The 57,671-nt window shown below is 67.4% G+C and carries 49 protein-coding genes, 1 pseudogene and 1 riboswitch (2 of these 51 only partly in view); of the genes and pseudogenes, 42 read left to right on the top strand and 8 right to left on the bottom strand.

Annotated elements, in window-relative coordinates; genetic code table 11:
* The 13 genes from DSHI_RS12465 to DSHI_RS12405 all read left to right on the top strand — a co-directional run.
* On the top strand, positions 1-875 hold the 3' portion of the coding sequence (locus DSHI_RS12465) for a Bug family tripartite tricarboxylate transporter substrate binding protein (RefSeq protein WP_012179115.1). Its footprint begins 70 nt before the window's first position; the window shows 875 of its 945 coding nt (coding positions 71-945); the start codon falls outside the window, past its left edge; it ends in the stop codon at positions 873-875.
* A 69-nt stretch (positions 876-944) separates the two neighbouring features.
* Positions 945-1,385 carry a tripartite tricarboxylate transporter TctB family protein gene (locus DSHI_RS12460; RefSeq protein ID WP_012179114.1) on the top strand — a complete coding sequence of 147 codons (441 nt, stop codon included), beginning with the start codon at positions 945-947 and terminating at the stop codon, positions 1,383-1,385.
* 5 nt (positions 1,386-1,390) lie between these two features.
* Complete coding sequence (locus tag DSHI_RS12455; protein WP_012179113.1) at positions 1,391-2,887, top strand: tripartite tricarboxylate transporter permease; 1,497 nt, start codon at positions 1,391-1,393, stop codon at positions 2,885-2,887.
* A gap of 3 nt (positions 2,888-2,890) precedes the next feature.
* The gene (locus DSHI_RS12450) at positions 2,891-4,066 is read left to right on the top strand and encodes an L-rhamnonate dehydratase (RefSeq protein ID WP_012179112.1); all 1,176 of its coding nucleotides are present in this window, start codon (positions 2,891-2,893) and stop codon (positions 4,064-4,066) included.
* A complete protein-coding gene (locus tag DSHI_RS12445) occupies positions 4,063-4,974 on the top strand; it encodes a dihydrodipicolinate synthase family protein (protein WP_012179111.1) in 912 nt (303 codons plus the stop codon). Before DSHI_RS12450 ends, DSHI_RS12445 begins: the two co-directional genes overlap by 4 nt.
* A gap of 1 nt (position 4,975) precedes the next feature.
* Complete coding sequence (locus tag DSHI_RS12440) at positions 4,976-5,689, top strand: GntR family transcriptional regulator (RefSeq protein WP_012179110.1); 714 nt, start codon at positions 4,976-4,978, stop codon at positions 5,687-5,689.
* A complete protein-coding gene (locus DSHI_RS12435; protein WP_012179109.1) occupies positions 5,689-6,693 on the top strand; it encodes a 4-hydroxythreonine-4-phosphate dehydrogenase PdxA in 1,005 nt (334 codons plus the stop codon). The genes DSHI_RS12440 and DSHI_RS12435 overlap by 1 nt, the downstream gene beginning before the upstream one ends.
* Complete coding sequence (locus DSHI_RS12430) at positions 6,690-7,559, top strand: NAD(P)-dependent oxidoreductase (protein ID WP_012179108.1); 870 nt, start codon at positions 6,690-6,692, stop codon at positions 7,557-7,559. The genes DSHI_RS12435 and DSHI_RS12430 overlap by 4 nt, the downstream gene beginning before the upstream one ends.
* A 51-nt stretch (positions 7,560-7,610) precedes the next feature.
* The gene (locus DSHI_RS12425) at positions 7,611-9,116 is read left to right on the top strand and encodes an aldehyde dehydrogenase (NADP(+)) (protein ID WP_012179107.1); all 1,506 of its coding nucleotides are present in this window, start codon (positions 7,611-7,613) and stop codon (positions 9,114-9,116) included.
* 42 nt (positions 9,117-9,158) lie between these two features.
* Positions 9,159-10,121 (top strand): tripartite tricarboxylate transporter substrate binding protein, encoded by a 963-nt coding sequence (locus DSHI_RS12420; protein WP_012179106.1) that lies wholly within the window; start codon positions 9,159-9,161, stop codon positions 10,119-10,121.
* 60 nt (positions 10,122-10,181) lie between these two features.
* Positions 10,182-10,640 (top strand): tripartite tricarboxylate transporter TctB family protein, encoded by a 459-nt coding sequence (locus DSHI_RS12415; RefSeq protein WP_012179105.1) that lies wholly within the window; start codon positions 10,182-10,184, stop codon positions 10,638-10,640.
* On the top strand, positions 10,637-12,121 hold the full coding sequence (locus DSHI_RS12410; protein WP_012179104.1) for a tripartite tricarboxylate transporter permease: 1,485 nt from the start codon (positions 10,637-10,639) through the stop codon (positions 12,119-12,121). Before DSHI_RS12415 ends, DSHI_RS12410 begins: the two co-directional genes overlap by 4 nt.
* Positions 12,118-12,996, top strand: a complete 879-nt coding sequence (locus DSHI_RS12405) for an amidohydrolase family protein (RefSeq protein ID WP_012179103.1) — start codon at positions 12,118-12,120, stop codon at positions 12,994-12,996. The genes DSHI_RS12410 and DSHI_RS12405 overlap by 4 nt, the downstream gene beginning before the upstream one ends.
* Before the next feature lie 107 nt (positions 12,997-13,103).
* Here the strand turns inward: DSHI_RS12405 and DSHI_RS12400 are convergent, their stop codons facing one another.
* A complete protein-coding gene (locus DSHI_RS12400; protein ID WP_012179102.1) occupies positions 13,104-14,342 on the bottom strand; it encodes an L-rhamnose isomerase in 1,239 nt (412 codons plus the stop codon).
* Between the two features lie 9 nt (positions 14,343-14,351).
* The gene (locus DSHI_RS12395) at positions 14,352-16,454 is read right to left on the bottom strand and encodes a bifunctional rhamnulose-1-phosphate aldolase/short-chain dehydrogenase (RefSeq protein ID WP_012179101.1); all 2,103 of its coding nucleotides are present in this window, start codon (positions 16,452-16,454) and stop codon (positions 14,352-14,354) included.
* Between the two features lie 187 nt (positions 16,455-16,641).
* Here DSHI_RS12395 and DSHI_RS12390 point away from each other — a divergent pair, with 187 nt between their 5' ends.
* From DSHI_RS12390 to DSHI_RS12355, 8 genes are all read left to right on the top strand, one after another.
* On the top strand, positions 16,642-17,442 hold the full coding sequence (locus DSHI_RS12390; protein WP_044027859.1) for a DeoR/GlpR family DNA-binding transcription regulator: 801 nt from the start codon (positions 16,642-16,644) through the stop codon (positions 17,440-17,442).
* Between the two features lie 38 nt (positions 17,443-17,480).
* Positions 17,481-18,482 carry a rhamnose ABC transporter substrate-binding protein gene (gene rhaS, locus DSHI_RS12385; RefSeq protein WP_012179099.1) on the top strand — a complete coding sequence of 334 codons (1,002 nt, stop codon included), beginning with the start codon at positions 17,481-17,483 and terminating at the stop codon, positions 18,480-18,482.
* A 72-nt stretch (positions 18,483-18,554) separates the two neighbouring features.
* Complete coding sequence (locus DSHI_RS12380) at positions 18,555-20,087, top strand: sugar ABC transporter ATP-binding protein (RefSeq protein ID WP_012179098.1); 1,533 nt, start codon at positions 18,555-18,557, stop codon at positions 20,085-20,087.
* 12 nt (positions 20,088-20,099) lie between these two features.
* Complete coding sequence (locus DSHI_RS12375) at positions 20,100-21,083, top strand: ABC transporter permease (protein ID WP_012179097.1); 984 nt, start codon at positions 20,100-20,102, stop codon at positions 21,081-21,083.
* Positions 21,080-22,066 (top strand): ABC transporter permease, encoded by a 987-nt coding sequence (locus tag DSHI_RS12370; RefSeq protein WP_012179096.1) that lies wholly within the window; start codon positions 21,080-21,082, stop codon positions 22,064-22,066. The genes DSHI_RS12375 and DSHI_RS12370 overlap by 4 nt, the downstream gene beginning before the upstream one ends.
* The gene (gene rhaM / locus DSHI_RS12365; protein WP_083768427.1) at positions 22,066-22,380 is read left to right on the top strand and encodes an L-rhamnose mutarotase; all 315 of its coding nucleotides are present in this window, start codon (positions 22,066-22,068) and stop codon (positions 22,378-22,380) included. The genes DSHI_RS12370 and rhaM overlap by 1 nt, the downstream gene beginning before the upstream one ends.
* Positions 22,377-23,762: an FGGY-family carbohydrate kinase gene (locus DSHI_RS12360; RefSeq protein ID WP_012179094.1), complete on the top strand. Its 1,386-nt coding sequence runs from the start codon at positions 22,377-22,379 to the stop codon at positions 23,760-23,762. Before rhaM ends, DSHI_RS12360 begins: the two co-directional genes overlap by 4 nt.
* A 323-nt stretch (positions 23,763-24,085) precedes the next feature.
* A complete protein-coding gene (locus DSHI_RS12355; protein ID WP_012179093.1) occupies positions 24,086-24,622 on the top strand; it encodes an RNA polymerase sigma factor in 537 nt (178 codons plus the stop codon).
* A 5-nt stretch (positions 24,623-24,627) separates the two neighbouring features.
* Here DSHI_RS12355 and DSHI_RS12350 read toward each other — a convergent pair whose 3' ends face one another.
* A complete protein-coding gene (locus tag DSHI_RS12350; protein WP_012179092.1) occupies positions 24,628-25,194 on the bottom strand; it encodes an anti-sigma factor family protein in 567 nt (188 codons plus the stop codon).
* 185 nt (positions 25,195-25,379) lie between these two features.
* On the opposite strand from DSHI_RS12350, the gene DSHI_RS12345 reads away from it, so the two are divergent.
* Positions 25,380-26,537, top strand: a complete 1,158-nt coding sequence (locus DSHI_RS12345) for a S8 family serine peptidase (RefSeq protein WP_012179091.1) — start codon at positions 25,380-25,382, stop codon at positions 26,535-26,537.
* A gap of 80 nt (positions 26,538-26,617) precedes the next feature.
* Here the strand turns inward: DSHI_RS12345 and DSHI_RS12340 are convergent, their stop codons facing one another.
* A complete protein-coding gene (locus tag DSHI_RS12340; protein ID WP_012179090.1) occupies positions 26,618-28,297 on the bottom strand; it encodes a calcium-binding protein in 1,680 nt (559 codons plus the stop codon).
* Positions 28,298-28,711: 414 nt separating this feature from the next.
* On the opposite strand from DSHI_RS12340, the gene DSHI_RS12335 reads away from it, so the two are divergent.
* The 13 genes from DSHI_RS12335 (at position 28,712) to DSHI_RS12275 (ending at position 44,577) form a co-directional block, all read left to right on the top strand.
* Positions 28,712-29,878 (top strand): peptidoglycan glycosyltransferase FtsW, encoded by a 1,167-nt coding sequence (locus DSHI_RS12335; RefSeq protein ID WP_012179089.1) that lies wholly within the window; start codon positions 28,712-28,714, stop codon positions 29,876-29,878.
* Between the two features lie 3 nt (positions 29,879-29,881).
* Entirely contained in the window at positions 29,882-30,991 is a 1,110-nt protein-coding gene (locus DSHI_RS12330) for a UDP-N-acetylglucosamine--N-acetylmuramyl-(pentapeptide) pyrophosphoryl-undecaprenol N-acetylglucosamine transferase (protein ID WP_012179088.1), read from the top strand.
* 26 nt (positions 30,992-31,017) lie between these two features.
* Entirely contained in the window at positions 31,018-32,430 is a 1,413-nt protein-coding gene (gene murC, locus DSHI_RS12325) for a UDP-N-acetylmuramate--L-alanine ligase (RefSeq protein ID WP_012179087.1), read from the top strand.
* Between the two features lie 52 nt (positions 32,431-32,482).
* Positions 32,483-32,749, top strand: a complete 267-nt coding sequence (locus DSHI_RS12320) for a DUF2484 family protein (RefSeq protein WP_012179086.1) — start codon at positions 32,483-32,485, stop codon at positions 32,747-32,749.
* Positions 32,746-33,669, top strand: coding sequence for a UDP-N-acetylmuramate dehydrogenase (gene murB / locus DSHI_RS12315; RefSeq protein WP_012179085.1), 924 nt, complete (start codon positions 32,746-32,748; stop codon positions 33,667-33,669). The genes DSHI_RS12320 and murB overlap by 4 nt, the downstream gene beginning before the upstream one ends.
* Positions 33,670-33,733: 64 nt before the next feature.
* Positions 33,734-34,660, top strand: a complete 927-nt coding sequence (locus DSHI_RS12310; protein WP_012179084.1) for a D-alanine--D-alanine ligase — start codon at positions 33,734-33,736, stop codon at positions 34,658-34,660.
* Positions 34,648-35,541: a cell division protein FtsQ/DivIB gene (locus tag DSHI_RS12305; protein WP_012179083.1), complete on the top strand. Its 894-nt coding sequence runs from the start codon at positions 34,648-34,650 to the stop codon at positions 35,539-35,541. The genes DSHI_RS12310 and DSHI_RS12305 overlap by 13 nt, the downstream gene beginning before the upstream one ends.
* Positions 35,541-36,875: a cell division protein FtsA gene (ftsA, locus tag DSHI_RS12300; protein WP_044027856.1), complete on the top strand. Its 1,335-nt coding sequence runs from the start codon at positions 35,541-35,543 to the stop codon at positions 36,873-36,875. The genes DSHI_RS12305 and ftsA overlap by 1 nt, the downstream gene beginning before the upstream one ends.
* A 424-nt stretch (positions 36,876-37,299) precedes the next feature.
* A complete protein-coding gene (gene ftsZ / locus DSHI_RS12295; RefSeq protein WP_012179081.1) occupies positions 37,300-38,895 on the top strand; it encodes a cell division protein FtsZ in 1,596 nt (531 codons plus the stop codon).
* 219 nt (positions 38,896-39,114) lie between these two features.
* Positions 39,115-40,035, top strand: a complete 921-nt coding sequence (gene lpxC, locus DSHI_RS12290; RefSeq protein WP_012179080.1) for a UDP-3-O-acyl-N-acetylglucosamine deacetylase — start codon at positions 39,115-39,117, stop codon at positions 40,033-40,035.
* Between the two features lie 101 nt (positions 40,036-40,136).
* Complete coding sequence (locus tag DSHI_RS12285; protein ID WP_012179079.1) at positions 40,137-40,976, top strand: outer membrane protein assembly factor BamD; 840 nt, start codon at positions 40,137-40,139, stop codon at positions 40,974-40,976.
* 88 nt (positions 40,977-41,064) lie between these two features.
* Complete coding sequence (gene recN, locus DSHI_RS12280; RefSeq protein WP_012179078.1) at positions 41,065-42,726, top strand: DNA repair protein RecN; 1,662 nt, start codon at positions 41,065-41,067, stop codon at positions 42,724-42,726.
* A gap of 162 nt (positions 42,727-42,888) precedes the next feature.
* The gene (locus DSHI_RS12275) at positions 42,889-44,577 is read left to right on the top strand and encodes a chloride channel protein (protein WP_012179077.1); all 1,689 of its coding nucleotides are present in this window, start codon (positions 42,889-42,891) and stop codon (positions 44,575-44,577) included.
* A gap of 114 nt (positions 44,578-44,691) precedes the next feature.
* Here DSHI_RS12275 and folE2 read toward each other — a convergent pair whose 3' ends face one another.
* Complete coding sequence (gene folE2, locus DSHI_RS12270) at positions 44,692-45,795, bottom strand: GTP cyclohydrolase FolE2 (RefSeq protein ID WP_012179076.1); 1,104 nt, start codon at positions 45,793-45,795, stop codon at positions 44,692-44,694.
* Positions 45,796-45,967: 172 nt separating this feature from the next.
* On the bottom strand, positions 45,968-47,146 hold the full coding sequence (gene metZ, locus DSHI_RS12265; RefSeq protein WP_012179075.1) for an O-succinylhomoserine sulfhydrylase: 1,179 nt from the start codon (positions 47,144-47,146) through the stop codon (positions 45,968-45,970).
* Between the two features lie 64 nt (positions 47,147-47,210).
* A riboswitch (SAM riboswitch) is annotated at positions 47,211-47,287 on the bottom strand.
* 130 nt (positions 47,288-47,417) lie between these two features.
* On the opposite strand from metZ, the pseudogene DSHI_RS23115 reads away from it, so the two are divergent.
* Positions 47,418-47,909: pseudogene (locus tag DSHI_RS23115) on the top strand (hypothetical protein); the annotation flags it as partial.
* A gap of 79 nt (positions 47,910-47,988) precedes the next feature.
* Here the strand turns inward: DSHI_RS23115 and DSHI_RS22500 are convergent.
* A complete protein-coding gene (locus tag DSHI_RS22500; RefSeq protein WP_162017708.1) occupies positions 47,989-48,189 on the bottom strand; it encodes a hypothetical protein in 201 nt (66 codons plus the stop codon).
* Positions 48,190-48,357: 168 nt separating this feature from the next.
* On the opposite strand from DSHI_RS22500, the gene DSHI_RS12255 reads away from it, so the two are divergent.
* A complete protein-coding gene (locus tag DSHI_RS12255) occupies positions 48,358-49,065 on the top strand; it encodes a glutathione S-transferase N-terminal domain-containing protein (protein ID WP_012179074.1) in 708 nt (235 codons plus the stop codon).
* Positions 49,066-49,110: 45 nt separating this feature from the next.
* Complete coding sequence (locus DSHI_RS12250) at positions 49,111-50,559, top strand: TrkH family potassium uptake protein (RefSeq protein WP_012179073.1); 1,449 nt, start codon at positions 49,111-49,113, stop codon at positions 50,557-50,559.
* A gap of 6 nt (positions 50,560-50,565) precedes the next feature.
* Here the strand turns inward: DSHI_RS12250 and DSHI_RS12245 are convergent, their stop codons facing one another.
* Positions 50,566-52,296 (bottom strand): serine protease, encoded by a 1,731-nt coding sequence (locus DSHI_RS12245; protein ID WP_012179072.1) that lies wholly within the window; start codon positions 52,294-52,296, stop codon positions 50,566-50,568.
* Between the two features lie 142 nt (positions 52,297-52,438).
* Here DSHI_RS12245 and DSHI_RS12240 point away from each other — a divergent pair, with 142 nt between their 5' ends.
* The 4 genes from DSHI_RS12240 to DSHI_RS12225 form a co-directional block, all read left to right on the top strand.
* Positions 52,439-53,365, top strand: a complete 927-nt coding sequence (locus DSHI_RS12240) for a glycine--tRNA ligase subunit alpha (RefSeq protein WP_044027852.1) — start codon at positions 52,439-52,441, stop codon at positions 53,363-53,365.
* On the top strand, positions 53,362-53,838 hold the full coding sequence (locus tag DSHI_RS12235) for a DUF6446 family protein (protein ID WP_012179070.1): 477 nt from the start codon (positions 53,362-53,364) through the stop codon (positions 53,836-53,838). The genes DSHI_RS12240 and DSHI_RS12235 overlap by 4 nt, the downstream gene beginning before the upstream one ends.
* Positions 53,839-53,841: 3 nt before the next feature.
* Positions 53,842-56,004, top strand: coding sequence for a glycine--tRNA ligase subunit beta (glyS, locus tag DSHI_RS12230; protein ID WP_012179069.1), 2,163 nt, complete (start codon positions 53,842-53,844; stop codon positions 56,002-56,004).
* 156 nt (positions 56,005-56,160) lie between these two features.
* A protein-coding gene (locus DSHI_RS12225) for a putative PEP-binding protein (protein ID WP_012179068.1) crosses the window boundary here: on the top strand, positions 56,161-57,671 show its 5' portion. The gene runs 1,078 nt beyond the window's last position; only the first 1,511 of its 2,589 coding nucleotides appear in the window; its start codon is at positions 56,161-56,163; the stop codon falls past the right edge of the window.

Raw genomic sequence — 57,671 nt, 5'->3', positions numbered from 1 at the left:
CGGCCAAGACCATCGAGGTCATCACCCATGCGGGCAATGGCGGTGGCACGGATGTGACCACGCGGATGATGATGATCCGGGCGCGGCGCGAGCTGGGCACCGACATGGTCGTGGTCAACAAGCGCGGCGGGGGCGGGGCCTCCGCCATGGATTATTACCTGACCCAGGACGCGGACGGTCACAGCATTCTGACCTTCACCATCGGCCACTCGGCCACCGTGGCGCTGGGCAAGACCGACATGAAGCTGGAAGATGTGCGCCCGATCGCGCGCGGCACCGATGATCCACAGATCCTGATGACGCGCTGCGGTGTCTACGACTCCGCCCAGGCCTTCGTCGACGCCCAGAAGGACGAACCGCTGAACTATGGCACCACCCACCTGGGCGGGATCGACGACGTGTCGGCCTTCATGTTCGCCCGGCGCGGCGAGCTTGCCACCCCGCGGATCGTCCCCTTCGAGGGCGGCGGCGAGCTGGCCACCCAGCTGGTCGCAGGCGCCGTGGATGTCGCGGTCCTGAACCTCGCCGAGGCAGGCTCCCAGATCGAAGCGGGCGATATCTGCCCCATCGTGGTTCTGGCGCCGGAACGGATGAGCGGTCTGCCCGATGTCTCCACCGCGCAGGAACTTGGCATCGACGCCAACTTCTCCACCGTGCGGGGCTTCGTGGTCCATGCGGACACCCCCGACGATGTCGCGGCCAAGATCGAAGAGGCGCTCCTGAACGCCATGAACCACACGGTCTATCAGGGCTTCCTGACTTCCGTGGGGCTGGATGCCAGCTCGGTCGCGGGCTCCGAGGTCTGGGGCAACCAGCTCACCTCGATGCAGGCAGACATGGATGCCGCCCTGCGTGAGCTGGGCTTCATCGAGTAAGCCGCACGACGGATGGCCGGTCCGCCAGGCGTTGCGGGCCGGTCCCTTCCCCCTTCAAGGACGGATGAGATGACGCGATTTGCGGTTCCCTGCGGCACGATTGTCTTTTGCATGATCGCCTATTGGCTCAGCACGCAGTTCGACCGGGTCCCGCCGATCCTGCTGCGCGGGATGCAGCCGTCGGACTTCCCGCAGATGGTGCTGCTGCTGATCATGGCGCTGTCGGTCCTTGTGATGATCTTCGACGCGCCGAAGGAAAACAAACCCGTGGGCCCCAATGTCTGGGTCAGCCTGGGGCTCTTCGTGGTGTTCGCGCTGGTGGCGCAGATCGACCTGTTTCTCGGGCTGGGGGTCTTTGCCGGCTGTCTCGCCTGGACCTGGGGCGAACGGCGGCCCTGGGGGATCGGGCTGGTCTCGGTCCTCAGCCCGCTGCTGATCTTCCTGCTCTTTGACCTGGTGTTCCGAATCCGCTTCCCGCGGGGCCTGCTCACCAACCTCTGGTACGGATAGAGACCATGGAACCACTGTTTGCGGGCCTCTACGCCCTGATGGACCCGTCCCTGCTTGTGCTGCTCTTCGCGGCCACGCTCGGCGGGGTGATCATCGGCGCGCTTCCGGGGCTGAACGCGACCACCGGCGCGGCACTCCTGCTGCCCTTCACCATTACCATGGACCCGATCCCGGCGATCGCGATCCTGACCACGATCTACTGCGCGGCGACCTTTGCCGGCGCGATCACGGCGATCCTGATCAACACGCCCGGCACCTCGGCCAGCGCCACTACCTGCCTCGATGGCTACCCGCTCGCCCAACGCGGCGAGGCGGGCCGCGCCCTGGGCATGGCCACCGTGTCCTCGACCATCGGCGGGATCATCTCGGTCGTGTGCCTGATGATGGCAGCGCCGCTGATGGCGCGCATGGCCTATAACTTCGCCCCGCCCGAATACTTCGCGCTGACCGTGTTCGGCATCTCGATGCTGGCCACCATCGGGGATGGCACGCCGCTCAAGAACATCATCGCCGGGGCGCTGGGCGTGTTTCTCGCGACCGTGGGCAAGGACCTGCTGACCACGGTGGAGCGGTTCACGTTCGGCTTCAACGAGCTGTCCGAGGGCATCGGCTTCGTCCCCGTGATGATCGGTATTTTCGGCATCTCCGAGTTGCTGGTGCAGGCCGAGCGCCTGCAGGCCAAGCGCAAGCTGATCGAGATGAAGGCGATCAAGCTGCCCTCGCGGGAGGATTATCGCAAGGTCTGGCGCACCATCCTGCGCAGTTCCGGCATCGGGACCTTCATCGGCATCCTGCCCGCCGAGGGCGCGACCGTGGCCTCGATGATCGGCTATAACGAGGCGCGACGCTGGTCCAAGACCCCCGAAGAGTTCGGCAAGGGCGCCATCGAGGGCATTGCCGGGTCCGAGGCGGCCAACAATTCGGCCACCGGGGGGGCCATGGTGCCCACGCTGGCCCTGGGCATTCCGGGCAGCCCCACGGCGGCGGTGATCCTGGCCGGGCTCATGGTGCACGGGTTGCAACCGGGGCCGACCATGTTCACCGAACAGGCCGAGTTCGCCTATGCGATCTTCTGGGCCATGCTGTTGGTCAATGTGACGTTCATCTTCGTGGGCCTGTTTGGCGCCAAGCTCTTTGCCCGGGTCACCTTCGTGCCGGTGCAGATCCTCTGGCCGGTTGTCTTCACCTTCTCGATCGTCGGGGCCTATGCGCTCGACCAGTCGATGCTGGATGTCTACATCGCGCTGGCCTCCGGGGTCGTGGGCTATTTCATGCGGCGCTTCGGCTACTCGGTCGTGCCGCTGGCCATCGGGCTGATCCTCGGCGGCATGCTGGAGAAGCGTCTCGGCCAGTCCCTGATCATGCTCGACGACCAGTGGTGGCTGATGTTTACCCGGCCGCTCACGCTTTTCTTCTTTGTTCTGACCGTCCTGGCGTTGTTCGGGCCGTTTTTCTGGCGTTTGTTCAAGCAACGTGACCCGATGGTTTCAACCGGAGAGTAATCCATGACCAAGATCAAATCCGTCCGTACGCGCGTCTGGAACTGGACCGGCCCGACCGTCCCGCCGCAGGGCAATTTCTGCACCAATGCGTCCGATGCGCTGTGGATCCAGGGCGACGCCATGGCCTCCTTCCGGTTCCACCAATGGCTGACCTGCGAGGTCGAGACCGAGGATGGCACCATCGGGATCGGCAACGCGGCGCTGGCGCCCAACGTCGTCAAACAGGCCATCGACGAATGGTATGCGCCCCTGGTCATCGGCGAGGACCCGTTCGATTATGCCTACCTGTGGGAAAAGATGTATCGCCGCACCCATGCCTGGGGCCGCAAGGGGATCGGCATGACCGCGATCAGTGCCATCGACATCGCGATCTGGGACCTGATGGGCAAGCTGGTCGGCAAGCCGGTGTTCAAGCTTCTGGGCGGGCGCACCAAGGAGAAGATCCCGGTCTACTACTCCAAGCTTTACGCCGACAGCATCCCCGCGATGCAGGCAGAGGCCGAGGAGGCGCAAAAGCATGGCTACCAAGGCTACAAGACCCGGTTCGGCTACGGTCCCAAGGACGGCCCGGCGGGGATGCGCGAGAACCTCAAGCGCGTGGAGGCCCTGCGCGAGGTACTGGGCTATGACGTGGACCTGATGCTTGAGTGCTACATGGGCTGGAACCTCGATTACACCAAGCGGATGCTGCCCAAACTGGAGCGGTTCGAGCCGCGCTGGCTCGAAGAGCCGGTGATTGCCGACGACGTGGCGGGCTATGCGGAGCTGAACGCCATGGGGATCGTGCCGATCTCGGGCGGGGAGCATGAATTCAGCGTCATGGGCTGTGCGGAGTTGATCAACCGCAAGGCCGTCAGCGTGCTGCAATACGACACCAACCGGGTGGGCGGCATCACCGCGGCGCAGAAGATCAACGCCATCGCCGAGGCCGCGCAGATCATCGTCATCCCCCATGCGGGCCAGATGCACAACTACCACCTGACCATGGCCAACATGAACTGCCCCATCAGCGAGTATTTCCCTGTCTTCGACGTCGAAGTGGGCAATGAGCTGTTCTACTACATCTTCGACGGCGATCCCGAGGCGGTGGACGGCTATCTGCAACTGGATGACGACACGCCCGGGCTCGGGATCACCATCAGCGACGCTCACCTGAAACATTTCGAGATCACAGAATGAACACCTATTCCGGCATCTGGCCCGTCGCCCCGACCCCCTTCAACGAGGATGGCACCCTCGATCTCGATGGCATGAAGCGGGTCCTCGATTGTTTGATCGACCAGGGGGCGGACGGGATCTGCGTGCTCGCCAACTACTCCGAGCAGTTCCTGATTTCCGATGCCGAACGCGAGGTTCTGGCCCGGCTGAGCGTGGAGCATGTGGCCGGCCGTGTCCCGGTGATCGTCACCATCAGCCATTTCGCCACCCAGATCGCGGTGGAGCGCGCGCGCTTTGCCAAGGATCTCGGCGCCGATATCGTGATGATGATGCCGCCCTATCACGGCGCGCTCCTGAAGGGCACGCCGGAGCAGTCGTTCGAGCAGTTCGCCGCCGTGGGCGAGGTGGGCATCCCGATCATGGTGCAGGATGCGCCGCTCTCGGGGGTCGATCTGCCCGTGGACCTGCTGGTGCGCATGGCGCGCGAGATCGAGGCCGTGAAGCTCTTCAAGATCGAGTGCCCAAGGGCGGCCAACAAGATCCGCGCCTTGATCGCGCAGGGCGGTGCGGCCATCGAGGGCCCGTTCGACGGGGAGGAAGCCATCACCCTGCTGGCCGATCTCGATGCCGGGGCCACCGGCACGATGACCAGCGGCATGATCGTGGACCAGATCAAGCCCGTGCTGACCAGGTACCACGCAGGCGATGTCTCCGGCGCGACCGAGGCCTACGGGCGGGTCGCCATGGCGATCATCCACGAGAACCGCCAATGCGGCTGGCAGTCCTGCAAGGCCGCGATGGTGGAGGGCGGCGTGATCGCCTCGGAATTCTGCCGCCACCCGATCGCGCCCCTGCACCCGGCGATCCGGGCCCGGCTGATCGACCTGCTGCGCCCGCTCGACCCCCTCGTCCTGCGTTGGGGGCGGTGAGATGAGTGACGCTGCCTGGACCGACGAGCTGCGCGATTTCGTGGACCTCAAACCGCGCAAATCCCTCGCCGCGGAGGCGGCGGAGAACCTGCGTGAATTCATAATGCTGGGCAAGCTCGCCCCGGGCATGCCCGTGCGCGAACGTGACCTGGCCGAGGCGTTCGGCATCAGCCGCACACCGCTGAAAGAGGCGCTGCGCATCCTCGAAAGCGAGGGGCTGATCGTCTACGGCCCGACCCGCCGCCCGAGCGTGGCCGACCCCTCGCTCGACGAGATCAACGACTGGCTGCGCGTCCAGGGCGCGCTGGAGGCGCTGGCCGGTGAGCTGGCCTGCTCCGAAGCCACCGATCGCCAGTTGGCAGAGATCGAGCGGATCAATGCCTCGATCAAGGAAGCCCGCGACACCGACGGGCAACTCGAGGCTTTTCGCAGGGACATGGCGTTCCACACCGCCATCGTGGCGGCCGCCGGAAACGCGGCTCTGGCTGAAACCCATGCCAGTTACAACGCGCGGCTGTGGCGGGTGCGGTTCCTGTCCTCCCAGCGCATACCGGGCCGCGAAGCCACCCGGCGGGAGCATCGCGACATCGTCCAGGCGCTCAAGGCGCGCGACTCCGCGGCGGCCAGCCGGGCGCTGCAGCAGCATCTGCGCACCGCCGAAACCAACATTGCCGCCGCCATGGCGGATCTTGCCTCTGAGAAGGAGAGCGACTGATGCGTCCCAGACTTGCCATCGTGCCCGGGGATCCTTCGGGGATCGGGCCGGAACTGATCGCCAGGCTGCTGGCCGAAGACGGCGTGCGCGAGGCCGCCGATATCCTGCTGGTGGGTGATGCCCATCTGTGGCGGCGCGGCGCGGACCAGGCCGGGCTGGAGATCCCGCTCGACACCATCGACCCGCGCGACAGCGGCAGCTTCACCGGGCTGGCCCATCTCGACCTCGACACCATCGCGCCGGAGGATGTGCGGATCGCCGAGGTCACCGTGGCCGGGGGCGCGACGTCGCTGCGCTGCCTCGACAAGGCGCTCGACCTGGCCCAGGCCGGGCAGGTGGACGGGGTGCTCTTTGCGCCCTTCAACAAGTCGGCCATGACCGCGGCGGGGCTCGATGCCGAGGACGAGCATCGCTACATGGCGCGCTACCTCGGGTTCACCGGCTATCATTCCGAGATCAACGTGCTCGACGACCTGATGACCACCCGGGTGACCAGCCATATCGGTCTGAAAGACGTGGCGGCCCAAATCGACGGTCCGGGGATCGAGCGCGCCATCGAGCTCGCCCATGCCACCCTGGCGCGCTCGGGCAAGGCGCGCCCCCATGTGGCCGTGGCCGCGCTCAACCCCCACGCGGGCGACAACGGCAAGTTCGGGCGCGAAGAGATCGACGTGATCGCACCGGTCGTGAAGGCCTGCCAGGACCGGCAGATGAACGTCACCGGCCCCTGGCCCTCGGACACGGTCTTCCTCAAGGCCCAGCGGGGCGAAGTCGATGCCGTCGTCACCATGTATCACGACCAGGGCCAGATCGCGATCAAGCTGATGGGGTTCGAGCGGGGCGTGACCGTCGCGGGCGGCCTGCCGATCCCGGTGGCGACCCCCGCCCATGGCACCGCCTTCGACATCGCGGGCAAGGGGATCGCCAATGTGGGCGCCACCCGGCAGGCTTTCGACCTGCTGGTCCGGATGGCGCGCAACGCCAGGGACGAGGCGGCGGCATGAGCCTGCCCGCGGTCGGCTTCATCGGCGTCGGGATGATGGGGGCCGGGATGGCGGGATGCCTGCTGTCCGCCGGGCACCCGGTCACGCTGCTGGCCCACCGCAACCGCGCGCCGCTCACCCCCCTGCTGGACCGGGGCGCTCGGGAGGCCCCGGATGCGGTGACGCTCCTTGACGGCTGCGACGTGCTCTTCACCTGCCTGCCCGACGCGGAGGCGGTGGCGGGACTGGCGGACACGCTCCTCCCCCATACGCGCCCGGGCCAGATCTGGATCGACACGACCACCTCACGGCCAGAGACCAGCGCCACCCTTGCGCACCGGCTCGACGCGGCGGGGGCGGTGTTCTCGGACGCCCCGGTGACGGGCGGCCCGAAACAGGCGCAGGACGGCGCGCTGACCTCCCTGGTGGGCTGTGCCGCCGCGCAGTTCGACACCATCGCATCCCTGGTCGGGACCTATTCCACCGCCATCCGCCGTTTCGGCGATGCGGGCACCGGCCATGCGGCCAAGCTGCTCAACAACCTCGTGACCCAGGGCACCATGGTGCTGTTGTCGGACGCGTTTCAGGCCGCTGGTCGGCTTGGGGTCGATCCCCGGGCGCTCTACGAGGTGATGATGACCGGCGCGGCCCGCTCCGGCACCCTGCAAAAGGCCGTGCCCCCCGCGCTCGATGGTGACTATACCGGCGCGCGGTTCTCCATCTCCAACGCGGCCAAGGACCTGGGCTATGCCGAGGCCCTGCTGGCCGACGCCCTCCCGGGCCGCGCCGATGTCGCCGGGGCGCTCGCCGCGCGGCTCGGCGCGCTGGCGGCCCAGGGTCGCGGCGCGGAGTTCGTCACCACACTCTTCGACCCGAACCGACCCTGACAGCGCCCGTACGGGCGCCCTGAATTCCCCTCACACAGACGGATACGCAAGATGAGCTTCACCCCCCACGGAAAACACCTGATCGCCGGCGCCTGGGTCGGGAGCGATCAGACCTTCGCCTCCGATCCCGCCCACGGGCCCGCCCACGAATTCTCCGTCGGCACGCCCGCGCTGGTCGATCAGGCCTGCGCTGCCGCGGAGGACGCCTTTGCCAGCTATGGCTACAGCGACGCGGCCACCCGCGCGGCCTTCCTGAACGCCATCGCCGACGAGATCGACGCCCGCGCCCAGATCATCACTGGGATCGGCACCCAGGAAACCGGCCTGCCCGAAGCCCGCCTGCAAGGGGAGCGGGGCCGAACCACCGGGCAGCTGCGCCTCTTTGCCGAACATATCCTCAAGGGCGATTGCCTCGACCGGCGGCATGATCCGGCTCTGCCGGACCGCGCGCCTCTGCCGCGCCCGGACCTGAAGCTGGTCCAACGCCCCATCGGCCCGGTCGCGGTGTTCGGCGCCTCGAACTTCCCGCTCGCCTTCTCGGTGGCGGGCGGCGACACCGCGGCGGCGCTGGCCGCGGGCTGCCCCGTGGTGGTCAAGGGCCACTCGGCCCATCCCGGCACCGGGGAGATCGTGGCCGAAGCGATCCACGCGGCCATCGCCAGGACCGGGATGCCCGCGGGGGTTTTCAGCCTGATCCAGGGCGGCAAGCGCGACGTGGGCACAGCCCTCGTCCAACACCCGCTGATCCGCGCGGTGGGCTTCACCGGCTCGCTCGCCGGGGGGCGGGCGCTCTTCGATCTCTGCGCCGCACGGCCCGAGCCGATCCCGTTCTTCGGCGAGCTGGGCTCGGTCAACCCGATGTTCCTGCTGCCCGAGGCGATCGCGGCGCGTGGGGCCGAGATCGGCGCGGGCTGGGCGGGCTCGCTGGCCATGGGGGCGGGGCAGTTCTGCACCAATCCCGGCATCGCGGTGGTGCTGCCGGGCGCCGACGCTTTCGTCGCCGCCGCCGAGGCCGCCCTGCGCGAGACCGCCGCGCAAACCATGCTGACGGAGGGGATCGCCGCGGCCTATCGCGACGGCGTCGCCCGTCTGGCCGCGCACCCGCAAACCTCGGAACTGCTGGGCGCCCCCTGCGATGGGCGCGAGGCGCACCCCTGTCTCTACCGTGTCGCGGCCAGGGACTGGCTGGCCGATCACACCCTGCAAGAGGAGGTCTTCGGGCCGCTCGGCCTGGTGGTGGAGGCGCAGGATGCGGCCGAAATGGCCCGGATCGCCAGGTCCCTCCAGGGCCAGCTCACCTGTACGCTCCACATGGAGGACGGCGACACCGACCATGCGAGATCCCTGGTGCCGCTGCTCGAACGCAAGGCGGGCAGGATGCTTGTCAACGGCTTCCCCACGGGCGTCGAGGTTGCCGACAGCATGGTGCATGGCGGGCCCTATCCGGCCTCCACGAATTTCGGTGCGACCTCGGTCGGGACACTCTCGATCCGGCGATTCCTGCGGCCCGTGTGCTATCAGAACATGCCGGACGCCCTTTTGCCTGCCGATTACTGAACGACCAGAACTTCAGGACTTTCAACTGGGAGGAACTTCGAAATGACTTCATTCAAGACACAGATCGCGGCCGTCATGGCCGGTGTTCTGGCGTTGGGTACCAGCCCGGCGCTGGCGGACTACCCGGAACGACCCGTCACGATCATCGTGCCATGGGGCGCCGGCGGCGGCACCGATACCATCATCCGGCTGTTTTCCATCGGCTTCGAAGAGGCCATGGGCCAGCCCATCAACGTGGTCAACCGCACCGGCGGCTCGGGCGTCGTCGGCCACTCGGCCATCGCCAATGCCACTCCGGATGGCTACACCCTGGGCGCCTGTACCTCCGAGATCACCTATTTCGAAACCATCGGCCTGGCCCCGATCACGCCCGCGAGCTTCGATCTGATCTCGCGCCTCGCGGTGATCCCGGCAGGGGTGACCGTCGCGGCCGACAGTCCCTACAACTCGCTCGAGGAGTTGATCGCCGCCGCCAAGAAGGGCGGGTTGAGCTCCTCCGGCTCCGGCCTGGGCGGGCCATGGCACATGGCCATCGCGGGCATGATGAAACAGGTCGGCGGCGACGTGAACACCGTGCAGTTCATCCCGTCCCAGGGCGGGGCCCCGGCGCTTCAGGATCTCGTGGCCGGCGGCATCAGCATGTTCACCGGATCGCCCATCGAGGCGCGCGCCCTGGCCGACGCAGGCGAAGTGAAGATCCTCGGCATCATGTCCGACGAACGCTCGCCCGCCTTCCCGGATGTGCCGACACTGAAGGAAAGCGGCGTGGACTGGTCGTTGACCAACTGGTTCTCCCTGTGCGCGCCCGCGGGCCTGCCCGAGGACGTGAAAGCCAGGATCGAAGCGGCCGCCGAACAGGCCCACGGCTCCGCCGAGGTGCAAGAGGCCCTGGCGCAGCGTGGCATCACGCCACTTTTCGACGGCTCGGAGGCGTTTTCGTCCTATGCCGCGGCCTTCGCCAATGATGCGGCCGGCCTTCTGACCGACCTCGGCCTGGCCCAGTAGGCAAAGCCGGTTGCCGGTGTTCACGACACATCGGCAACCGCGCACAAACCGGGTGCCGACATGCAATTGAATGACCGCCTGATCGGAGCGCTCGCCATTTGTGGCGGCGTGGCCATTATTGTTGGCACCCTCGGGTTTCGGGAACTGCCGGGTCAGCAGTTCGGCTCGGCGTTTTTCCCGCGGATCGTCGGGACCGCCCTGATCCTGACCGGGGCGGCGATGCTGGCAATGCGCGCTGACGGGCCGTGGCTGCGGCTGCCGGCTCTGTTGCGCGGGGCGGCCAAGTGGCAGGTCGCGGCGGCGCTGGCATCGGTGATCGGCTGGGTGGTCGTCTCCCCCTACCTGGGCTTCATCGCGACGACGACCCTGATGATCTGGATCCTGATCCTCGTGGCGGGGGGGCGCCTCGTCCCGGCGGCGCTCACCGCGCTGGTCATGGCCTGTCTCCTCTATCTCGTCTTCGGCATTCTGCTGCGCGTGCCGCTGCCTTTCGGGGCAATCGAACGGTTCCTGACATGAATGTCTACTGGGAAGCCCTGGTGCTGGTCACCGAACCCGCGACTTTGGGCGCGATCCTGATCGCCAGCCTCCTGGGCATCACGCTCGGCGCCATTCCCGGGCTCACGGCGGTGATGGGCGTCGCCCTGCTGATCCCGATCACGTTCTTCATGGATCCGGTCCCGGCCATCGCCTCCATCGCGTCTCTCGCGGCCATGGCGATCTTCGCCGGAGACATCCCGGGCACGCTGCTTCGTATCCCCGGCACACCCGCCTCCGCCGCCTATGTCGAGGACGGCTATGCCATGACCAAGGCAGGCAAGCCGGAACGCGCCCTGGGCCTGTCCATGGTCTCGGCCTGCGTCGGCGGGGTGATGGGGGTGATTGCGCTGATGGTGGCGGCTCCGCTGCTGGCGCGCTTTGCCACGAATTTTTCCTCGGTGGAGTATTTCTGGCTGGCCCTTCTGGGGCTGAGTTGCGCCGCCATCATCGCAGCGGGGTCGGCGTTGAAGGGCATCGTGTCCCTGCTCTTCGGTCTCTGGGTCGCCACCATCGGGATCGACGCGGTCGCAGGCCAGCCGCGCTTCACCTTCGGCTCCATCGAACTGATGGGCGGGGTCAGCTTCATTCCCGCGATGATCGGCATGTTCGCCTTGCCCGAGGTCCTGCGCAATCTCACCGCCCGGCAGCCGCGCATCGCGACCCCGACCATGGGCCCGATCCTGGCCGGGCTTGGCGCCACGCTGCGCAAGCGCTGGCGCAATCTGCTGCGCGGCGGGGCGGTCGGCTCGCTGGTGGGGGCCCTTCCGGGGGCCGGGGCGGACATCGCCGCCTGGGTCGCCTATGCGATTGCCCGCCGCCGCTCGGCCACGCCCGAGGCCTTTGGCAAGGGCCATGACGAGGGGCTGATCGAGGCCGGGGCGGCCAACAACGCCGCGCTCTCCAGCGCCTGGGTGCCGACGCTGGTCTTCGGCATCCCCGGCGACAGCATCACCGCCATCGTGATCGGTGTGCTGTATCTCAAGGGGCTGGAGCCGGGTCCGATCATCTTCGTGAAGTCGCCGGAACTGGTCTACGCGATCCTGTTCGCCTTCCTGCTGGCGAACCTGTTGCTGATCCCGCTGGGCTGGGCCGTGATCCGCATGGCGCGGCACCTGCTGCGCATTCCGCCCGCCTATTTCGCGCCCGTGGTGCTGGCCTGCTGTATCGTCGGCAGCTTCGCGATCAACAACACCAGCTACGGCGTGCTGACCATGCTGGCCTTCGGGGTGGTCGGCTGGATCTTCGAAGAAAACAGGATCCCCATCGCCCCCGCCATCCTCGGCATCGTTCTGGGCGGCATGCTGGAATTCAACTTCGTCACATCGATGCTGAAATCCCGGGGCGACCTGGCGATATTCGTCTCGCGCCCTGTGGCCGCCGCCCTTGCACTCATCGTCCTCATGATCTGGGTGCTGCCCATCATGCGGGCCATGCGCTCACGTCGGAAGGAAAGTCCATGAAGATCATAGATGCCCATCACCATTTCTGGGACCCGGTCGCGAACTATCACCCATGGCTGCGCGACGAGCCGATGATCCCGTTCCGCTACGGCGATTACTCCTCGATCCGCAAACCGTTCATGCCCGATGACTACGACGCGGTCTCTAGGGGCTGGGATATCGTCGCCACCGTCACGATGGAGGGCGAATGGGATCCGGCCGACCCGGTGGGCGAGGCGCACTGGATGCAGGATCTGGCCAATCGCACCGGCCGACCGGCCGCCCATGTCGCCCAGGCATGGCTGGACCGGGAGGACCTGGCGGAGGTTCTGAGCGTCTACAAGACCCTGCCCATCGTCAAATCCGTCCGCCACAAGCCCCGCGCCAACCCGGCGCCGGGCGGCCCCGCCGGCGGCATGATGGACACCGCCTATCGCGAGGGGTTCCGCCGCCTGGCCGACAGCGGCCTGATGTTCGATCTGCAAACCCCGTGGTGGCATCTGGACGAGGCGATGGACCTGGCCGCGCTCGCGCCCGAGACGCCGATCATTCTCAACCACGCCGGTCTGCCCTCCGATCGTTCCGCGGCGGGGCTGGCGGGGTGGGAGGCGGCCCTGAGGCGCTTCGCCACCCTGCCGCAGAGCGTCATCAAGATCTCCGGTCTCGGCCTGCCCGACCGTCCCTGGGCGCTGGAAGACAACCGCGCGATCATCCGGACCTGTATCGACGTCTTTGGACCCGAGCGCGCCATGTTCGCCTCGAATTTCCCGGTCGACGGGGTGTGCGGGTCGTTCGATGTCATCTTCTCGGGCTTCGATGCGGCCACCCGACAGGATCCCGAAGCCGCCCGTCGGGCGCTGTTCCACGACACCGCCCACCGGGTCTACGGGCTCTGATAGCCCGGGCGCCTCGCCGGGCGGCGGTGCCGGGCGTCTCGAGATGCGCGGCCTGCATGCATGCCCCTGGCCTTGCGCGCGCCGGGGCGCGTTGCCCCGCCTGCGCGTCACCCGCGCCCTGACACCTGCGCCTGATACCTGTCGAGTTCGCGGATCAACTTCTGGCCATTCGGCACGTCTTCGCGGGCGGCAAACTCGGCCCAGACCGCGCCGAACGGCAAATCCTTGACCTCTTCCGTCACCACGAGCCGGGTGGTGAAATCCAGGGCATCTTCCGCCGCCCGCAACCTGTCGAGCGGCATCAGCAGCGCGCGCAACAGCGCCTTTTGCATGTTGCGCGTCCCGATCACCCAGGCAGCGGTCCGGCTGATCGTCGCGTCGAAGAAATCCAGCCCGATCCGGGTGCGCCCCAGCAAATCGGCACTGACGAGTTCCTGCGCCATCTGCAGGATGTCATCGTCGAGCAGGATCACGTGGTCGCTGTCCCACCGCATGGGGCGCGACACGTGCAGCAGGATCTCATCGAGGGACAGGGCAACGGCGCTGAGCTTGTCCGCGATGTTCTCGGTCGGGTGGAAATGGCCCATGTCGAGACACAACAACGTGCCCTTGCGGATCGCGTAGCCCATGTAGAATTCGTGGCTGCCCACCGTGCAGGCCTCGACCCCGATCCCGAAGAGCTTGCTTTCCACCGCGTCCAGCATCCGGGCCCGATCCTGCGGCGGCGCCAGCATCGCATCGAGCGACGCCTCCAGACGCGCCCGCGCAGCCATCCGGTCCACCGGCGTGTCCTTGTAGCCATCGGGCACCCAGATGTTGTTCACACATGCCGATCCAAGCGCTGCCCCCATCCCGGCCGCGATCTCCCGTGAGCGTTTGCCATGCTCGATCCAGAAGTCGCGAATGCCCGGATCGGGGTGGCTGAGCGTCAGGTTGTCGTCGGCCTTGGCATGGGCAAAGAAGGTGGGGTTGAAATCCAGGCCGATCCCCTGCGCCCGGGCCCAGTCGACCCAGGGCGCGAAATGCGCGATCTCGATCTCGTCCCGGTCCGGGGTCGCCTCGGTGTCGAGATACATCGCGTGAAGGTTCAACCGGTGCCGGCCCGGGATCATCGCGTAGGCGAATTCCAGATCCGCGCGCAACTCGTCGGGCGTGCGCGCGCGGCCCGGGTGGTTGCCGGTGGCCTGAATGCCGCCGCCGGAGCTGCCGGTCTTCTGCTCGAAACCGACAACATCGTCGCCCTGCCAGCAATGCATCGAAATCGGGATGGTCTTCAGCCGCGCCAACGCGGCCTCGGTGTCCACACCCCACTCCGCAAAGGCGGCTTTCGCGTTCTCGTAGCCCATGCTCATCCCCTAGCGTGTGAACGCTTGCACATTGCCCGCGTCCACGTTGATGATGTTGCCCGTGGACTTCGACGACGCGTCCGCGGCGAAGAAATAGCAGGCCTCGGCGATATCTTCCGGCAGAACCGACCGCTTGAGCAGAGAGCGTTGGCGATACATCTCCTCCAGCCCGTCCTTGTCGGTGCCATAGGTGCCCGCGCGCTGTTCCAGCCAGTCGCCCTCCCAGATCTTGGAGCCCCGCAGTACCGCGTCCGGGTTCACCACGTTGACGCGGATGCCGGCCTCCGCGCCTTCAAGGGCCAGGCACCGGGCCAGATGGATTTCCGACGCCTTGGCCGTGCAGTAGGCCGCCGCATTCGGTGACGCGGCCAATCCGTTCTTGGAGGCCACGAACACCACCGCGCCGCCCATGTCCTGCACCCGCATCAGCTTGAACGCCGCGCGGCTGACCAGGAAGTAACCGGTGGACAGAATGTCCATGTTCTTGTTCCACAGCGCCAGCGACGTCTCCTCGATCGGCGCGGAGGAGGCAATCCCGGCGTTGGACACCAGGATATCCACCCCGCCGAATTCCACCGACGCCTCCGCAAAGGCCGCCGCGACGGCCTCTTCGCGCGTCACGTTCATGACGACCGAGCGGACGACATCCGCGCCAAACCGCTCCGACAACCTCTCCTGCGTCGATGCCAGGCTGTCCTCGTTGATATCCGCCAGAACCACGCAGGCACCTTCGGCCAGGAACCGCTCGGCCGTGGCCGCCCCGATCCCGCCCGCACCGCCGGTGACGAGGGCCACGCGGCCGGCAAGAGATTTCGGTTTCGGCATGCGCTGCAGCTTGGCCTCTTCCAGCAACCAGTACTCGATATCGAAAGCTTCCTGTTCCGGCAGGCCCTGGTACGTGCTGACCGCCGACGCGCCGCGCATCACGTTGATCGCGTTGACATAGAACTCGCCCGATATCCGGGCCGTGGCCTTGTCCTTGGCAAAGGTGATCATGCCCACCCCGGGCACCAGATAGACCACCGCGTTCGGGTCGCGCAGGGCCGGGCTGTCGTCATGTTTGCAGCGCGCGTAATAGGCGGCATAGGCCTCACGGTAAGCCGCAACCTGGTCCGGCAGCTCCGACAGCACCGCCAGGATGTTATTCTGCGCCGGATCGAACGGCACCACGAGGGGCCGGATCTTCGTGCGCAGGAAATGGTCCGGGCAGGAGGTGCCCAACGCCGCGAGCGCCTCCATGTCCCGCGCGTTCACGAATTCCAGCACCGCGTCGCTGTCATTGAAATGGCCAACCATGTGCTGATTGTCCGACACGAAACCGCGGATGGCGGGCATCAGCCGGGCGGCGACCTCGCGGCGGGCCGCGGCCGGAAGGCTCTCGTGGATCGCCCCGCCGAAGGCCGGGACACCCGCGCTGCGCTCGGCGAGCCACCGGGTCGCCACGTTGATCACGTCGATCGTCTGATCGTAGCACTCCTTCGCGGTGTCGGCCCAGGTGAACAGCCCGTGACTTTCGAGCACGACACCATCCGCCTCGGGGTTCTCCCGGCAGAATTTCTCCAACCACAGGCCCAGCTCGAAGCCGGGCCGCTTCCACGGCAGCCAGCCGATCCGGTTTCCGAAAATCTCCTGCGTGAGCTCCTTCGAATTGTCGGAGGCGGCGATGGCGATGATCGCATCGGCATGGACGTGATCGACGTGCTTGCGCGGGACGTAAGCGTGCAGGGGCGTGTCGATGGAGGCCGCGCGCGGGTTCAGCCGGAAGGTGCAATGCGGCAGGTAGCTGACCATCTCATCCTCGAACGCGACCCCGCGATACAGCCCCTTCAGCGCGCGCAGCTTGTCCATGTAAAGCGTCGCGAACCCGTCCATCTTGATCGAGCCGATATCCCCGCCGGACCCTTTGACCCAAAGCACCTCGACCTGCGCGCCGGTCAGGGGGTCGGCCTCCATCACCTTGGCCGATGTGTTGCCACCGCCGTAATTCGTCACCCGCTTGTCGGCGCCGAGGATGTTCGACCGATAGAGCAACAGTTCCGATTCGCTCATGCCCTTGGCGACCTCGTCGTCCCACCGACTTTCAAGCAGCTGCGTTTCCAATGATTTCAACATGTTTCCTCCCGGCTGGCGCGGCACGCCGATCCATCTCTGTGGCCTTTACGCTGAGCGGTGCAGCCGGGCTTGTCAATCATTATCAATCACAAGCAATCATTCTGCACCGCAGAATGACGGAATATGGTGGATAATGATTGACAGATGGTGCGAATCTGGACAGCCTGTGCGCCGAGGGAGGCTCGATTTGCACGAAAAAGAACGTCATACGATCATTCTGTCCGCGGTCGAGGAACGCCCCGTCGTCACCGTCGGGGACCTGTGCAATCTGACCGGCGCGTCCGAGGCCACGATCCGCCGTGACATCGCCACGCTCGATCACGAAAAGCTGCTGCGCCGCGTGCGCGGCGGTGCCGAGGCGCTGAGCCCGCCGCAATTCGTGGGCCTCGCCGGGCGACCGTTTTCGGTCAACGAAACCATGCGGATCGAAGAGAAGCAGGCGATTGCCGCGGCCGCGGTGGAGCTGTGTGACGATGGCGACGCGATCATCATCAATGGCGGCACGACCACGTTCCAGATGGTGCATCCGCTGGCAAGCCGCCGGATGCAGGTCTTCACCAACTCCTTCCCGATCGCCGAACACCTGCTGAAGCACTCCAAGAACACCGTCATGCTGTCGGGGGGCACGATCTACCGCGAACAGAACATCATCCTGTCCCCGTTCGACAATGACGTGACCCGCAATTTCTGTGCGCGGCGCATGTTCATGGGGGCCCAGGGCCTCGGGCCGCTGGGCCTGATGGAGGCGGACCCGCTCCTGATCCAGGCGGAACAGAAACTGATCGGGCAGGCGGATGAGCTGATCGTTCTGGCCGACAGCAGCAAGTTCGAGCAACGCTCCAGCCTCGTGCTGTGCCCGCTCAACCGCATCACCAAGGTCATCACCGATGACCGGATCTCAGACAAGGCGGCCGCCATGCTCGACGCCGCAGAAGTGACCCTGATCGTCGCCCACTCGGGGGGCGCTCAGAAAAACGTGGCCTCGTGACCGGCCATATCCGCGATCGTACCTTAGGGAGGAAACCAATGAAACGTCGCACCTTCACCAAACTCACCGCAGGGCTCAGCCTTGCCGCCAGCCTGTTCGGCACAACCGCCATGGCCCAGGACGAGATGCGCATCGCCCTCGTCGTGAAGGCCCTCGGCATCGGCTTCTTCGAGGCCGCCGCCCAGGGCGCCGAGGAAGCCGCCGCGGAACTCGGGGGCGTCGAGATCATCTATACCGGTCCCACCGACACCACGGCCGAGGGCCAGATCGAGGTAATCAATTCGCTGATCGCCCAGGGCGTTGATGCCATCGCGGTGTCGGCCAATGACACCGATGCGCTGGTCCCGACGCTCAAGAAGGCGATGCAGCGGGGCATCACGGTGATATCCTGGGATTCCGGCGTGGCCCCCGAAGGGCGCCAGATGCACCTGAACCCCTCCTCCAACGCCCTGATCGGGAACATGATCATCAAGCTTGCCGCCGATCATTTGCCCGATGGCGGGGATGTCGCGGTTCTGTCCGCGACCACCACCTCGACCAACCAGAACATCTGGATCGAAGAGATGACCAAGGTGCTGGGCGACTATCCGGGCATCAACGTGGTCTCCACCGTCTATGGCGATGACCTGGCCGACAAGTCCTACCGCGAAGCGCAGGGCCTGATGCAGTCCTTCCCGGACCTCGATGCGATCATCGCGCCCACCTCCGTCGGGATCGTCGCCGCGGCACAAGCGGTCGCGGATGCGGGCAAGATCGGCCAGGTCAACGTGACCGGCCTTGGCCTGCCCTCCGAGATGGCCGGTGCCATCGAAAGCGGCGCATCCAAGTCCTTCGCGATCTGGAACCCGATCGATCTGGGCTACTCGGCCGCGATGATCGCCCATGCGCTCGCCTCCGGCGCGGCCACGGCGGAGCCGGGGACAGAGATCTCCATCGGGCGCGTCGGGACCATCACCCTGGACGAGAACAACGAGGCCGCCATGGCCGATCCGTTCATCTACGACGCCTCCAACATCGATCAGTTCAAGTCGATCTTCTAGGGCGACGACGGATCTCCGACGCGGGCTTTCGGGCCCGCGTCACACCCCACCCCTTTCATTCCGGGACAGTTGATGCTGCACCAAACGCAGAGACCCTTGCCGTCCGAAGACCCGCCTGTGTCCCAGGCGGCGCTGGCCCTGGCGCACATCACCAAGACCTTCCCGGGCGTGAAGGCCTTGTCCGACGTCTCGCTGTCTCTGTACCCCGGCAAGGTGACCGCGCTGATCGGCGAGAACGGTGCCGGCAAGTCCACCGTCGTCAAGATCCTCACCGGCATCTACCAGCCCGATGGCGGCCGCATCCTCGTTGACGGTCAGCCGGTGCCGTTTTCCACCCCGCAGGCCGCCGCCGATCACGGGGTCACGGCGATCCACCAGGAAACGGTCCTGTTCGATGAGTTGTCCGTGGCCGAGAATATCTTTCTGGGCCATGCGCCGCGCGGGGCCTTCGGTCTGATCGACTGGAAAAAGACGACCGAGAACGCCCGCGCCCTGCTGACCAGCATCGGCGCCGAGCTCGACCCGGATCACAAGCTCAAGGACCTGGGCATTGCCAACAAGCACCTCGTGGCGATCGCCCGCGCCCTGTCGATCGAGGCGCGCGTGGTCATCATGGACGAACCCACCGCCGCGCTCTCCCACAAGGAGATCGAAGAGCTCTACGAGCTGGTCGAAAGCCTCAAGGCCCAGGGCAAGGCGATCCTGTTCATCAGCCACAAGTTCGACGAGATCTTCCGCATCGCGGACAATTACACCGTCTTCCGGGATGGCCAGCTGATCGGGGACGGCGCGATCGCCGATGTAACCGAGGCCGACCTGGTCAAGATGATGGTGGGCCGCGATGTCAGCCAGATTTTCCCGCAGCGCGCGCCCAATGTGGGCGACACGGTTCTGACCGTCCAAGGCTATGCCCATCCCACCGAATTCGACGATATCAGCTTCACGTTGCGCGAGGGCGAGATCCTGGGGTTCTACGGACTGGTCGGGGCCGGGCGGTCGGAATTCATGCAATCCCTGTTCGGGATCACCCGCCCCTCCGCCGGGTCGGTCGAGATCGGCGGGGCCAGGGCCGAAATCAGCTCCCCCGCGGACGCGGTCGATCACGGGATCGTCTATGTCCCCGAGGACCGCGGCAAGCAAGGCGCCATCCTCGACCTGCCGATCTTTCAGAACGTCACGCTGCCCTCGCTCGGGCGGATCTCCCGCAAGGGCTTCCTGCGGCTGGCCGAGGAGTTCGCCCTGGCCCGCGAATACACCGAACGGCTCGACCTGCGCGCGGCCTCGCTGGACACCCATGTCGGCAACCTGTCCGGCGGCAACCAGCAGAAGGTCGTGATCGCCAAATGGCTGGCCACCCGGCCCAGGGTGATCATCCTCGACGAGCCCACCAAAGGCGTCGATATCGGCTCCAAGGCCGCGGTGCACGACTTCATGGCGGAACTGGCGGCCCAGGGGCTCGCCGTGATCATGGTCAGTTCGGAAATTCCCGAAGTGCTGGGCATGTCCGACCGCGTGATCGTCATGCGCGAGGGGCGCATCGTGGCCGAACTGGCGGGTGACGACCTGCAACCTGAAACCCTTGTCCGCCACGCCGCGGGGATCTGAAGGAAACGGGTCATGTTGAAACGCCTGATCGCCTCCCGGGAAACACTGCTGATCGCGGCGATCCTGCTGCTGCTGGCGCTGATCGCCTCCCGGTTCCCCGCATTCATCGCGCCGTCGAACCTCGCGCATGTGTTCAACGATACATCGCCGCTGATCCTGCTGGCGATCGGCCAGATGATCGTCATCCTGACCCGGTGCATCGACCTCAGCGTCGCGGCGAACCTGGCATTGACCGGCATGGTCGTGTCGATGGTCAATGTTGCGGCTCCGGGCCTGCCGATTGTCGTGATCCTCGCCATCGCCATCGGACTGGGCACGCTGCTGGGCATGTTCAACGGGCTTCTCGTGTGGAAGCTGCAAATCCCGCCCATCGTGGTGACGCTGGGGACCATGACCATCTTCCGCGGCATCATCTTCCTGATCTCCGACGGAAAATGGGTCAACAGTCACGAGATGAGCCCCGCCTTCAAGGCCTTCCCGCGGGCGGAACTCCTCGGCCTCCCGGTCCTCAGCTGGATCGCGATCCTGGCCGTGATCCTGTTCACGATCGTGATGACCCGGACCACCCTGGGGCGTGCCTTCTACGCGGCGGGCGGCAACCCCCATGCCGCGACCTACGCGGGCATCGATGTGGGCAAGACCCAGTTCTGGGCCTTCACGATCTCCGGCGCCCTGGCGGGCCTGACGGGGTATCTCTGGGTCTCGCGCTTTGCGGTGTCCTACGTGGATATCGCCGGCGGGTTCGAGCTGGACGTGGTCGCCGCCTGCGTCATCGGCGGTGTGTCGATCATGGGCGGCGTCGGCACCGTCGGCGGCGCGTTGCTCGGGGCCTTGTTCCTCGGCATCATCAAGAATGCCCTGCCGGTCGTCGATATCTCCCCCTTCTGGCAGCTGGCCATCTCGGGCGGTGCGATCATCATCGCCGTCGCGCTCAATGCCCAGGCCAACCGCAAGAAGGGTCGCATCATCCTCAAGCGCGCGGAGCAAACATCATGAGCACAGCCGACCGCATGATCCCCGACCGCCTGCGCTCTCCGATGGAGCAGCGCCTCAAGAGCTGGGAGACGCTTCTTTTGCTGGTGGCCATCGGCATCTTCGTCGCCAACAGCTTCGCCTCCCCCTATTTCCTGAACGCCTGGAACCTGAGCGACGCAACCTTCAACTTCACCGAAAAGGCGATGATCGCCTTCGCCATGGCGCTGCTGATCATCTCGGGGGAGATCGACCTGTCGGTCGCCTCCATCATTGCGCTGGCCTCGACCGCCATGGGCGCGGCGGTGCAGATGGGCGTCGGCACGCCCGGGCTGGTGCTGATCGGGCTCGGGGTCGGGCTGCTCTGTGGCGCGTTCAACGGTGTGCTGGTCACCCGGATGGGACTGCCCTCCATCGTCGTGACCATCGGCACCATGAGCCTGTTTCGCGGCATCAGCTACATCGTTCTGGGCGACCAGGCCTTCCGGGGCTACCCCGAGAGCTTCTCCTGGTTCGGCCAGGGCTATGTCTGGTGGGTGATCTCGTTCGAGCTTGTCCTCTTCGCCATCATCGCGGTGATCTACGCGATGCTTCTGCACAAGACCAATTTCGGCCGCGCGGTCTACGCCATCGGCAACAATGCCACCGGCGCGATGTTCTCGGGCATCCGGGTGCAGCGCGTGAAATTCATCCTGTTCCTGCTCACGGGCCTCATGTCCGGCGTCGCGGCGATCTGCCTGACCGCGCGCCTCGGCTCCACCCGCCCCTCCATCGCGATGGGCTGGGAGCTGGAGGTGGTCACCATGGTCGTGCTCGGCGGCGTCAGCATCCTCGGCGGATCGGGCACCATCCTGGGCGTCGTCATCGCCGCCTTCGTGATGGGGCTTGTGACCTTCGGGCTCGGCCTGCTGAACGTGCCGGGGATCGTGATGTCCATCGTGATCGGCGCGCTGCTGATCGGGGTGATCGCCCTGCCGCGGCTGTGGTCCATGTGGCGGGCGCGCTGATGGAAAAGATCGCCTTCAAGATGATGCTGAACCCCGGCTGCCGGGAGGAATACATCAAACGCCACGACGCGATCTGGCCGGAACTGGTGGATCTTCTCCGCAAGGCCGGCGTGTCGGATTACTCGATCCACCTCGACCCCGAGACCGACACGCTCTTTGCCGTCCTGTGGCGCAAGGAGGGGCACGGGATGGACGACCTCCCGAGCCATCCGGTCATGCAGAAATGGTGGGCGCACATGGCCGACATCATGCAAACCCAGCCGGACAACGCGCCCGTGGTCACCCCGCTCGACACCGTGTTCCACATGCCATGACACGTCACGTCGCCGTCATCGACATCGGCAAGACCAACGCCAAGCTGGCCCTGGTCGACCGACAGAGCCTGACCGAAATCTCAGTGATCACGCGGCCCAACACGGTCCTGCCGGGTCCGCCCTGGCCGCATTTCGACGTGGACGGGCACTGGGCCTTCCTGCTGGACGGGCTGCGCGATTTCCAGGCCCGCCACGGGATCGACGCGATCTCGATCACCACGCATGGCGCCTGCGCGGCCCTTCTTCAAAAGGACGGCGCCTTGGCCGCTCCCATTCTCGACTACGAACACCCCGGCCCGGACGACACCGCGCTGGCCTATGACGCGCTTCGCCCGCCTTTCTCGGAAACCGGGTCGCCGCGCCTGGCGGGCGGGCTGAACATCGGCGCGCAACTCTTCTGGCAGTTCCACACCGACCCGGCCCTCAGGGACCGCACCCGCCAGATCGTCACCTACCCGCAATTCTGGGGCGCCAAGCTGACCGGCGTGACCGCGACCGATGTCACCTCGCTGGGGTGTCATACCGATCTGTGGAACCCCCATGCCGGGGCGGTCTCGTCGCTGGTCGACAGGCTCGGGCTGACGGGCAAGCTCGCCCCCGTCCGCAAGCCGCATGACATCCTCGGGCCGGTGCTGCCAGCGGTGGCCGCGCAGACCGGGTTGGCCCCCGGCACGCCCGTTCATTGCGGCATCCACGATTCCAACGCCTCGCTTCTGCCTTACGTGTTGACCCAGACCTCCCCCTTCAGCGTGATCTCCACCGGCACCTGGGTCGTTGCCATGTCCGTCGGCGGCAGGCCCGTGGTGCTCGATCCCGATCTCGACACGCTGATCAACGTCACGGCCCTCGGCCAGCCCGCGCCCTCCGCCCGGTTCATGGGCGGGCGCGAGCATGACCTGGCCACCGAGGGCACCGGCCCGCCGCCGAGCGCCCAAGACCTCGACCACATCCTGTCGCGGCAGATCCTGCTTTTGCCCGCCGTCGTGCCCGACACAGGCCCGTTCAAGGGCCAGGCCTCGCGATGGGAAGGCGACGCCCCCGCGCCCGGGACCGGCGCCCGCGGCGCGGCCGTCGCGCTCTATCTGGCGCTGGTGACGGCCGAGTGCCTGTCCAATATCGGGCATGCGGGCAAGATCATCGTCGAGGGACCTTTCGCCGGCAATCGCCTCTATCTCGAAATGCTCAGCGTCGCGATGGAGGCGGATGTGGTCCGCGCCTCCGGCACCACCGGAACCAGCGCCGGTGCGGCCCTGCTGGCGGGCGGCGATGCCGGCGCCCCGCCGCGCCCCGACAGCCTCGTCGCGCTACCGGCGGCGTCCAAGACCCGCCTGCGGCACTACGCAGCGCATTGGCGGCAACGGGCCCGGCGCCGAACGCCCTAGCCACACCGCGCGCCCGCCCCCGGGGCCAAACCTGCATCCACCGGCGCGCGCAACGGGCATGGCGCCAAGGCCCGTCACTCCGCCGGACCCCGCGCACCCGCACGGACCTTCCGCATCTTCGCAACACGGCACGCCAGGCCGCGCTCGTTCCCAAACAGGGCTGTTTCGGCGATCCGCCGCTCATCGCGCATGAAATCGCGGCCACGCCTGCTATCGTCGCACATGGCGGCGACGCCCGCATGGGATTGACGTTGAACACAACTCTCGGAGATGGCATGCGCTGTCGGGTACCTTCTGGCATTCAGGTGCGGATGTAATGGCCCATGGATGACATAGATCTGGTCGCGCAAATCGGGATGGGCGACAAGCGGGCGATGCACGCGCTCTACTTGCGGTACAACGACGCCATCTACGCGTTCAGCCTGTCACGTGCCGGCAATCCGGAGCTGGCGTCGGACTGTGTCCACGACACCATGCTCGATGTCTGGCGGACCGCGGCCAAGTTCCAGGGCAGGTCGAGCGTCAAGACATGGCTGTTCTCCATCGCGCGCAACAAGCTGGTGGACGCGCTGCGCAAGCGGGGAAAGCACGCCTATGTGGAGGACGTGCCCGAGGTCGAGGATACGGCCCCCAATCCCGAAGCCGCCGCCATTGCCGCGGCGGAGCGGGCGCGCCTGCACCACTGCCTCGAGGGCTTGTCCGGCCCGCAGAGGGCCGCGGTTCGGCTCGCCTTCCTCGAGGAGTTGACCTATCCCGAGGTTGCAGAGATCGAAGCCGTGCCGGTCGGTACGATCAAGACCCGCATCCATCATGCAAAACGGGCGCTCATGCGCTGTCTCGAACGGGGCTTGCGGCGATAGCGCCTTTATTCCGCGACAAACGCCACGAGGTCGCCGGTCGCTTCCAGCACGCCGAGGGCCTCTTGTCGCGCATCGGCGTCCGCAAAGGACAGACGCACGAGGCCAAGCGCACTGGGCCCGTCCGTGATCCGGGCACCGAGCGACGCGAGCAAGGCGGCGATGTCGCCATAGCTGGCGGTCTGGACGAACTGCACCTGCACGCTGAAGGCGGCGGGGTCCTCGCTCGCGGTGCGAAACCCCTCCGGATCCGGGCCGAGGCGCGGTCCGACCACGACATGCCAGGTGGCCACGGACAGCACGACAACGGCTGCATATTTCAAAGCCGCCTTCCAGAGGGGCCGGTTGTCATTCGCGGCCCGGGGGGTGGCATCGATCTCTGCCGACACGCGATCCCAGACCTGATCGGCCTTTTCATGTCTGGGCGCCTGCGCCATGTCCTCCCGCACGGACCGCAACAACGCCACCTCGGCGGCAAGAGACGCATCCTGTGCCATCTCTTCCTCGAAAACCGCCCGGCGCTCGGGCGTCAGCCGGCCTTGGAAGTAGTCGAGTATGGTCTCTTCGCGGTCCACGTGTTCTCGCTCACAAAATCGTCATGCCAGTGGTTCTTTGTCGAAGGATCCCAGGGAATGGTTCAAACTTGGGTCCGTGCCCGCCGATTGCTCACTTCTAGAGTGTATTTCTGCGCCATTCAACGCTGCGGCGTCTCGGGTGCAAAGCCCCGAGTGCCAAGCGCCATGAGAGAAAGAAAGCCCGCTTGTCCCAGCTTGCACGCATCCGTCTGGGCGTCCTGGCCGTCGCGGTCGCCATGGCCGCCTGGGGCTGCGCCGTGCCACAGGCGACGGGGCCACAGCCGTCGGACGTGGTGGACCCGCGAAAGATCATCGCGCTGGTGCCCGACCGCGCCAGCGCCGACCAGATCCGCCTCGAGGCGCAATCGACCGGGTATCGCGAACTTGATGTGGCCCGGCTCGACGGGCTCGGCCTGACGATGCTGGTCTACCGGATGCCGGACGGCGTCACGGGGCCGGAGGCGATCGCGGCCCTCGAAGGCGCGGTCCCCGCATCGACCGTCGGCGTCGATCACGCCTATCGTTTGCAACAGCAGCCGTCGTCGGCGCTGGCGCTCGATTACGCCAACACCATCATGAGATGGGCTGACGGGGGCTGCCGCGCCCATGTGGCGATCGGGGTGATCGATACGGCAATCGACACCTCCGCGCCCGCCCTCTCGGGGGTGGACGTGACGAGCCGGACGTTCTTCGACGGCCCGTCCGCCGCGGCCACCCACGGCACCGATGTCGCCACCGTGCTGGCCGACCCGGAGCGGCTGCGCGACGTTCGCATCTACGGGGCCAACGTGTTCGGCCAGTCCCAGACCCCGGATCTCGCCGCCGGAGCGGATGCGCTGGTGCGCGCGCTCGACTGGCTGGCCAGCGAAGACGTGCGCCTGGTCAATCTTGCGCTGGCCGGGCCCTATAACAAGCTGCTGGATCTGGCGGTGGAGCGGGCCACCGCGCGGGGCCTGGTTCTGGTCGCCGCGGTGGGCAATGACGGGCCCGGGGTCGAACCGATGTATCCCGCCGGGTTCCGGGACGTGATCGCCGTGACGGCCATAGACGCGGACCGCCGGGTCTATCGCAACGCGGTGCGCGGGCCCCATGTGGACATCGCGGCCCCCGGCGTCGATGTGCTGGTCAGCACGCAAGGCCGCCCGCGCTTCGTCACGGGGACCTCGATCGCCACCCCCTTCGTGACGGCGCGCCTCGCGGCGGATCCCGAGATCACCGCGGCGCGGGATGCGTCCGACGTCCGCGCGTTGCTGGCCCGAACCAGCGCAGAGCTTGGATCCGAAGGGCGCGATCCGACTTTCGGGTACGGGCTCGCGCTCGCCGAAGACGTCTGCACGCAATGAGCCCGCACTCCCCCCGCGCAAGACGAACCCCGCCGACGTGATGCCGGCGGGGCCCTGGATGTTGTGACAGCGGGATCGGCTCAGGCGATCATGAACATGTCCGCCGAGAAGTCCGCGACCTGCGTGTCCTCGAAGGTGATCACCTTGTTGTTGAGAGACAGTTCCACGTCATCCCCGACCTGATCGAGGTTCGACAGCAGGCTGTCCTGGGTGACCTCCGGATCGTTGGTGAAGAAGGCCAGCTGATCGATTCCGATCTCGAAATCGAGGATGACATCGACGCCTATATCCGCTTCGAAGAACACGAAGGTATCGGCACCCGCGCCGCCGGACATCGTGTCGTCCCCGAGCCCCCCCCGGATGACGTTGTCCTGTGCGTTCCCGACGATGACATCGTTACTGTCGGTCCCGGTGACGTTCTCGAAGTTGATCGCGGCCGCAGCCTGGCCTGCGCCGTGGTCGACCTCGATCGCGCCGGTCTCGAGGTTCACGCCGACCGGACCGGAGGCCTGGCTCAGATCGAGCGTATCCACGCCGTCCCCGCCATCCAGATCCAGCATGATCTCGCCCAGCACGTCGCCCGTGATGACCGCCGTGTCTGCGCCGCCGCCGAAATTGGTCTCCAGGGTCTCGGTGTTGCGGATGTCGAGCTGGAACAGCCCGTTCTCGGTCTGGTCGTTCACTTCGATCCGGGCGAACTGAACGCCCGCGTCGGTGGTCGAGAACTCGGCCACGTCCTTGTTCTGCAGATCCTCGTTCACCAGATCGGTATCGAAATTGACCTGCACCACGTCGTCATCGGCGCCCCCGTCAAAAAGGTCCGACCCGTCGCCGTTGTTCCAGACGATCTTGTCATCGCCCGACCCGCCATCGACGGTGTCGCTGCCCTTGTTGCCGATGAGCGTGTCATTGCCTGCGCCGCCCGCGATACGGTCGTTGCCGCCGCCGCCCGAAATCACGTTGTCCCAGGCATTGCCGGTCAGAGCGTCGCTGAATTCCGTGCCGATCACGTTCTCGAAATCGATCGCCTGCGAGGTCTCGACCACCGGGGCCGCGGCGAGGCTTGCCCCGATCTCGAACTCCTCGGGCAAAGAGGCGGCAAAGAAGACGTTGTCCACGATCTGTCCGGTTTCGAGGTTCACCGACACGTTGGTGTCGAGTTGGCTGAAGTCGAGCGTGTCGATGCCGTCGCCACCGTCGAGATCGAGCCGGATTGCGTCCAGAACACCGCTGTTGATGATCGCGGTGTCATCGCCGCCGCCGAAATTCGTCTCCTGCACTTCCGTGTTGCGGATGTCGAGCTGGAACAGCCCCTGCTCGGACTGACCGTTCACCTCGATCCGGGCGAACTGGAGGCCCGCGTCGGTCACCGTGAACTCGGCCACGTCGTCGTTCTGCAGGTCGTCGTTCACCAGGTCGGTGTCAAAATTCACCTGCTGGACATCATGGCCCTCGCCGCCGTCCATCAGGTCCGATCCGTCGCCGTTGTTCCAGACCAGACGGTCATCCCCCTGTCCGCCGAACATTGCATCGCTGCCCCGGTTGCCGATGACGACGTCATCTCCGAAGCCACCGAAAAGCTGATCGTCGCCCTCGCCGCCGGAGATCTTGTCATCCCCGGACAGGCCGAAAACGAGGTCATCGCCGCCCTTGGCGTTGATATCGTCCGCACCGAACGAACCGACAATGATGTCCTTGTCCTCGGTGCCATGGGTGTTGCCGTGACCAAAGATCAGGTTGAAAAAGTTGAAGCGTGCCATTTGGGTTCTCTCCTTGGAGCGTTTCGAAAAATCCCCTCCTCACCCCGTCACCGATCACGTTCGGCAAGCCTCAGGGCGCTGAGGAACCCCTTGGTCGCCGCGTGTTGAAAAACGGTTCAAAGTAATTTCGACCTCGGGCCGGCCCCTTCTGTCACCTTGGCGCCATCGGCTCTTCGGCCGGGTCCGGCCCGCATCCCCTAACGTGGCGTTACCGCACCGCGCGGAGGTGCCCGACACTTGCCCGACAGATGTCCGACGCAAGCCCGACCCGGATCCGACGGGGTATTCCGGGGTATTCCGGGGGTGCCGGGGCGCCGTTAAGACCTGCGGACTGGCTTTGCGGCGCGGCATCGTGTACCCTGCCATCCAGACCCGGAAAACCGGGCGTTTGACTGAGGCATAGGCGGTATTTCGATGACAGAGATGGTGTATGGCACCGTCCGGTCCGGCGCGCGGGAGCCGGTGCTCCCCCGGTGGTGGCGGACCGTGGACAAGGTGAGCCTCCTGGCGATCCTCGGGCTCTTCGCGATCGGGCTCCTGCTCGGTCTCGCGGCCTCTCCGCCGCTTGCCACGCGCAACGGGTTGCAGCCGTTTCACTATGTCGAACGGCAGCTGATTTTCGGCACCATGGCGCTGGGCGTGATGGGGATTCTGTCGCTCGGCGACCCGCGGATGATCCGCCGGATGGGGGTGCTCCTGTTCGTGGCGACCTTCCTGGCGCTGGCCTTCCTTCCGCTGTTCGGAACCGACTTCGGCAAGGGGGCAACCCGCTGGTATTCCTTGGGATTTGCCAGCGTGCAGCCGTCGGAATTCCTCAAGCCCGCCTTCATCATCCTGTGCGCCTGGCTGCTCGCCGCCGCGCAGGAGATCAACGGCCCCCCAGGGCGGAGCCTGTCGCTCGCCGTGGCGCTCATCGTGGTGGCCTTCCTGGTGATCCAGCCCGATTTCGGCCAGGCCTGCCTGATCCTGTTCGGCTGGGCGGCGATGTATTTCGTGGCCGGGGCCTCGATGCTGCTGGTCGTGGCGCTGGTGGGCATGGTGGGGCTCGCGGGCGTCGTGGCTTATAACGCGTCGGAGCATTTCGCCCGCCGGATCGACGGCTTCCTGTCCACCGAAGTCGACCCGACGACGCAGCTCGGCTACGCCACCAACGCGATCCGCGAGGGCGGGTTCTTCGGCGTCGGCGTGGGCGAGGGGCAAGTGAAATGGGTGCTCCCCGACGCGCATACCGACTTCATCATCGCCGTGGCGGCCGAGGAATACGGCGTCCTTCTGGTCCTTGTTATCATTGCGCTTTATGCCACTATCGTGCTGCGCAGCCTGTGGCGCCTGATGAAGGAACGCGACCCTTTCGCGCGGCTTGCGGGCACGGGTCTGGTGCTGCTCTTTGCCGCCCAGGCCATCATCAACATGGGCGTCGCGGTCCGGATGCTGCCGGCCAAGGGCATGACCCTGCCGCTGGTCAGTTATGGCGGATCCTCGCTCATTGCGACGGGCATCGCGCTGGGCTGTCTTTTGGCCTTTACGCGCAGCCGCCCGCAGGGGCAGATCGAAGACGTTCTGATCAAGCGGGGAAGATAGGGTATGGGCACGGCACCACTTCTGGTGATCGCAGCGGGCGGCACGGGCGGGCATATGTTCCCCGCGCAAGCGCTGGCCGAAGCGATGCTGCGCAAGGGCTGGCGGGTGAAGCTGGTGACCGATGCGCGGGGCGCGCGCTATACCGGTGGCTTCCCCCATGTGGTCGAGATCGTCGAGAAATCCTCGGCCACCTTCGCGCGCGGCGGAGCGTTGGCCAAGGTGGTGGTGCCGGTGAAGATCGCCGCCGGGGTCGCCTCGGCGCTGCTGGACATGCTGCGCGACCGGCCTGCGATGGTGGTGGGGTTCGGCGGCTACCCGGCGATCCCGGCCATGGCGGCGGCGACCCTGTTGCGCCTGCCGCGGATGATCCACGAACAGAACGGCGTGCTGGGCCGGGTCAACCAGCTCTTTGCCAAGCATGTGCACGCCATCGCCTGCGGCACCTGGCCCACGACCCTGCCCGAAGGGGTCCAGGGTGCGCCCACGGGCAACCCGGTGCGCAACGCCATCCTGGAGCGGGCGGGTGCCCCCTATATTCCCCCCGGCGACTGGCCCCTGAGCCTGCTGGTGCTGGGCGGCAGCCAGGGCGCGCGGATCCTGTCGGACGTGGTGCCGACCGCCGTGGCGGGGCTGGCCGCCCCCCTGCGCGACCGTATCCGCGTGGCCCATCAGGCCCGGGCCGAGGACCTCGACCGGGTCGTCGCCGCCTATGACGCCGCCGGGATCCGGGCCGAGGTGCAGACGTTCTTCCACGACGTGCCCAAACGGATGTCCGAGGCGCAGCTGGTCATCTCCCGCTCCGGGGCCTCGACGGTGGCGGACCTGACGGTGATCGGGCGGCCCTCGATCCTCGTGCCCTATGCCGCGGCGGCGGCGGATCACCAGACCGCCAATGCCCGCGGGCTGGTGGAGGCCGGGGCCGCGATCCTGATCCCGGAATCCAAGCTCGATCCCGCAACACTCGCCGAGCAGATCGCGCTGATCCTCGACAATCCCGACGGGGCGGTGCAGATGGCCCATGCCGCGCTGCGCATCGGGCATCCGAACGCCACGGACCGGTTGGTGGACCTGGTCGATCACCTCGCAGCGCCCCCAACCCATGTCGCCGCCTGAGGGCGCCAACCGCAGAGACACGCCATATGAAAGACAGCTTCGTCATGAACGCCGCCACGAAACTTCCCACCCAGCTCGGGCCGATCCACTTCACCGGCATCGGCGGGATCGGCATGTCGGGCATCGCCGAAGTGCTGCTGACCCATGGCTACACGGTGCAGGGCTCGGACCTGAAACCGTCGAAGATCACCGAAAGGCTGGAGCGGCTGGGCGCGAAGATCTTCATCGGGCAGGTGGGCGAGAACCTGGCCGATGCGGAGGTCGTGGTGATCTCCTCGGCGATCAAGCCGGGCAACCCGGAGCTTGAGACCGCCCGCGCCCGCGGCCTGCCGGTGGTGCGCCGGGCCGAGATGCTGGCGGAGCTGATGCGGCTGAAATCGAACATCGCCATCGCGGGCACCCATGGCAAGACGACCACCACCACGATGGTCGCCACGCTGCTCGACCGGGGCGGGATCGACCCCACGGTGATCAATGGCGGGATCATCCATGCCTACGACTCCAACGCGCGCGCCGGGGCGGGCGAGTGGATGGTGGTGGAGGCCGACGAGAGCGACGGCACCTTCAACCGTCTGCCCGCGACCATTGCGGTGGTCACGAATATCGATCCTGAACATATGGAACATTGGGGCAGCTTCGAGCGGCTCAAGGACGGGTTTCACGAGTTCGTATCGAACATTCCGTTCTACGGGCTGGCGGTCTGCTGCACCGACCACCCGGAGGTGCAGGCGCTGGTCGGGCGGATCACCGACCGCCGCGTCGTGACCTTCGGCTTCAACACCCAAGCCGATGTGCGCGCGGTCAACCTGACCTACAAGTCCGGCGTCGCCCATTTCGACATCCTGCTGCGCAACGAGGGGCAGGTGATCTCGGGCTGCACCCTGCCGATGCCGGGCGATCACAACGTCTCCAACGCGCTGGCCGCCGTTGCCGTGGCCCGGCACCTGGGCATGAAGCGCGACGAGATCCGCGCGGCCCTGGCCGGGTTCGCGGGCGTCAACCGCCGCTTCACAAAGGTCGCCGAGCTGGGCGGTGTCACCATCATCGACGATTACGGCCACCACCCGGTGGAGATCGCCGCCGTGCTCAAGGCCGCGCGCCAGGCCAGCGAGGGCCGGGTGATCGCCGTGCACCAGCCGCACCGGTTTTCCCGGCTCGCGAGCCTGTTCGAGGATTTCTGCACCTGCTTCAACGAGGCGGATGTGGTCGGCATCTCCGACATTTTCGCCGCCGGCGAAGACCCGATCCCGGGCGCCTCCCGCGACGATCTGGTCAAGGGGCTGATCGCCCATGGCCATCGCCACGCGGTCGCGGTGCCCGACGAGGATGCGCTGGAGGCGCTGATCCGGGCCGAGGCCAAGCCGGGCGATATCGTGGTCTGCCTCGGGGCCGGGACGATCTCGACCTGGGCGCATAACCTGCCCGCGCGCATGGGGTGATGTTGCCCGCGCGGCCTGCCTGCGCTAGGGCAGGCGGGCGCGGAGGTTTGCCATGCCCACCACATTTCCCCTGTCCCTGACCCTGTTCTGCGTCTGGATCCTGGTCGCGGCGGTGATCGCGGTCCTGCCGAGCCGGTATCACTGGCGCGGGGCGTTCGTCTTGATGGCGTTGCTGGTCCCCCTGCTGGGCTATATCTGGGCGCAACTGGGCCCTTGGTATCTGCTCGGCGCGGCGGTGGCGGCGGTGTCGGTCCTGCGCTGGCCGGTGCGGTATGCCATGGGCTGGCTGCGGGCGCGGCTGACGGGGGCGGGCAAGTGACCGACCTGCGCGGCACGCTGACCGAGAACCGCCCATTGGCGGACCTGACATGGCTGCGCGTGGGCGGGCCTGCGGACCTGTTTTTCCAGCCTGCGGATGCCGACGACCTCGCGGCTTTCCTGCGCGCGGACCTCGCGCGGCCCGTTTTCGTGATGGGGGTGGGGTCCAACCTGATCGTGCGCGACGGCGGGCTGCGCGCGGCGGTGATCCGGCTGGGCCGGGGGTTCAACGGGATCCGGATCGACGGCACCCGGGTGCGGGCCGGGGCGGCCGCGCTCGATGCCCATGTCGCGCGCAAGGCGGCCGCCGCGGGGGTGGACCTGACCTTCCTGCGCACCATTCCGGGCACGATCGGCGGGGCCGTGGCGATGAACGCGGGCTGCTACGGCACCTACATGGCGGATGTCTTCGTCGAGGCCACCGCGCTCACCCGGGCGGGGGAGGCGATCACCCTGACGCGCGAGGACCTGAATTTCCGCTACCGGCAGAGCGATCTGCCCCCGGGCACGGTGATCACGGAGGTGGTGATGGAAGGCCCGCCGGGCGCGCCGGAGGCGCTGGAGGCGCGCATGGCCGACCAGCTGGCCAAGCGCGAGGCGACACAGCCCACCAAAGACCGCACCGCCGGGTCGACCTTCCGCAACCCGGCCGGGTTCAGCTCCACCGGGCGCGCGGACGACACCCACGAGGCCAAGGCCTGGGCGGTGATCGACGCGGCGGGAATGCGCGGTGCCATGCGCGGCGCGGCGCAGATGTCGCCCAAGCATCCGAACTTCCTCGTCAATACCGGGGGCGCCACTGCCGCCGAGCTGGAATCCCTCGGCGAGGAAGTGCGAAAAAAGGTTTTCCAAGCCACGGGCCATTCGCTACACTGGGAAGTGATCCGCATCGGCCAGCCCGGGCGGACGCCCCCCGCATAATCGCCTGCGTCAGACGGGCCGGGGACCGAGCAGCAACCGGGTCCGAAAGAGTCCCGGAGAAAACATGAGGCGGGACGTGTCGAGCAAGGCATCCCCCAAGGTGGCCATGATGATGGGCGGTACCTCGTCGGAACGCGCCGTGTCCCTGTCGTCGGGACGCGAATGCGGGGCTGCGCTCCGGGCAGAGGGGTTCGAGGTGATCGACCTCGATGCGGGTCCGGACCTGGCCGCGCGGCTCGAAGATCTGCGCCCGGACGTGGTGTTCAACGCGCTCCATGGCCGCTGGGGGGAGGATGGCTGCGTGCAGGGCCTGCTGGAATGGCTGCGCATCCCCTATACCCATTCGGGCGTGCTGGCCTCGGCCCTGGCGATGGACAAGGAACGCACCAAGGCCGCCTATGCGGCGGCCGGGCTGCCGATCGCCACGAGCGGGCTTTTCACCAGGGCGCAGATCGCCGCGCGCCACGTGATGCCGCCGCCTTACGTGATCAAACCCTATAATGAGGGCTCGTCCGTCGGGGTGTACCTGGTGCCCGAGGGGGCGGAGGCCGCGCCGGAGCTGGCGGACGACCTGCCCGACACGCTGATGGTGGAGGCCTTCGTGCCCGGGCGGGAGCTGACCGTGACCGTGCAGGGGGACCGCGCGCTCTGTGTCACCGATATCGTGACCGAGGGCTGGTACGATTACGACGCGAAATACGTCCCCGGCGGGTCGCGCCATGTATTGCCGGCCGAGGTGCCCGGGGATGTCTACGACGCCTGCATGGCCCATGCCGAGACCGCGCACCGGGTACTCGGCTGCCGCGGGATCTCGCGCACCGATTTCCGCTGGGATCCGCGCCGCAGCCTCGATGGGCTGGCCCTGCTGGAGACCAACACCCAGCCGGGGATGACGCCCACCTCCCTGACCCCCGAACAGGCGCAGCATGTGGGGCTGGGCTTCGGCGCGCTCTGCCGCTGGATCGTGGAGGACGCCTCATGCGACCGTTGAGCTTCCGGCGCCGCACCGCGCAGGCGCGCCCCGACCCCGCGCCCTCGCGGCTCAGCTACCGGGTGCAGCGGTTGCTGCTCACGCCGCTTTTTCATGCGCTGATCCGGGTCGGCCTGCCCGCCTTCGTCCTGGCCTTCGGGGTGGGCTGGCTGCTGCAGAACCAGGAGTTGCGCGACGAGCTGGTGGCCCAGACCATCGCCCTGCGCACCCAGATCGAGCAGCGCCCGGAATTCATGGTCAACGCCATGTCGGTCTCCGGCGCCTCCACCGAACTGATCGAGGACATCCACGAGGTGGTGCCCATCGACTTCCCCGTCAGCTCCTTCGCGCTGGACCTCGAGGCGATGGACCGGATCATCGGCGAGCTTGACGCGGTGGCCGAGGTCGACCTGTCGATCCAGGCCGCGGGCATCCTCGCCATCGAGATCGTCGAACGCACGCCGGCGGTGGTCTGGCAGACCCGCCAGACGCTGGAGATCCTCGATGCCGAGGGTCACCGGGTCGGGCCCATCGAATCCCGCGCGGCCCATGCCGCCCTGCCGCTGGTGGCGGGCCCGGGCGGCAACCGGGCGGTGGCCGAGGCGCTGCGCCTGCTGGAGGTGGCCGAAGAGCTCGCCCCGCGGATCATCGGTCTGCAACGGATGGGCGAGCGGCGCTGGGACGTGGTGCTGACCGAGGGCCAGCGCATCCTGCTGCCCGAGCGGGAGGCCGAACTGGCCCTCGCCCGGGTGATCGAGCTTGACCAGGCCGAAGACCTCTTTGCGCGCGACATTTCCGTGGTCGACATGCGGCTTCCGGACCGCCCGACCGTGCGGCTCAACCCCGATGCGCTCGATGCGCTCTGGACCATTCGTGGTCTCACCAACGACAGGATCGAATGATGAAGGACCTTTATTCGGCCCAGCGGGCCATGCGGAACATGCGGCAGGCCGCGATGCAGCGCGGGGTGGTGGCCGTGTTGGACATCGGCACGAACAAGGTGGCCTGCCTGGTGCTGAAATTCGACGGCCCCGCGCCCGAGCATGAGGCCGACGGCGTGGGCACCATGGCGGGCCAGTCCCGGTTCCGGGTGATCGGCGCCGCCGCGACCCGGTCGCGCGGCATCCGCTTCGGCGAGATCGACGGCATGGTGGAGGCCGAGCGCGCGATCCGCACCGCCCTGCAAGGTGCCCAGAAAATGGCGCAGGTCCGGGTCGATCACGTCATCGCCAGTTTCTCCGGCGCCGAGCCGCGTTCCTACGGGGTGTCGGGGCAGGTGGAGGTCGCGGGCGAGGCCGTGTCCGAGCAGGACATCGCCCAGGTGCTGGCGCGCTGCGACCTGCCCGATTTCGGCGAGGGGCGCGAGGTGCTCCATGCCCAGCCGGTGAATTTCGCGCTGGATCATCGGTCGGGCCTGAACGACCCGCGCGGCCAGATCGGCAAGCGGCTGGTGGCGGACATGCATGTCCTGACCGTGCAGCAGACCGCGATCCAGAACCTTCTCTATGCGGTCAAGCGCTGCGATCTCGAACTCGCGGGCCTGGCGTCGTCCTCCTATGTCTCCGGCGTCTCGGCCCTGGTCGAGGACGAGCGCGAATTGGGCGCCGCCTGCATCGACCTGGGCGCGGGCAGCTCCGGCGTGTCGATCTTTCTCAAGAAACACATGATCTATGCCGACAGCGTGCGCCTGGGCGGCGATCACATCACCTCCGACATCTCCAAGGGCCTGTCCGTGCCGCACGCCTTCGCCGAGCGGATCAAGACGATCTATGGCGGGGTTCTGGCCACGGGCATGGATGACCGCGAGCAGATAGAGATCACCTCCGAGACCGGCGATTGGGAACATGACCGTCGCACGGTCAGCCGGTCGGAGCTGATCGGGATCATCCGCCCCCGGGTGGAGGAGATCCTCGAAGACGTGCGCGACCGGCTGGTGGGGGCGGGGTTCGACCAGCTGCCCAGCCAGCAGATCGTGCTCACCGGCGGCGGCAGCCAGTTGCAGGGCCTCGACGGATTGGCGGCCAAGATACTCGGGCCCCAGGTGCGCGTGGGCCGACCCCTGCGGGTGCGCGGGTTGCCGCAATCGACCTCGGGGCCGGAATTCGCTTCGGTGGTGGGGCTGTGCCTGCATGCCGCACATCCCCAGGACGAATGGTGGGATTTCGAGATGCCCCATGACCGCTACCCGGCCCGATCACTCAAGCGCGCGGTCCGCTGGGTGCGCGACAACTGGTAGGCCGCGCGCCCCGTCGAATCGCGCAAAAAATCCGCCCACCGCGGCGTTTTTCCGCGTCGAACGCGTGACGCCGCGGGGCTTTTGGCGTATCCTGATCGCAGACGTCGAACCACGACGCGCCGGGGGGCCGAGCAGTCACCCGCAAACACTGAGAATACGCCGCGATATCCGCGCGGCAGGGCCGGGCCATTCGTGACCGAGTGCGTCCGCCTAGATGCATGAGCGCGCCCGACCGCAACAGCTTGCGCCGCCACCGAGACTCAGCGGAAAATTGCAAGATTACGCGCAGATTTTGTGTCTGAAGCGTTGTTTTTGGGTGACGCAAAGGCCGCGAGCGTCTAATATCCGGGGCTAATACAGTCGCGGATGGGGTTAACGCGCCCTTAACCCTGCGGCGATAACCAAGAGCAGGCGGACCCTTTTCATGACATTGAACCTCACCATGCCAGAGCATAACGAACTCAAGCCCCGGATCACCGTCTTCGGTGTCGGCGGCGCCGGCGGAAACGCCGTGGACAACATGATCGACAAGCAGCTCGATGGCGTGGAATTCGTCATTGCGAACACCGACAGCCAGGCGCTGCAGGGCTCCAACGCCCCGGCCAAAATCCAGATCGGCGCGAAAGTGACCGAAGGGCTTGGCGCCGGTGCGCGGCCCAGCGTGGGCGCGGCCGCCGCCGAAGAGAGCATCGAGGAAATCGTCGATCACCTCGCGGGCGCGCATATGTGCTTCATCACCGCGGGCATGGGCGGCGGCACCGGCACGGGTGCTGCCCCGATCATCGCGCAGGCGGCGCGGGAGCTGGGTGTTCTGACCGTCGGCGTGGTCACCAAACCCTTCCAGTTCGAAGGCGCCAAGCGGATGCGCCAGGCCGAGGAAGGCGTCGAGATCCTGCAAAAGGTGGTCGATACCCTGATCATCATCCCCAACCAGAACCTGTTCCGGTTGGCCAATGAGAAGACGACCTTCACCGAGGCGTTCTCGATGGCCGATGACGTGCTCTACCAGGGCGTCAAGGGGGTGACCGACCTGATGGTGCAGCCGGGTCTCATCAACCTCGACTTCGCGGATGTGCGCGCCGTGATGGACGAGATGGGCAAGGCGATGATGGGCACCGGCGAGGCCACTGGCGAGGATCGCGCGACCCAGGCCGCGGAGAAGGCGATCGCCAACCCGCTGCTGGACGAGATCAGCCTGCGTGGCGCCAAGGGCGTCCTGATCAACATCACCGGCGGCTACGACCTGACCCTGTTCGAGCTGGACGAGGCCGCGAACCGGATCCGCGAAGAGGTGGACCCGGAAGCCAACATCATCGTCGGCTCGACGCTCGACACCTCCATGGAAGGGGCGATGCGCGTCTCCGTGGTGGCCACGGGGATCGACGCCGTCGAGGCCCAGCAGGACGTGCCGACGCCGCGCCGCCGGATGTCCGAGCCGCTCACCCCGGCATCGAGCTTCGCGGCCGAGCCGGCCGACGAGACGCCGGAGCCGGTCTATCAGCCCGAGGTCGCCGCGGTCGAGGCCGCGCCGGAGCCGCAAGAGGCCCCCTCCCGCCTCCAGGAGGTCGCGCAGCGCGCCCCCGCCGAGGAGCCGGTCGAGGAGGATCTCTTCGCCACCGCCGAGAGCCGGAAGGTCGAAACCTTCCGCGCCCAGCCCGATGCCTATGACCCCAACGGGTTCGAGCCGGGCTCGCCCGCGTCCGAGTTCGTCGCCCCCCAGCCGCGCAAGCCCGGCACGCCGACCCCCGAGACCCTCGCGCGCCTGCGCACGGCGGTGAACTCCACCAAATCGGTCGGGGCCGCGCCGTCGCGCGCGCCGGCAGACCCGGGGGAGGGGGCGGAAAAACGCGGCTTCGGGATCAATTCCCTGATCAACCGCATGACCGGCCAGGCGGCCGATCACGGCCACGCGGCCAGCCCGCAGGCCCGCCGCCCCAGCCCCGTGAGCGAACCGCAAATGGTCGACCCGGACCACGAAAAGGTCGAGATCCCCGCCTTCCTGCGGCGTCAGGCCAACTAGGTTTGGTCACGAAAAATGCACAGGGAAGCCGCCTCAGGGCGGCTTTTTTGTGCCTGATAACAAAAGGTTGCCCACAGACCCCCCTGAATCAGGCGAAGTTCCGCCGAGCCCGATTTTCTATGTTTCACACCGTTGCAAAGATTGAGTTGAGATCATCGCGATTGCTGACTTAATACCCTCATAACGGCGGGAAAACCGTCGCGTATATGAGGTGGTGACGTGCAGAAAACGCTCAAATCCAAGGTCGTCTTCGAAGGCGTAGGGCTCCATAGCGGCGCACCCGTACGCATGGTCGTACACCCGGCCTCGGCAGAATACGGGATCTGGTTCAAGCGCACCGATGTGCTGGCGGGCGACAATTTCGTCGCCGCGCGCTGGGACCAGGTAGACCGCACACCGCTCTGCACCAAGCTGCGCAACGACGCGGGCATGACCGTCTCCACCGTGGAGCATGTGATGGCCGCCCTGTCGGGCTGCGGCATCTACAATGCGCTGATCGAGTTGAACGGCCCCGAAGTACCGATCCTCGACGGCAGCTCCGCCGAGTTTGTCGCAGGCTTCCTCGCCGCGGGCATCCGCGATCTGTCCGAGCCGAGCCGCCTGCTGCGCATCCTCAAACCGGTCGAGGTCCGCGATGGCCTTGCCATGGCCCGGCTCGACCCGGCGCCCGGTTTCGAGCTGCGCTTTCACATCGATTTCGTCGACAGCGCCATCGGCGACCAGTCCAAGCGCCTGTCCATGGCCAACGGCACCTTCGTGCGGGAGCTGTGCGACAGCCGCACCTTCTGCCGCCAGTCGGACGTGGACGCGATGCATGCCCAGGGCCTCGCCCTCGGCGGCACCTATGACAACGCGGTCGTGGTCGACGGCGCGCGCGTGCTCAGCCCCGGCGGCTTCCGCCACCCGGACGAGGCGGTCCGCCACAAGATGCTCGACGCGGTGGGCGACCTGGCGTTGGCCGGCGCGCCGATCTTCGGGCGCTACACCGGCGAACGGGCCGGCCACACCATGACCAACACGCTCCTGCGGGCGCTTTTCGCGGACCCGAGCAGCTATGTGGTCGAGACCTGCAGCCGCGCCATGGCCGCGCGCCTGCCGGGCTCGGGCCTGCATCGCACGGACCTGCGCCTGGTGGCCTGAGGCCGCGGCGCAATCTCCGTTTTTAACTTCCGGCAAACGTGCTAAACACCGCCCGGGCGGGTCATGGGATCCGGCCGTGTGCAGACAAGACCGGGGACATGATGACGCGCGTGGGGACCCTCCGTAACCGGATGCTGGCGCTGGGGCTGGCCGTGATCCTGGCCGCCTGCGGCAGCCAGCAACCCGAATTCCCCGCCCTGGAGGAATCGCCCCCGGACGTGATCTTCAACCGCGCCGAGTTCGAATTGCAGGCCAACAATCTCGACGAGGCCGCGCGTTATTTCGGCGAGGTCGAGCGGCTTTATCCGTTCTCCGAATTCGCAAAGCGCGCGCTGATCATGCAGGCCTTCACCTATCACCGGAACCGCGAATACGAGAGCAGCCGTGCCGCGGCACAGCGCTATCTCGATTTCTACCCGGCCGATGAGGACGCGGCCTATGCGCAATACCTTCTGGCGCTCAGCTATTATGACCAGATCGACGATGTGGGCCGCGACCAGGGCTTGACCTTCCAGGCATTGCAGGCCCTGCGCACGGTGATCGAGGTCTATCCCGAGAGCAGCTATGCCAAGTCCTCGATCCTGAAATTCGACCTCGCCTTCAACCATCTCGCCGCCAAGGAGATGGAGATCGGGCGCTATTACCTCAAGCGCGGCCATTACGCCGCCGCCATCAACCGCTTCCGCGTGGTGGTGGAGGATTTCCAGACCACGACCCACACCCCCGAGGCGCTGCACCGGCTGGTGGAGGCCTACCTGTCGCTCGGGCTGGAGGGGGAGGCGCAGACCGCCGGCGCGATCCTCGGCTTCAACTACCAGGCCACCGATTGGTACGAGGACAGCTTCCGGTTGCTGACCGAGCGCGGATTGTCCCCGGACGCGCAGGAAACCGGTTGGCTCAGCACGATCTACCGCCAGATGGTGCGCGGCACCTGGCTCTGAGTTTGCCGCGCGGCATGGCAGGGCTTGCGTGGGGCGGGGAAACGCGCCACATCATCTAGAGGTGTATGGGCGTATAGAGGGGCAGGGGATGCTGGCGCGGCTCGACATTCGCGACATCCTGATCATCGACCATCTGGTTCTGGATTTCCGGGCCGGGCTCAATGTGCTGACAGGCGAGACCGGCGCGGGCAAGTCGATCCTGCTCGACGCGCTCGGTTTCGTGCTGGGCTGGCGCGGGCGCGCAGACCTGGTGCGCCAGGGCGCCGCCCAGGGGGAGGTGACGGCGGTGTTCGACCTGGCCCCGGACCATCCCGCCTTCGCCGTGCTGCGCGCGGCGGGCTTTCCGGACCCCGAGGGCGAGCTGATCCTGCGCCGGGTGAACACGGGCGAGGGGCGCAAATCGGCCTATGTGAACGACCGCGCCTGTTCGGGCACGGTCCTGCGGGCCCTGTCGGATGTGCTGGTCGAGTTGCACGGCCAGCAGGACGATCGCGGGCTGCTCGACCCCAAGGGGCACCGGGCGTTGCTGGATGATTTCGGCGGTCATGACCGGTTGCGGCGCGAGGTGGCATCGGCCTGGCGCGCCCGGGCCGCGGCCCAGAGCGCGCTGGAGACCGCCCGGGCCGAGGTCGCCGCTGTCGCCGCGGACGAGGAATTCCTGCGCCATGCGGTGGGCGAGCTGGATGCGCTCGACCCCCAGCCCGGCGAGGAAGCCGAGCTCGACATCGCCCGCCGCCGGATGCAGGCCGCCGAGAAGATCCGCGCCGACGTGGCCCGCGCCCTGCAGGCACTGATCGCGCCCGATGGCGGGGCGGAATCCCTCGTGGTGGATGCGACCCGCTGGCTCGAAGGCGTCGCGGCAGAGGCGGACGGAGCGCTGGACGCGCCCATCGGGGCGTTGTCGCGCGCGCTGGTGGAGCTGGGCGAGGCCTCCGACGGCACAGAGCGCGCGCTCGACGGTCTGGGCGTCGATCCGCTGGAGCTGGAGCGGACCGAGGAGCGGCTCTTCGCCCTGCGCGGGCTGGCGCGCAAGCACGGGGTGGCCGCCGACGATCTCGGCGGGTTTGCCGACACTCTGCGCGCGCGGCTGAACACGCTCGATGCCGGTGCCGACCGGCTGCAGGGGCTGGAGCAGGCCCTTGCCGAGGCCGAGGCCGCCTATGCCGCCGCCGCCGGGGCCCTGACCGCGGCGCGCCGCGCGGCGGCCGGGCGGCTCGACGCCGCCATGGCCGACGAGCTCGCCCCCCTGAAGATGGAGCGCGCGGTCTTCGGCACCGAGATCACGCCCGCCGCCCCCGGCCCGGACGGGGCCGACCAGGTGACCTTCCGCGTGGCCACCAACCCCGGCGCGCCCGCCGGGGCGCTCAACAAGATCGCCTCGGGCGGGGAGCTGTCGCGATTCCTGCTGGCGCTGAAGGTCTGCCTGACCGCCGGGACCGAGGGGCTGACCCTGATCTTTGACGAGATCGACCGGGGCGTGGGCGGGGCCACCGCCGACGCGGTGGGACGGCGGCTGCAATCCCTGGCCGAGGCGGGGCAGGTGCTGGTCGTCACCCATTCGCCCCAGGTCGCGGCGCTCGGGGCTCACCACTGGCGGGTGGAGAAAACCGTGCAGGCGGATGTGACCCTGTCCCGGGTCGTCCCGCTCGCCCCGCCGGACCGCGTGGACGAGATCGCCCGGATGATGTCCGGCGACGTGGTCACGGACGCGGCCCGGGCCGCGGCGCGCGCCCTGCTGGACGTTGCCTGACGCGCAACGGTGCCCCGGGACCGCGCAAAGATCGTTGCAAGCCCGAAACAAATCGCCCGCACCCGGGGGGCGCGGCCCCGCGTCCCCTTGGGTTTGGCGGCGCGGGAGCGTAGCGTAACAGAATTGTAACCCGTTGATCCGGCGCAAGGACCGCCGCTTTTCATGTCGAACCCGCCCCAAGGCTTCTTTGCTCAGCAGCTGGGTGCATGGCGCAGCGCGCTTGCGCGCGCCTCCGTCACGATCCGCCGCCAGGGCCCCAGCCAGATCCAGTTCTGGTTCATCGCGCTGGCCGTGGGCATCGCGGCGGGCTTTGCGGCGCTGATCTTCCGCAAGGGGATTCACTGGCTCCAGACAATGGCCTACGGCCACGAGGATGTGCGCGCGGTGATCGACCACGCGGCGGGCCTGCCCTGGTACTGGCTGGTGATCGTGCCGACGCTGGGCGGGCTGGTGGTGGGGCTGATCCTGCATTTTTTCACCGATGACGGGCGGGTGCGGTCGGTCGCGGATGTGATCGAGGGCTCCGCGCTCTACGAGGGCCGGGTCGAGAAGCGCGCGGGCATCGCCTCGGCGGTCGCCTCCTGGATCACCCTGTCCACCGGCGGGTCGTCCGGGCGCGAGGGGCCGGTGGTCCACCTGGCCGCCGTGATCTCCAGCTGGGTGAGCAACCGCATCCATGCCGACGGGATCACCGGGCGCGACCTGCTCGGCTGTGCGGTTGCCGCCGCCGTGTCGGCCTCGTTCAACGCCCCCATCGCCGGGGCGCTCTTCGCGCTGGAGGTGGTGCTGCGCCATTTCGCGGTCCACGCCTTCGCGCCCATCGTCATCGCCTCGGCCGCCGGGACGGTGATCAACCGGCTGGAATTCGGCGACGTGACCGAGTTTTCTCTGCCCGAGGCCAACGCGCTGGCGTTCTATGTCGAACTGCCGGCCTTCCTGCTGCTGGGGCTCGTCTGCGGCCTGGTCGCCATCGTCTTGATGAAATCGGTGTTCTGGACCGAGGATTTCGCCAACCACCTGCAGAAGGTCACCGGCCTTCCGCGCTACCTGCGCCCGGCTTTCGCGGGGGTGCTGCTGGGGCTGCTGGCGATCTGGTTCCCGCATATCATCGGGGTCGGCTACGAGACCACGACCAACGCCCTGACCTCGCAACTGCTGCTGCACGAGGCGATCGTGTTCGCCATCCTCAAGGTGGTCGCGGTGGCGATCACCATCGGCGGGCGCATGGGGGGCGGCATCTTCTCGCCCTCGCTCATGGTCGGCGCGCTGACGGGGCTGGCCTTCGGGATGATCGCCACGGGCGTCTTCCCCGATGTGTCAGGCTCCGAAGCGCTCTACGCGCTGGCGGGGATGGGGGCGGTGGCCGCCGCGGTGCTGGGCGCGCCGATCTCGACGACCCTGATCGTGTTCGAGCTGACCGGCGACTGGCAGACCGGGCTGGCGGTGATGGTGGCGGTGTCGCTCTCCACCGCGCTGGCGAGCCGGGTGGTGGACCGGTCGTTCTTCCTGACACAGCTGGAGCGGCGCAATGTCCATCTCGCCGCGGGGCCGCAAGCCTATCTGCTCGGTACCGTGCGGGTGGCCAAGATCATGCGGCCCACCAGCCACCCCCGGGCCGCGCCCGAGGCGCGATGTTGGGACCTGATCGGGGACGGGGTCTATCTGGACGGCACCGCCAGTCTCGAGACGGCCATGCCCGCCTTCGAGCGGGCCAATCATGATTTCATCCCCGTGGTCAGCCTGGGCGGCGAGGGGGAGCCGCCCGAGCTGTGGGGCGCGCTCTTTCAGGTCGATGCGCTGAAGGCGCTGAACCGGGCGCTGGCCGAAACCGCCGCCGAGGAGCATTCCTGAGCGACGGCCTATTCGCATAACGGTCTCGCTGGGCCAAGGATTTTAAGTAAAATCCTTGGCAAAATCCTTCCTCAAGGATTTTGCGCCCGGAGGCCCGCGCAGCCAACGTGAAACTCAGCCCACGTGGAACAGGGTCTGGAACAGCCGCGGATCGAGGCTGTCGCTGGCGAAAGTCGGCCCCTCGGTCAGCACGCTCACCGCGTCATGGCTGTGCAGGCTCTCCTGGTGGCTGGCCACCACCCGGAAATCGCCGATCCGGTCGTCCCGCTGCAACGCGAGGCAGAAGCTGCGCGCCGCATCCTCCACGAAGATCGGGTTGGCGGCGTTCAACTCGGCAAAGGCCTGCTCGTCCTCGCGCTTGACCATCACCTGGGTCTCGGTCGGGATCGCCTCGCGGCACAGCTCCACCAGGTCCTCGAACCACAGGCAGTCATCGGCGCCGCAGGTCAGTTCCACCGACACCCGCGCGACCGAGCGCTGGGAATGGGGCGTGGCCAGCTGGCCGCGGAACTGCCGCGCATGTTCCGACAGCTCCAGCGAGCAGGGGCAGGTCGACGAATACACGTAATCCAGATGCATGAACTTGCGCCGCTGCCCGTTCACATCGACCACCTCCAGCGCGATGTCGTAATACTGATACCCCGACAGGCCCGAGCGCAGGCTTTCGACCTTCATCGGGAAGCTGAACCGCATCTGGATGCGCGCATCGAAGCTCTCCAGGTCGGACTTGTAGGCGTCCAGCGTCCGTTCGATCACCTCGAAGCTGAAGGTTTCATCCGCGTGCCCGTAGAAGGTGCGCATGATGCGCGACATGTTGATGCCCTTCTTCTCCGCCTCCAGGCTGACGGAGCCGGTCACGCTGGTCTCCAGCGTCACGTCGCCATTGTCCCGCGTGTGGAACCGGATCGGCAGTCGGAAGTTGGAAATCCCAACATGCTGGATCTGCGCCTTGGCACCCCGGATCAGGGACGAGGGCCCGTTCTGCAGGTCCGGCAGGCTGTCCTTGTAAGCCGCGTCGACGGAGAACTCCTCCGGGTAGGCGCGCGCCAGGGACGGATAGTCCGACGGATCCCCCGGCAGCAGCCGCGCCACGGATGGATCGAGGGTCTCGATCTCGGCGGCCGAGGCGGTCTGCGCCCAGGCCCGCAGCGTGGCCAGGGCCGTCGCAGCCTCGTCTCGGTTCGGCAGTTTGTCGATATCCGGGGTATAAACATTCATGTGGGCAGCTCCCTCGCATCCCAAGTGACAGCCCGGCATAAGATGGGGGCCGCATGCCGGGTTTCCAGCATCTTTGTGTCAAGTATACGTGACAGTCCGCCTTCTGGATCACCCGCACCGCTATTTTTGCAGGCAAATCCGCGCGCGGGAAAGGCGCATTTTTTTCCGGGGTTTACACCGCGGCGAGGGCGGTCTGCAGATCGCGCAGCAGGTCGCCCGCATCCTCCAGCCCCACCGAGAGCCGGATCAGCCCGTCGGTGATCCCCAGGCCCGCGCGCTGCTCCGGTGTCAGGCGCTGGTGGGTGGTGGTCGCCGGGTGCGTCGCGATGGATTTCGCATCCCCGAGATTGTTCGAGATGGTCACGATCTCCAGCGCGTTGAGGAAGCGGAACGCCCCCGCCTTGCCGCCCTTGATGTCCAGCGCCAGCACCGTGCCCCCCGCCGCCATCTGCGCCCGGGCCAGATCGTATTGCGGATGGCTCGGCAGGTGCGGGAAGATCACTTTTTCCAGTGCCGCGTGCCCCTCCAGCGTCTCGGCCAGCGCTTGCGCGGTTTCCGCCTGCGCGCGCACCCGCAGATCCAGCGTCTCCATGGATTTCAGCATGACCCAGGCGTTGAACGGGCTGAGCGAGCCGCCGGTGTGTTTCAGGTAGGGCTCGGCCACCTTGCGCACAAAGTCCCTGGTGCCGCAGATCACCCCGCCGAGGCAGCGCCCCTGTCCGTCGATATGCTTGGTGGCGGAATAGACGATCACATCCGCGCCCTGGTCCTTGGCGCGCGAAAAGATCGGCGTGGCGAAGACATTGTCCACGATGACCAGCGCGCCCACCGCATGGGCCAGTTTCGCGACCGCTTCGATGTCGATCACTTCCAGCGTCGGGTTGGAAATCGTCTCGAAGAACACCGCCTTGGTGTCGGGCCGGATCGCGGCGCGCCAGGCCGCGAGGTCCGTACCGTCCACGAAGGTCACTTCCACCCCGTAGCGGGTCAGCACCTCTTCGAGGATATAGAGGCACGAGCCGAAGAGCGCGCGCGCCGAGACCACGTGATCGCCCGCCCGCAGCATCGAGGCCAGCGCGCCATTGACCGCCGCCATGCCGGACGCGGTGGCAAAGGCGTCCTCGGTCCCCTCCACCGCGGCGATCCGGTCCTCGAACATCCGCACCGTCGGGTTGCCGTAGCGGGCATAGATGAACTCGTCCGCGCCCGCCTCGATGAACCGCGCCTCCGCGGCCTCGGCGGTGTCGTAGACAAACCCCTGGGTGAGGAAAATCGCCTCGGCCACCTCGCCATACTGGCTGCGCCGCGTGCCCGCATGGACCAGCTTTGTCCGGGTCTGTTTCTCGGTCATCTCTCGTCTCCTGTCGCGCCGGAGCTTGGGTTCCGGGCACGAAAAAACCCCGCAGCCGGACGGGCTCGGGGGTTCCGCGTCCTTTTAGCAGCGTGTTTTACGTGGCCTGCAATCCGGCACCAAATCACCACGGTGTCGCGGGTCTAGGGGTGTTGCGCGGCGCGGTCAAGCACCGTCACGGAAGTCTAACGAAAGTTTCACACCCCCTTCGTAGTCTGGCACTACCCGCCATCCACAACATCTGGTGCCACGCAGAGCGAAGGGAGCCGTCATGCCCGTCCTCAATCTGACCGTGACCGAGACCGTCACCGGGCTTGCCGGGGGCGAGACCGGGTTCGACCGGCGGCTGGGCCGGGCGGCGGCGGCGGGCGGGCCGACCGACCCGATCGTGCTCTTGATCCACGGGTTTCGCTACTCGCCCCTGCGCGGCCCCACCAACCCCCATGACAGCCTCTATGCGACCGCGCCGGGCGGGCGCAAACGGCCCCGGCGGCAGCTTTCCTGGCCCGCCGCGCTGGGGTTTCGCGACGATCCCGACGACCCGGGGCTCTGCCTGCCCATCGGCTGGGACGCGCGCGGCACCTTCGCCGAGGCTTTCGCCCAGGCCGAGGCGGTGGGCACGCACCTTGCGCAGTTCATCGCGCGGCTCCATGCGCGCTACCCCGCGCGCCCGATCAAGCTGATGGGCCATTCCCTGGGCGGGCGGGTCGCGCTCGCGGCGCTCGGCGCGCTGCCCGCGCCCATGGTGCGCCAGGTGATCCTGCTGGCCCCCGCGGATTTCGACACCCATGCCCGGGCGGTCCTGACCCGGCCCGGCGCCCAGGGCGCCGAGATCCTGCAGATCAGCCCCCCGGGAAAACTGGCTCTTCGACCGGCTGCTGGAACAGGCCCTGCGCCGCGAGGCCGGGACCGGCACGGCCCTCGGCCGCCGCCCGCCCCGGGCGGAGAACTGGATCGCGCTGAGCCTCGCCGACGAGGCGGAGCTGGCCAATCTCGCGGCCCTCGGCCACGCCATCGGCCCGCGCTGCGCGCCGGTGTGCCACTGGGGCGCCTACCTGCGCGCGGGGGTGATGGACCTCTACTCCGCGCTGCTGACCGACCGCGGCCCGCAGGCCCTGCGCGATCTGGCCCCGCCGCCGCGCAGCCTGCCCTGACCCTTGCGCCCGCGGCCCGACCCGTCATAGTCGGACCAAACCCCGCGGAGCCGCCCCATGACCCGACCCATCGAGCTCTATTTCTGGCCCACGCCGAACGGCTGGAAGGCCTCCATCGCGCTGGAGGAAATGGGCCTGCCCTACACCACGCATCTCGTGAACATCGGGGCAGGGGACCAGTTCAAGCCTGCCTTCCTCGCCATCTCGCCCAACAACCGGATGCCCGCCATCACCGATCCCGACGGCCCCGACGGCGCGCCGATCTCGATCTTCGAGAGCGGCGCGATCCTGCAATACCTCGCGCGCAAGACCAGCCGCTTCTACGGCGCGACCGAGCGCGACCGCATCGCCGTGGACCAGTGGCTGATGTGGCAGATGGGCGGGCTCGGCCCCATGGCGGGCCAGGCCCATCACTTCCTTAAATACGCCCCCGCCATGGACCCGCCCAACGACCTGCCCTACGCCAAGGACCGCTACCGGGCCGAGACCGGGCGGCTCTACAAGGTGCTCGACACCCAACTGTCCAGGCACGAATTCATCGCGGGCGACTTCTACTCCATTGCCGACATGGCCTGCTGGGGCTGGGCGTCGCTCTGGGAGGGTCAGCAGCAAACCCTCGACGACAAACCCCACATGGCGCGCTGGCTCGACACGCTGGCGGCCCGCCCGGGCGTGCAGGCGGGCCGCGCGCTCCATGCCGACAAGCGTGCCGATTTCCGCAAGGAAACCGGCGCCCACGCGTCCCTCTTCAAGACCAAGACCTGAGCCAGGCGTTGACAGCCCCCCCGGCACAGGCCAACCCTGCGCGCCATGTTTGACCTGCGCCCCGTCGGATACGTGATCGGCCTGCTGGTGGCCGCCCTGGGCGCCTCCATGCTGGTGCCCATGGCGCTCGACCTGATCGCGGGCAACGGGCACTGGCCCGCCTTCCTGGAATCCGCGATCCTGTCGGGGCTTGTCGGCGGTCTGACCGCGATTGCCTGCGCCAACGGGGTGGGCGACCGGCTGAATATCCAGCAGACCTTCCTGCTGACCACGGGCGTCTGGCTCGCCCTGCCGGTCTTCGCGGCGCTGCCCTTCGTGTTCGGGGCGACCGAGGCGCGCTATGTCGATGCATTCTTCGAGGCGATGTCGGGCCTGACCACCACCGGCTCGACCGTCTTCACCGGGCTGGAAACCCTGCCGCCCGGCCTGCTGCTGTGGCGGGGCATGATGCAGTGGTTCGGCGGGGTGGGGATCATCGTGGTGGCCATGGTGTTCCTGCCGGAGCTGCGCATCGGCGGGATGCAGATCTTCCGCTCCGAAGGGTTCGACACGATCGGCAAGATCCTGCCCCGCGCCACCCAGATCGCCAGCCGGATCTCGGTGATCTATCTCGGCCTGACCGGGGCCTGCGCGCTGACCTACCTGATCCTCGGGATGACCGGCTTCGACGCGGTGGTCCACGCCATGACCACGGTCGCCACGGGCGGCTTCGCCAATTCCGACGCCAGTTTCGGCGCCTTCCCGGCGGCCATGGAATACGCCGCCACTCTGTTCATGCTGCTCGCGGCCCTGCCATTCGTGCGTTATGTCCAGCTGGTCGCGGGCACCGCACGCCCCCTGCTGCATGACCCGCAGGTGCGGGCCTTCTTCGCCACGGTCGCGGTGATCGTGCTGATCATCGCCACGTGGAAGATGATCGCCATCGACACGCCGGGCGAGGAATCCCTCCGCAAGTCCCTGTTCAACACGGTCTCGATCATCACCGGGACGGGCTATGCCAGCGCCGATTACATGCTCTGGGGGGCCTTCCCGGTGGTGGTGCTGTTCTTTGCCGGGCTGATCGGTGGCTGCGCGGGCTCGACCGCCTGCTCGATCAAGGTGTTCCGCTACCAGCTGCTGATCGCCTCCATCGTGGCGCAGATCCGGCGCATCCACTCGCCCCACGGCATGTTCACGCCCCGCTATGGCGGCAAGCCGGTGACCGAAGACGTGCTGTCCTCGGTCATGGCGTTCTTCGTGATGTTCACCGTCTCGCTCGGCATCCTGTCGGTGCTGCTCGCGCTGACCGGGCTCGACTTCATCACCTCGGTGTCGGGCGCGGCCACCGCACTGGGCAATATCGGCCCTGGCCTCGGCGACCAGATCGGGCCCGCAGGCAATTTCGCGGGCCTCAACGACACCGCGAAATGGATCCTGTCGGCCGCGATGCTGATCGGGCGGCTGGAGCTGATGGTGGTCTTCGCGCTCTTTACCGTGCGGTTCTGGCGCGCCTGAGCGACCCTACTCGGCCCAGCACGACACCAGCACCGTGAGGTTCTCCGCCAGCATGGCCAACCGCTCGGGCGGCAGGGCGGTACTTGGATCGCTCTGGACGATCTCGACCCCCGCCGCGCCCAGCCAGTCGGTGATCGCGGCCGCATCGGCACTGAAATTCACGTCCTCCGGCAGCACCCGGCCCCCGTCCATGCCCCGGGGCAGCAACAGCCCCAGCACCCCGCCCGCCACGTCCAGAACCGGGCCGCCCGCATCGGCCTCGGTCACGGTCACGGCGAGCCGGTCGAGCGCGTCTTCCCCGGTCAGGCCGCGCAGATCCGCCAGTGTCCCGAAACTCAGCGTCGGCGCCCCCAGCAGCCCGCCATAGGAATAGCCCGCCACCGCGATCTCCGCCTGCAACCGCGCAGGCCCGGGCGCGAACCGCGCCACGGCCATCGGTGCCACGGTCTCGGTCGGGCTGAGCAGCGCAAGGCCCAGATCCGGATCGCTCTGTGTCAGTTCCGCCGCGATGTCGTCCCCGATGGTCAGCCGCGCGCAGCCCTCCAGCCCCCGCGCCGCCGTCAGCACGTCTCCCGCGGGCGTGACGAAAAACCCCGACCCCGCGCGGATCGGTTGCCGCACCTCCAGCCCCGCCAGCAGGTCGATCCGCTGCTCGGCTTGGCGGTCGCCCAGCGTCGGGTCCAGCGCGCTGTCGCCCACGGGCTCGAAACTCGCGCGCATCATCTGCGCCGCCCGCGCCATCAGGCGCGCGTCCTCGGGCGGCCACACCAGGGTGAAGCCCTTGATCAGCCCATCCTCCAGCGCGGCATAGGTATAGGACTCGATCTCGCCGTTGCGCCCGCGGATCTCGAAGCTGTCGCCCGAGAGCGCCCGTTCCCCCTCCCGCGGGATCACCTCCAGCGTCTGCATGATCTCGTACAGCCCGGCGAGGCCCGCGGGCGAGCCCTCCTGGCTGATCAGCAGTGCCTTGCGCCCGCCGTCGCCGGTGTAATGCACGAAGGGCGGCTCGATCCGGTCGAACGCCACCATTCCCATCGGCATGTCCAGCGCGATCCCGGCGTCTTCGCGGGCCACGCGGGTCATCCCCAGCGCGGCCAGGTCGCCCTGCCATTCGGCCAGCAGCTGCGCGCGCTGCGCCGTGGTCAGCGTGCCGGTCACCGGCAAGCCGCGATCGGCCTGCCACTCCGACATGGCCCGCCGCGTGCCCGGGCCGAACGCCCCGTCAATCGCCGCCCGGTAGAACCCGAACCACTGCATCGCCTGCTGCAAGGCCTCCCGCGCGGGCCGGTCCAGGGCGCGCTCGCTGGCGCGGGCCTCGGCCTCGGTCTCGTCGGGGGCCTCGGGGATCGGGCTGATCGTCAGGACCGGCGCGTCGGGCACCAGCCCGGGTGCGGTCGCGGGCGGCGTGACCTGCCCTTGGGGCCAGAACGCCGCGCCGTAATCCGTGCCATCGGCGATGAAACTGTCGCCCGGCACCTGGCCGAAACTGCGCAGCCGCGACAGCACCGCCGCCGCGTCGCCCGGGCTGAACGGCCCCAGCGCGATCGCGTACCACCCCGACGGCAGCCGGAAGCCCGCCACATCGCCCAACGCGCCCGCGTAATCCCGCGCCCGGTCCTCCGCCGCGCGCAGCGTCGGCTGTGCCTCGACCTGGATCCACACCTGCTCCTGCGCGCCTGCAACCCCCGCCATCAGCCAGATCGCCGTCGCCGCCCCTGCAAAAATCCGTCCTGTCACGCTTGTCCTCGATCAAAATTGCCCGTTTGCGCCGCACTTTGGCAAAATCCGCCGTCCCCTGCACGCAGAACCCGTCCGGGGCGCGTTGACCCTGCCGGGGCTGTTGCCTATTGAGAACGCGGCTCTGATCAAAGGCATCCCCATGGACACCCCCCGCTCGTTCCAGGAAATCATTCTACGCCTGCAGGCCTACTGGGCCGACCAGGGCTGCGCCGTGCTGCAACCCTATGACATGGAGGTGGGTGCAGGCACCTTCCACCCGGCCACCACCCTGCGCGCGCTGGGCAGCCGCCCCTGGGCCGCCGCCTATGTCCAGCCCTCGCGCCGCCCCACCGATGGCCGCTACGGCGAGAACCCCAACCGGCTGCAGCACTACTACCAGTACCAGGTCATCATCAAACCCAGCCCCCCCGACCTGCAGGAGCTCTATCTCGGCTCGCTCCGTGCCATCGGCATCGACGCCGCCCTCCACGACATCCGCTTTGTCGAGGACGACTGGGAAAGCCCCACGCTCGGCGCCTGGGGCCTGGGATGGGAGGTCTGGTGCGACGGCATGGAAGTCTCGCAATTCACCTATTTCCAGCAGGTCGGCGGCCATGACTGCCGCCCGGTCTCGGGGGAGCTGACCTATGGTCTCGAACGGCTGGCGATGTATGTGCTCGGCGTCGATCACGTCATGGACATGCCCTTCAACGCCCCCGACGCAGCCATCCCGCTGAGCTATGGCGACGTCTTCCGCCAGACCGAGGCCGAGTATTCCCGCTGGAACTTCGACCAGGCCGACACCGCGACCCTGCTCAAGCACTTCGAGGAGGCGGAGGCCGAATGCGCCGCCGCCCTCGCGGCCCCGCACCAAGACCCGAAAACCGGCAAACGCATCCTCATGGTCCACCCGGCCTATGACCAGTGCATCAAGGCCAGCCACCTGTTCAACCTGCTGGATGCGCGCGGCGTGATCTCGGTCACCGAACGCCAGGCCTATATCGGCCGGGTCCGCGCGCTCGCCAAGGCCTGCGCCGATGCCTTCGTGCAAACCGAGGCCGGCGGCTGGACGCCTGCGCCCGCATGAACCGGGGCAAGCTCGTCGGCGGCGCGATCGTGGGCTTTGCCCTGATCTTCGGGATCGTGGTCTACTACACCCAGATTTACGCCTATTATGAACAGGTTGATGCCGAAACCGTCACCATCCGCCTGACCCCCCTGGGCGGGCAGGACGCGCCCGAACCGATGCTGGCGACCAACCTGCAGGCGATCGACGGCAGCTCCAGCCCCCTGCGCTTCCGCGCCTGTTTCGACACGTCCGAAAGCCTCGCCTTGCTGACCGAGAGCTACGTGATCCACGACGCCGCCGTGCCCCTGAACGCGCCCGGCTGGTTCGACTGCTTCGACGCCGCACGGATTGGCGCGGACCTGCGCGACGGCACGGCGCTGGCCTTCCTGGGCGAGGCCGAGATCGCCGATGGCGTGGACCGGATCGTCGCCGTGTATCGCGACGGGCGCGCCTTTGCCTGGCACCAACTCAATGAAAAATTTGCGGACTGACCGATGCCCGAGCTTCTGATCGAACTCTTTTCCGAGGAAATCCCCGCCCGGATGCAGGCCCGCGCGGCGCAGGACCTGCAAAAGCTGGTCACGAACGGGCTGGTCGAGGCGGGCATCACCTATGCCGGGGCCCGCGCCTATGCCACGCCGCGCCGCCTGACCCTGGTGGTCTCCGACATGCTCGCCGCCTCCGCGCCCGTGCGCGAAGAGCGCAAGGGGCCCAAGGCCGACGCGCCCGAGAAAGCCATCGAGGGGTTCCTGCGCTCCACGGGCCTCGGCCGCGAGCAGCTTGAGACCCGCGAGACCCCCAAGGGCGACGTCCTCTTCGCCGTGATCGAAAAACCGGGCCGCCCGGCGGCGGAGATCGTGGCCGAGGTGCTCGAGACCACCATCCGCAACTTCCCCTGGCCGAAATCCATGCGCTGGGGCAGCAGCTCCTTGCGCTGGGTCCGCCCGCTGCATCGCATCCTCTGCCTGATCCGCGATGAAGAGGGGGCCGAAATCGTGCCCCTGACCGTCGACGGCATCACCGCCGGGGATGTGACCGAGGGCCACCGCTTCCTGGCACCCGGCGAGATCAAGGTCCACGGGTTCGAGGATTACGAGACCAAGCTGCGCCGCGCCAAGGTCATTCTCGATGCCGAGGAACGGGCCGAGCATATCTGGGCCGACGCCACCAATCAAGCCTTCGCCCAGGGGCTGGAGGTCGTGGAGGATCGCAGATTGCTGTCCGAGGTCGCCGGTCTGGTGGAATTTCCCGTGCCCCTGATGGGGGAGATCGACGCGGACTTCCTCGACCTGCCGCCCGAGGTGCTGCAGACCTCGATGAAAGAACATCAAAAGTTTTTCAGCGTTCGAGATCTGAAATCCGGCAAAATTGTTCGATTTGTGACAGTGGCAAATACGGAAACCACCGATCACGGGGCCACGATACTCGCCGGAAACCGCAAGGTTCTCTCGGCGCGGCTGGCCGATGCCAAGTTCTTTTGGGAAAACGATCTGAGGATCGCCCGCGCAGGCATGCAGCCCTGGCGCGAGGCGCTGGAAAACGTCACCTTCCACAACAAGCTCGGCTCCCAAGCCGCCCGCATCGCCCGCATCGCCGATCTCGCCGCCACCCTCGCGCCCCAGGTCGGCGCCGACCCGGACGCCGCCCGCACCGCCGCCGAACTGGCCAAGGCGGACCTCAGCTCGGAAATGGTCTTTGAGTTCCCCGAGCTTCAGGGCCTGATGGGCCGCTACTATGCCGAGGCCGCGGGCCACCCGGCGGAGATCGCCGCGGTCGCCCAGGACCACTACCAACCCCTCGGCCCCTCCGACGCCGTGCCCACAGCCCCCCTCAGCATCGCCGTGGCGCTGGCCGACAAGCTCGACACCCTCACCGGCTTCTGGGCCATCGACGAGAAACCCACCGGCTCCAAGGACCCATTTGCCTTGCGCCGCGCCGCCCTCGGCGTGATCCGGATCGTGCTGGAGAATGGGCTTCGATTGCCGCTAATTAATTCGGTTAAGCACCACAACTCCGAGAACACTTCGAGACCACTATTCTCTGCCCTCGTTGCGCATGCAAAAACTGATCAAGAACGTGCCGACGGTAGCAAATCGATGAGCGACTGGAAGGCGTTGGTTGCCCGCAGTCAGGACGACCTCCTCTCCTTCTTCCACGACCGCCTCAAGGTCTTCCTGCGCGACGAGGGCATCCGCCACGATATCATCGACGCCTGTCTCGCCATGGAGGGCAATGACGACCTGCTGCTGCTGGTGAACCGCGCCCGCGCCCTTTCGGAAACCCTGAAAACCGAGGATGGCGAGAACCTGCTCCAGGGGTTCAAGCGCGCCAACAACATCCTCACCCAGGCGGAGGAGGCCGACGGGGTCGAATACTCCTACGGCGCGGACCCGAAGTTTGCCGAGACCGACGAGGAGCGCGCGCTCTTCGCGGCCCTCGACACCGCCGAGGCCGTGATCGACCCGGCGCTCGAAGCCGAGGATTTCGCCGCCGCCACCGCCGCCATGGCGTCCCTGCGCGCGCCGCTCGATGCCTTCTTCGAGGCCGTGCAGGTCAATGCCGAGAACCAGATCCTGCGCCGCAACCGGCTCAACCTGCTCTCCCGCATCCGCGCGACCTGCCTGAAACTGGCCGATCTGACCAGGATCGAGGGTTAACGCGCCCTGAACGGGGCGCGCGGAGGTGCCCGACACTTGCCCGACGCATGTCCGACAGGTGCCCGACCCGGATCCGACCGCGTGCAGATGCGTCCTTGGTGGCAGTTGCAAATGCGCCGACTCCGTCTATCGTAGCGCTAACAGGAGGATGCTGCGGTGCAGAAGAACGCGCCTTTCACCGAGATCACAAGGACCGTGGACCTCTCCGCCGAGACCCACGGCCAACGCGCGAAATGCATCCAGCGGCTGATCCGGCTCGACATGCCCGTGCCCCATACCGTCGCGCTGAGCTTCGAGACGGTGCACGGGATCGCGGCGGGTCAAGTCATTGATACAAGGCCCCTTTTGGGAAGTTTCGGGGCCGACAGCCTGGTCTCCGTACGGCCCAGCCCGGCGATGCAGGAATGGGGCGGCCCCACGGCGATGCTCGATGTGGGCATGAACGACACCATGCTGCTGACCCTGTCGGAAACCATCGGCGCCGAGGCCGCCCGCGCGCTTTATCTGCGCTTCGTGCAGGCCTACGCGGTGGAGGTCGCTCGGCTCGATCCCGAGCTGTTCGAGCCAACCGAGCCAACTCGCGACGCCCTCGTCCAATCCCTTGAAATATATGAAGAAGAAATGGACGAACCCTTCCCCCAGGACCCGGCGAATCAGCTCGCCGCGGTGCTGAAATCCATGGCACGCGCCTGGGAAGGGACCTCCGCACGGCTGCTGCGCCAGGCCAAGGGCGCGCCGCCTGATGCGGGACTCGGGCTCGTGGTGCAACGCATGGCGCTGGGCATGGGCGCGGCCGAGAGCGGCTCCGGCGTGATTCAGTTCGTCAGCTCCGAGACCGGCCTGGCCCAGATCACCGGCCGCTATCTCAGCCAGTCCCAGGGCCGCGACGCGCTCGCCCGCCGGGCCGAGGCGTTGTACCTGTCCCGCGACAGCCGCGGCCCGTCCCTCGAAGACGCCTGCCCCGAGGCCTTTGCCGAGCTGCGCGCCTTCGGCGATGTGCTGCGCACCGGGCTGCGCGAGGAGATGCAGATCGAGTTCGCCCTCGATGCCGGCAAGCTCAGCGTGCTCGACGCGGTCCGCGTGCCGCGCGCGCCCCGGGCGGCGGTGCGCATCGCCGTGGCGCTGGCCGAAAGCGGCGTGATCAGCAAGGAGGACGCGATCCTGCGGATCGAGCCGCGCACCTTGCCCGAACTGCTGCACCGGCAGGTCGCGTTCGACGCGCAGCGCGACCCGATCGCCAAGGGCATGGCCGCCAGCCCCGGCGCGGCGACCGGGCAGCTGGTGTTTTCCGCCACCGCCGCCCAGGCCTGCGCCGCCCAGGAGACGCCCTGCATCCTGGTCCGGCCCGAAACCTCGCCCGAGGATATCCGGGGCATGCACGCGGCCTCCGGCGTGCTGACCGAGAAGGGCGGCATGACCAGCCACGCGGCGGTGATCGCCAGGGGCCTGGGCAAGCCTTGCGTCGTGGGCACGCGGGATATCACCCTGGATTTGCGGGCAAAAACCCTGACCACCCGGGATGGGCGCGTGTTTGCCGAGGGCGACACGGTGACCCTGGACGGAACCGCCGGGGCTTGTCTCGCCGGGGCGCCGCGGCTGATGGAGCCGGCGCTCGACGGGTCCTTCCGCACGCTCATGGCCTGGGCCGACCAGGCCCGCGATATCGG

Origin of the sequence: Dinoroseobacter shibae DFL 12 = DSM 16493, assembly GCF_000018145.1 — a bacterium.
In the GTDB taxonomy this organism is placed as follows: domain Bacteria; phylum Pseudomonadota; class Alphaproteobacteria; order Rhodobacterales; family Rhodobacteraceae; genus Dinoroseobacter; species Dinoroseobacter shibae.
This window is presented reverse-complemented; position numbering and strand designations above follow the sequence as displayed.

Coding starts and splice junctions, on each gene's coding strand:
- DSHI_RS12460 (WP_012179114.1), top strand. CDS start 945: ATGACGCGATTTGCGGTTCCCTGCGGCACGATTGTCTTTTGCATGATC.
- DSHI_RS12455 (WP_012179113.1), top strand. CDS start 1,391: ATGGAACCACTGTTTGCGGGCCTCTACGCCCTGATGGACCCGTCCCTG.
- DSHI_RS12450 (WP_012179112.1), top strand. CDS start 2,891: ATGACCAAGATCAAATCCGTCCGTACGCGCGTCTGGAACTGGACCGGC.
- DSHI_RS12445 (WP_012179111.1), top strand. CDS start 4,063: ATGAACACCTATTCCGGCATCTGGCCCGTCGCCCCGACCCCCTTCAAC.
- DSHI_RS12440 (WP_012179110.1), top strand. CDS start 4,976: ATGAGTGACGCTGCCTGGACCGACGAGCTGCGCGATTTCGTGGACCTC.
- DSHI_RS12435 (WP_012179109.1), top strand. CDS start 5,689: ATGCGTCCCAGACTTGCCATCGTGCCCGGGGATCCTTCGGGGATCGGG.
- DSHI_RS12430 (WP_012179108.1), top strand. CDS start 6,690: ATGAGCCTGCCCGCGGTCGGCTTCATCGGCGTCGGGATGATGGGGGCC.
- DSHI_RS12425 (WP_012179107.1), top strand. CDS start 7,611: ATGAGCTTCACCCCCCACGGAAAACACCTGATCGCCGGCGCCTGGGTC.
- DSHI_RS12420 (WP_012179106.1), top strand. CDS start 9,159: ATGACTTCATTCAAGACACAGATCGCGGCCGTCATGGCCGGTGTTCTG.
- DSHI_RS12415 (WP_012179105.1), top strand. CDS start 10,182: ATGCAATTGAATGACCGCCTGATCGGAGCGCTCGCCATTTGTGGCGGC.
- DSHI_RS12410 (WP_012179104.1), top strand. CDS start 10,637: ATGAATGTCTACTGGGAAGCCCTGGTGCTGGTCACCGAACCCGCGACT.
- DSHI_RS12405 (WP_012179103.1), top strand. CDS start 12,118: ATGAAGATCATAGATGCCCATCACCATTTCTGGGACCCGGTCGCGAAC.
- DSHI_RS12400 (WP_012179102.1), bottom strand. CDS start 14,342: ATGGGCTACGAGAACGCGAAAGCCGCCTTTGCGGAGTGGGGTGTGGAC.
- DSHI_RS12395 (WP_012179101.1), bottom strand. CDS start 16,454: ATGTTGAAATCATTGGAAACGCAGCTGCTTGAAAGTCGGTGGGACGAC.
- rhaS (WP_012179099.1), top strand. CDS start 17,481: ATGAAACGTCGCACCTTCACCAAACTCACCGCAGGGCTCAGCCTTGCC.
- DSHI_RS12380 (WP_012179098.1), top strand. CDS start 18,555: ATGCTGCACCAAACGCAGAGACCCTTGCCGTCCGAAGACCCGCCTGTG.
- DSHI_RS12375 (WP_012179097.1), top strand. CDS start 20,100: ATGTTGAAACGCCTGATCGCCTCCCGGGAAACACTGCTGATCGCGGCG.
- DSHI_RS12370 (WP_012179096.1), top strand. CDS start 21,080: ATGAGCACAGCCGACCGCATGATCCCCGACCGCCTGCGCTCTCCGATG.
- rhaM (WP_083768427.1), top strand. CDS start 22,066: ATGGAAAAGATCGCCTTCAAGATGATGCTGAACCCCGGCTGCCGGGAG.
- DSHI_RS12360 (WP_012179094.1), top strand. CDS start 22,377: ATGACACGTCACGTCGCCGTCATCGACATCGGCAAGACCAACGCCAAG.
- DSHI_RS12355 (WP_012179093.1), top strand. CDS start 24,086: ATGGATGACATAGATCTGGTCGCGCAAATCGGGATGGGCGACAAGCGG.
- DSHI_RS12340 (WP_012179090.1), bottom strand. CDS start 28,297: ATGGCACGCTTCAACTTTTTCAACCTGATCTTTGGTCACGGCAACACC.
- DSHI_RS12335 (WP_012179089.1), top strand. CDS start 28,712: ATGACAGAGATGGTGTATGGCACCGTCCGGTCCGGCGCGCGGGAGCCG.
- DSHI_RS12330 (WP_012179088.1), top strand. CDS start 29,882: ATGGGCACGGCACCACTTCTGGTGATCGCAGCGGGCGGCACGGGCGGG.
- murC (WP_012179087.1), top strand. CDS start 31,018: ATGAAAGACAGCTTCGTCATGAACGCCGCCACGAAACTTCCCACCCAG.
- DSHI_RS12320 (WP_012179086.1), top strand. CDS start 32,483: ATGCCCACCACATTTCCCCTGTCCCTGACCCTGTTCTGCGTCTGGATC.
- DSHI_RS12310 (WP_012179084.1), top strand. CDS start 33,734: ATGAGGCGGGACGTGTCGAGCAAGGCATCCCCCAAGGTGGCCATGATG.
- DSHI_RS12305 (WP_012179083.1), top strand. CDS start 34,648: ATGCGACCGTTGAGCTTCCGGCGCCGCACCGCGCAGGCGCGCCCCGAC.
- ftsA (WP_044027856.1), top strand. CDS start 35,541: ATGAAGGACCTTTATTCGGCCCAGCGGGCCATGCGGAACATGCGGCAG.
- ftsZ (WP_012179081.1), top strand. CDS start 37,300: ATGACATTGAACCTCACCATGCCAGAGCATAACGAACTCAAGCCCCGG.
- DSHI_RS12285 (WP_012179079.1), top strand. CDS start 40,137: ATGACGCGCGTGGGGACCCTCCGTAACCGGATGCTGGCGCTGGGGCTG.
- recN (WP_012179078.1), top strand. CDS start 41,065: ATGCTGGCGCGGCTCGACATTCGCGACATCCTGATCATCGACCATCTG.
- DSHI_RS12275 (WP_012179077.1), top strand. CDS start 42,889: ATGTCGAACCCGCCCCAAGGCTTCTTTGCTCAGCAGCTGGGTGCATGG.
- folE2 (WP_012179076.1), bottom strand. CDS start 45,795: ATGAATGTTTATACCCCGGATATCGACAAACTGCCGAACCGAGACGAG.
- metZ (WP_012179075.1), bottom strand. CDS start 47,146: ATGACCGAGAAACAGACCCGGACAAAGCTGGTCCATGCGGGCACGCGG.
- DSHI_RS12255 (WP_012179074.1), top strand. CDS start 48,358: ATGACCCGACCCATCGAGCTCTATTTCTGGCCCACGCCGAACGGCTGG.
- DSHI_RS12250 (WP_012179073.1), top strand. CDS start 49,111: ATGTTTGACCTGCGCCCCGTCGGATACGTGATCGGCCTGCTGGTGGCC.
- DSHI_RS12240 (WP_044027852.1), top strand. CDS start 52,439: ATGGACACCCCCCGCTCGTTCCAGGAAATCATTCTACGCCTGCAGGCC.
- DSHI_RS12235 (WP_012179070.1), top strand. CDS start 53,362: ATGAACCGGGGCAAGCTCGTCGGCGGCGCGATCGTGGGCTTTGCCCTG.
- glyS (WP_012179069.1), top strand. CDS start 53,842: ATGCCCGAGCTTCTGATCGAACTCTTTTCCGAGGAAATCCCCGCCCGG.